The organism is Marinobacter manganoxydans MnI7-9, from assembly GCF_000235625.1.
Classification (GTDB): Bacteria; Pseudomonadota; Gammaproteobacteria; order Pseudomonadales; family Oleiphilaceae; genus Marinobacter; species Marinobacter manganoxydans.
In genome coordinates this window covers 1-56,499 of the sequence record NZ_AGTR01000023.1, presented here as the reverse complement: position 1 = coordinate 56,499, position 56,499 = coordinate 1, and the positions used below count along the sequence as shown (strand labels likewise).

At 56.4% G+C, this 56,499-nt stretch carries 56 protein-coding genes, 4 tRNA genes and 1 pseudogene (1 of these 61 only partly in view); 29 read left to right on the top strand and 32 right to left on the bottom strand.

Annotated features, from left to right (window positions below):
- The 4 genes from KYE_RS05890 to KYE_RS05875 all read left to right on the top strand — a co-directional run.
- Positions 1–44 carry the final stretch of a DNA topoisomerase 3 gene (locus KYE_RS05890; RefSeq protein ID WP_039881886.1) on the top strand. 2,140 nt of this gene lie to the left of the window's left edge, so 44 of the gene's 2,184 nt are visible here — the last part of the coding sequence; the start codon falls outside the window, past its left edge; it ends in the stop codon at positions 42–44.
- Positions 45–155: 111 nt separating this feature from the next.
- The gene (locus KYE_RS05885; RefSeq protein WP_008171403.1) at positions 156–890 is read left to right on the top strand and encodes a response regulator transcription factor; all 735 of its coding nucleotides are present in this window, start codon (positions 156–158) and stop codon (positions 888–890) included.
- Positions 883–2,520, top strand: a complete 1,638-nt coding sequence (locus KYE_RS05880) for a FecR domain-containing protein (protein WP_008171400.1) — start codon at positions 883–885, stop codon at positions 2,518–2,520. The genes KYE_RS05885 and KYE_RS05880 overlap by 8 nt, the downstream gene beginning before the upstream one ends.
- 33 nt (positions 2,521–2,553) lie before the next feature.
- A complete protein-coding gene (locus KYE_RS05875; RefSeq protein ID WP_008171397.1) occupies positions 2,554–5,121 on the top strand; it encodes a CHASE2 domain-containing protein in 2,568 nt (855 codons plus the stop codon).
- A gap of 31 nt (positions 5,122–5,152) precedes the next feature.
- Here KYE_RS05875 and KYE_RS05870 read toward each other — a convergent pair whose 3' ends face one another.
- From KYE_RS05870 to KYE_RS05855, 3 genes are all read right to left on the bottom strand, one after another.
- Positions 5,153–5,521 (bottom strand): fibronectin type III domain-containing protein, encoded by a 369-nt coding sequence (locus tag KYE_RS05870; protein ID WP_227497769.1) that lies wholly within the window; start codon positions 5,519–5,521, stop codon positions 5,153–5,155.
- A 389-nt stretch (positions 5,522–5,910) separates the two neighbouring features.
- Positions 5,911–5,987 (bottom strand) — tRNA-Met (locus KYE_RS05860).
- Between the two features lie 228 nt (positions 5,988–6,215).
- Positions 6,216–7,553 (bottom strand): acetyl-CoA C-acetyltransferase, encoded by a 1,338-nt coding sequence (locus KYE_RS05855; protein WP_008171391.1) that lies wholly within the window; start codon positions 7,551–7,553, stop codon positions 6,216–6,218.
- 203 nt (positions 7,554–7,756) lie between these two features.
- Here KYE_RS05855 and KYE_RS05850 point away from each other — a divergent pair, with 203 nt between their 5' ends.
- Positions 7,757–9,163, top strand: coding sequence for a 3-oxoacyl-ACP reductase (locus tag KYE_RS05850; protein ID WP_008171390.1), 1,407 nt, complete (start codon positions 7,757–7,759; stop codon positions 9,161–9,163).
- A 41-nt stretch (positions 9,164–9,204) separates the two neighbouring features.
- Here KYE_RS05850 and KYE_RS05845 read toward each other — a convergent pair.
- The 6 genes from KYE_RS05845 to KYE_RS05820 all read right to left on the bottom strand — a co-directional run bounded on the left by KYE_RS05845 (position 9,205) and on the right by KYE_RS05820 (position 11,993).
- Positions 9,205–9,280 (bottom strand) — tRNA-Val (locus KYE_RS05845).
- Positions 9,281–9,302: 22 nt separating this feature from the next.
- Positions 9,303–9,379 (bottom strand) — tRNA-Asp (locus KYE_RS05840).
- Between the two features lie 67 nt (positions 9,380–9,446).
- Positions 9,447–9,522: transfer RNA gene (locus tag KYE_RS05835), tRNA-Val, on the bottom strand.
- Between the two features lie 173 nt (positions 9,523–9,695).
- Entirely contained in the window at positions 9,696–9,953 is a 258-nt protein-coding gene (locus tag KYE_RS05830; RefSeq protein WP_008171388.1) for a hypothetical protein, read from the bottom strand.
- 47 nt (positions 9,954–10,000) lie between these two features.
- A complete protein-coding gene (locus KYE_RS05825; protein ID WP_008171386.1) occupies positions 10,001–10,873 on the bottom strand; it encodes a DUF2846 domain-containing protein in 873 nt (290 codons plus the stop codon).
- A 139-nt stretch (positions 10,874–11,012) separates the two neighbouring features.
- Positions 11,013–11,993 carry a hypothetical protein gene (locus tag KYE_RS05820; protein ID WP_008171384.1) on the bottom strand — a complete coding sequence of 327 codons (981 nt, stop codon included), beginning with the start codon at positions 11,991–11,993 and terminating at the stop codon, positions 11,013–11,015.
- A gap of 296 nt (positions 11,994–12,289) precedes the next feature.
- Here KYE_RS05820 and purE point away from each other — a divergent pair, with 296 nt between their 5' ends.
- From purE to KYE_RS05790, 6 genes are all read left to right on the top strand, one after another.
- Positions 12,290–12,781: a 5-(carboxyamino)imidazole ribonucleotide mutase gene (gene purE, locus KYE_RS05815; RefSeq protein WP_008171382.1), complete on the top strand. Its 492-nt coding sequence runs from the start codon at positions 12,290–12,292 to the stop codon at positions 12,779–12,781.
- Positions 12,782–12,798: 17 nt separating this feature from the next.
- Entirely contained in the window at positions 12,799–13,917 is a 1,119-nt protein-coding gene (locus KYE_RS05810; protein WP_008171379.1) for a 5-(carboxyamino)imidazole ribonucleotide synthase, read from the top strand.
- 71 nt (positions 13,918–13,988) lie between these two features.
- On the top strand, positions 13,989–14,567 hold the full coding sequence (gene sodB / locus KYE_RS05805) for a superoxide dismutase [Fe] (protein WP_008171376.1): 579 nt from the start codon (positions 13,989–13,991) through the stop codon (positions 14,565–14,567).
- Positions 14,568–14,851: 284 nt separating this feature from the next.
- Complete coding sequence (locus tag KYE_RS05800; protein WP_008171375.1) at positions 14,852–16,912, top strand: putative bifunctional diguanylate cyclase/phosphodiesterase; 2,061 nt, start codon at positions 14,852–14,854, stop codon at positions 16,910–16,912.
- Between the two features lie 22 nt (positions 16,913–16,934).
- A complete protein-coding gene (locus KYE_RS05795; RefSeq protein WP_008171373.1) occupies positions 16,935–17,522 on the top strand; it encodes a LemA family protein in 588 nt (195 codons plus the stop codon).
- Between the two features lie 11 nt (positions 17,523–17,533).
- On the top strand, positions 17,534–19,531 hold the full coding sequence (locus KYE_RS05790) for a M48 family metallopeptidase (RefSeq protein WP_008171371.1): 1,998 nt from the start codon (positions 17,534–17,536) through the stop codon (positions 19,529–19,531).
- Between the two features lie 4 nt (positions 19,532–19,535).
- Here KYE_RS05790 and gspD read toward each other — a convergent pair whose 3' ends face one another.
- The 6 genes from gspD to KYE_RS05760 form a co-directional block, all read right to left on the bottom strand.
- Positions 19,536–21,485: a type II secretion system secretin GspD gene (gene gspD / locus KYE_RS05785; protein ID WP_008171369.1), complete on the bottom strand. Its 1,950-nt coding sequence runs from the start codon at positions 21,483–21,485 to the stop codon at positions 19,536–19,538.
- 32 nt (positions 21,486–21,517) lie between these two features.
- Positions 21,518–22,369, bottom strand: a complete 852-nt coding sequence (locus KYE_RS05780; protein ID WP_008171367.1) for a type II secretion system protein N — start codon at positions 22,367–22,369, stop codon at positions 21,518–21,520.
- Position 22,370: 1 nt separating this feature from the next.
- On the bottom strand, positions 22,371–23,162 hold the full coding sequence (gene gspN / locus KYE_RS05775) for a type II secretion system protein N (protein ID WP_008171366.1): 792 nt from the start codon (positions 23,160–23,162) through the stop codon (positions 22,371–22,373).
- Between the two features lie 133 nt (positions 23,163–23,295).
- Positions 23,296–24,948 carry a chaperonin GroEL gene (gene groL / locus KYE_RS05770; protein ID WP_008171364.1) on the bottom strand — a complete coding sequence of 551 codons (1,653 nt, stop codon included), beginning with the start codon at positions 24,946–24,948 and terminating at the stop codon, positions 23,296–23,298.
- A gap of 78 nt (positions 24,949–25,026) precedes the next feature.
- Positions 25,027–25,314: a co-chaperone GroES gene (gene groES, locus KYE_RS05765; RefSeq protein ID WP_008171363.1), complete on the bottom strand. Its 288-nt coding sequence runs from the start codon at positions 25,312–25,314 to the stop codon at positions 25,027–25,029.
- A 194-nt stretch (positions 25,315–25,508) separates the two neighbouring features.
- A complete protein-coding gene (locus KYE_RS05760) occupies positions 25,509–26,057 on the bottom strand; it encodes an FxsA family protein (protein WP_008171362.1) in 549 nt (182 codons plus the stop codon).
- A gap of 162 nt (positions 26,058–26,219) precedes the next feature.
- Here KYE_RS05760 and KYE_RS05755 point away from each other — a divergent pair, with 162 nt between their 5' ends.
- From KYE_RS05755 to KYE_RS05745, 3 genes are all read left to right on the top strand, one after another.
- A complete protein-coding gene (locus tag KYE_RS05755; protein ID WP_008171359.1) occupies positions 26,220–26,981 on the top strand; it encodes an SDR family oxidoreductase in 762 nt (253 codons plus the stop codon).
- A 122-nt stretch (positions 26,982–27,103) separates the two neighbouring features.
- A complete protein-coding gene (locus KYE_RS05750) occupies positions 27,104–27,346 on the top strand; it encodes a helix-turn-helix transcriptional regulator (protein ID WP_008171357.1) in 243 nt (80 codons plus the stop codon).
- Positions 27,336–28,520 carry a type II toxin-antitoxin system HipA family toxin gene (locus tag KYE_RS05745; protein ID WP_008171355.1) on the top strand — a complete coding sequence of 395 codons (1,185 nt, stop codon included), beginning with the start codon at positions 27,336–27,338 and terminating at the stop codon, positions 28,518–28,520. The genes KYE_RS05750 and KYE_RS05745 overlap by 11 nt, the downstream gene beginning before the upstream one ends.
- On the opposite strand, the gene KYE_RS05740 is transcribed toward KYE_RS05745, so the two are convergent.
- The 3 genes from KYE_RS05740 to KYE_RS05730 form a co-directional block, all read right to left on the bottom strand.
- Positions 28,477–28,785 (bottom strand): MGMT family protein, encoded by a 309-nt coding sequence (locus KYE_RS05740; RefSeq protein ID WP_008171353.1) that lies wholly within the window; start codon positions 28,783–28,785, stop codon positions 28,477–28,479. The genes KYE_RS05745 and KYE_RS05740 overlap by 44 nt on opposite strands.
- Complete coding sequence (locus tag KYE_RS05735; protein WP_008171351.1) at positions 28,785–30,122, bottom strand: AmpG family muropeptide MFS transporter; 1,338 nt, start codon at positions 30,120–30,122, stop codon at positions 28,785–28,787. The genes KYE_RS05740 and KYE_RS05735 overlap by 1 nt, the downstream gene beginning before the upstream one ends.
- A 78-nt stretch (positions 30,123–30,200) precedes the next feature.
- Entirely contained in the window at positions 30,201–30,683 is a 483-nt protein-coding gene (locus tag KYE_RS05730) for a YajQ family cyclic di-GMP-binding protein (RefSeq protein ID WP_008171349.1), read from the bottom strand.
- A 111-nt stretch (positions 30,684–30,794) separates the two neighbouring features.
- On the opposite strand from KYE_RS05730, the gene KYE_RS05725 reads away from it, so the two are divergent.
- Both KYE_RS05725 and KYE_RS05720 read left to right on the top strand, forming a co-directional pair.
- A complete protein-coding gene (locus KYE_RS05725; RefSeq protein ID WP_008171347.1) occupies positions 30,795–31,766 on the top strand; it encodes a response regulator in 972 nt (323 codons plus the stop codon).
- Between the two features lie 299 nt (positions 31,767–32,065).
- Positions 32,066–33,091 carry an AraC family transcriptional regulator gene (locus KYE_RS05720; RefSeq protein ID WP_008171344.1) on the top strand — a complete coding sequence of 342 codons (1,026 nt, stop codon included), beginning with the start codon at positions 32,066–32,068 and terminating at the stop codon, positions 33,089–33,091.
- Here the strand turns inward: KYE_RS05720 and KYE_RS05715 are convergent.
- The 5 genes from KYE_RS05715 to KYE_RS05695 all read right to left on the bottom strand — a co-directional run bounded on the left by KYE_RS05715 (position 33,088) and on the right by KYE_RS05695 (position 38,995).
- Positions 33,088–34,299 carry an argininosuccinate synthase gene (locus KYE_RS05715; RefSeq protein WP_008171342.1) on the bottom strand — a complete coding sequence of 404 codons (1,212 nt, stop codon included), beginning with the start codon at positions 34,297–34,299 and terminating at the stop codon, positions 33,088–33,090. The genes KYE_RS05720 and KYE_RS05715 overlap by 4 nt on opposite strands.
- 129 nt (positions 34,300–34,428) lie before the next feature.
- The gene (gene fliS / locus KYE_RS05710; RefSeq protein WP_008171340.1) at positions 34,429–34,827 is read right to left on the bottom strand and encodes a flagellar export chaperone FliS; all 399 of its coding nucleotides are present in this window, start codon (positions 34,825–34,827) and stop codon (positions 34,429–34,431) included.
- 36 nt (positions 34,828–34,863) lie between these two features.
- Positions 34,864–36,852: a flagellar filament capping protein FliD gene (gene fliD, locus KYE_RS05705; RefSeq protein WP_008171338.1), complete on the bottom strand. Its 1,989-nt coding sequence runs from the start codon at positions 36,850–36,852 to the stop codon at positions 34,864–34,866.
- A gap of 255 nt (positions 36,853–37,107) precedes the next feature.
- A complete protein-coding gene (locus tag KYE_RS05700) occupies positions 37,108–37,542 on the bottom strand; it encodes a flagellar protein FlaG (protein ID WP_008171337.1) in 435 nt (144 codons plus the stop codon).
- A 70-nt stretch (positions 37,543–37,612) separates the two neighbouring features.
- Positions 37,613–38,995: a flagellin gene (locus KYE_RS05695; protein WP_008171335.1), complete on the bottom strand. Its 1,383-nt coding sequence runs from the start codon at positions 38,993–38,995 to the stop codon at positions 37,613–37,615.
- Between the two features lie 383 nt (positions 38,996–39,378).
- On the opposite strand from KYE_RS05695, the gene KYE_RS22135 reads away from it, so the two are divergent.
- The 5 genes from KYE_RS22135 (at position 39,379) to KYE_RS05670 (ending at position 44,609) form a co-directional block, all read left to right on the top strand.
- A complete protein-coding gene (locus KYE_RS22135) occupies positions 39,379–41,256 on the top strand; it encodes a flagellin (protein ID WP_008171333.1) in 1,878 nt (625 codons plus the stop codon).
- Positions 41,257–41,400: 144 nt separating this feature from the next.
- A complete protein-coding gene (locus tag KYE_RS05685; RefSeq protein ID WP_008171331.1) occupies positions 41,401–41,703 on the top strand; it encodes a type II toxin-antitoxin system prevent-host-death family antitoxin in 303 nt (100 codons plus the stop codon).
- A gap of 79 nt (positions 41,704–41,782) precedes the next feature.
- The gene (locus KYE_RS05680) at positions 41,783–42,064 is read left to right on the top strand and encodes a type II toxin-antitoxin system ParD family antitoxin (protein WP_008171329.1); all 282 of its coding nucleotides are present in this window, start codon (positions 41,783–41,785) and stop codon (positions 42,062–42,064) included.
- Between the two features lie 5 nt (positions 42,065–42,069).
- Positions 42,070–42,396, top strand: coding sequence for a type II toxin-antitoxin system RelE/ParE family toxin (locus KYE_RS05675; protein WP_008171327.1), 327 nt, complete (start codon positions 42,070–42,072; stop codon positions 42,394–42,396).
- Between the two features lie 212 nt (positions 42,397–42,608).
- On the top strand, positions 42,609–44,609 hold the full coding sequence (locus KYE_RS05670) for a hypothetical protein (protein WP_008171325.1): 2,001 nt from the start codon (positions 42,609–42,611) through the stop codon (positions 44,607–44,609).
- Positions 44,610–44,761: 152 nt separating this feature from the next.
- On the opposite strand, the gene KYE_RS05665 is transcribed toward KYE_RS05670, so the two are convergent.
- From KYE_RS05665 to KYE_RS21875, 4 genes are read right to left on the bottom strand one after another with little or no spacing between them, the layout of a single operon-like run.
- Entirely contained in the window at positions 44,762–45,103 is a 342-nt protein-coding gene (locus tag KYE_RS05665) for a DUF86 domain-containing protein (protein ID WP_008171322.1), read from the bottom strand.
- Positions 45,093–45,416 carry a nucleotidyltransferase family protein gene (locus KYE_RS05660; protein WP_008171320.1) on the bottom strand — a complete coding sequence of 108 codons (324 nt, stop codon included), beginning with the start codon at positions 45,414–45,416 and terminating at the stop codon, positions 45,093–45,095. Before KYE_RS05660 ends, KYE_RS05665 begins: the two co-directional genes overlap by 11 nt.
- Positions 45,417–45,431: 15 nt before the next feature.
- The gene (locus KYE_RS21065; RefSeq protein WP_050898264.1) at positions 45,432–45,842 is read right to left on the bottom strand and encodes an IS5/IS1182 family transposase; all 411 of its coding nucleotides are present in this window, start codon (positions 45,840–45,842) and stop codon (positions 45,432–45,434) included.
- A complete protein-coding gene (locus KYE_RS21875) occupies positions 45,832–46,017 on the bottom strand; it encodes a hypothetical protein (RefSeq protein ID WP_050898262.1) in 186 nt (61 codons plus the stop codon). The genes KYE_RS21065 and KYE_RS21875 overlap by 11 nt, the downstream gene beginning before the upstream one ends.
- A gap of 567 nt (positions 46,018–46,584) precedes the next feature.
- Here KYE_RS21875 and KYE_RS22225 point away from each other — a divergent pair.
- Positions 46,585–46,947 (top strand): annotated as a pseudogene (locus KYE_RS22225) (hypothetical protein); the annotation flags it as partial.
- Here KYE_RS22225 and KYE_RS21060 read toward each other — a convergent pair.
- Both KYE_RS21060 and KYE_RS05645 read right to left on the bottom strand, forming a co-directional pair.
- Positions 46,902–47,141, bottom strand: coding sequence for a type II toxin-antitoxin system ParD family antitoxin (locus KYE_RS21060; protein ID WP_264622557.1), 240 nt, complete (start codon positions 47,139–47,141; stop codon positions 46,902–46,904). The pseudogene KYE_RS22225 and the gene KYE_RS21060 overlap by 46 nt on opposite strands.
- A 113-nt stretch (positions 47,142–47,254) precedes the next feature.
- Positions 47,255–48,664, bottom strand: coding sequence for a plasmid pRiA4b ORF-3 family protein (locus tag KYE_RS05645; RefSeq protein ID WP_008171316.1), 1,410 nt, complete (start codon positions 48,662–48,664; stop codon positions 47,255–47,257).
- A gap of 291 nt (positions 48,665–48,955) precedes the next feature.
- On the opposite strand from KYE_RS05645, the gene KYE_RS05640 reads away from it, so the two are divergent.
- From KYE_RS05640 to KYE_RS21860, 5 genes are all read left to right on the top strand, one after another.
- Positions 48,956–49,195: a type II toxin-antitoxin system Phd/YefM family antitoxin gene (locus KYE_RS05640; RefSeq protein WP_008171314.1), complete on the top strand. Its 240-nt coding sequence runs from the start codon at positions 48,956–48,958 to the stop codon at positions 49,193–49,195.
- A 1-nt stretch (position 49,196) separates the two neighbouring features.
- Complete coding sequence (locus KYE_RS05635) at positions 49,197–49,583, top strand: type II toxin-antitoxin system VapC family toxin (protein ID WP_008171312.1); 387 nt, start codon at positions 49,197–49,199, stop codon at positions 49,581–49,583.
- A 103-nt stretch (positions 49,584–49,686) separates the two neighbouring features.
- On the top strand, positions 49,687–49,869 hold the full coding sequence (locus KYE_RS21870; protein WP_008171310.1) for a hypothetical protein: 183 nt from the start codon (positions 49,687–49,689) through the stop codon (positions 49,867–49,869).
- The gene (locus tag KYE_RS21865; protein ID WP_227497762.1) at positions 49,827–50,453 is read left to right on the top strand and encodes a hypothetical protein; all 627 of its coding nucleotides are present in this window, start codon (positions 49,827–49,829) and stop codon (positions 50,451–50,453) included. Before KYE_RS21870 ends, KYE_RS21865 begins: the two co-directional genes overlap by 43 nt.
- Positions 50,411–50,920 (top strand): hypothetical protein, encoded by a 510-nt coding sequence (locus KYE_RS21860; protein ID WP_227497761.1) that lies wholly within the window; start codon positions 50,411–50,413, stop codon positions 50,918–50,920. Before KYE_RS21865 ends, KYE_RS21860 begins: the two co-directional genes overlap by 43 nt.
- 172 nt (positions 50,921–51,092) lie before the next feature.
- Here KYE_RS21860 and KYE_RS05625 read toward each other — a convergent pair whose 3' ends face one another.
- The 3 genes from KYE_RS05625 to KYE_RS05615 all read right to left on the bottom strand — a co-directional run bounded on the left by KYE_RS05625 (position 51,093) and on the right by KYE_RS05615 (position 54,096).
- Positions 51,093–51,431, bottom strand: a complete 339-nt coding sequence (locus KYE_RS05625; protein WP_008171308.1) for an endonuclease domain-containing protein — start codon at positions 51,429–51,431, stop codon at positions 51,093–51,095.
- A gap of 294 nt (positions 51,432–51,725) precedes the next feature.
- Positions 51,726–53,171, bottom strand: coding sequence for an exodeoxyribonuclease I (gene sbcB / locus KYE_RS05620; RefSeq protein WP_008171306.1), 1,446 nt, complete (start codon positions 53,169–53,171; stop codon positions 51,726–51,728).
- 49 nt (positions 53,172–53,220) lie between these two features.
- Positions 53,221–54,096, bottom strand: a complete 876-nt coding sequence (locus KYE_RS05615) for a hypothetical protein (protein WP_008171304.1) — start codon at positions 54,094–54,096, stop codon at positions 53,221–53,223.
- A 267-nt stretch (positions 54,097–54,363) separates the two neighbouring features.
- On the opposite strand from KYE_RS05615, the gene KYE_RS05610 reads away from it, so the two are divergent.
- Both KYE_RS05610 and KYE_RS05605 read left to right on the top strand, forming a co-directional pair.
- Complete coding sequence (locus KYE_RS05610; protein ID WP_008171302.1) at positions 54,364–55,392, top strand: response regulator; 1,029 nt, start codon at positions 54,364–54,366, stop codon at positions 55,390–55,392.
- A gap of 3 nt (positions 55,393–55,395) precedes the next feature.
- Positions 55,396–56,349: a GGDEF domain-containing protein gene (locus KYE_RS05605; RefSeq protein WP_008171300.1), complete on the top strand. Its 954-nt coding sequence runs from the start codon at positions 55,396–55,398 to the stop codon at positions 56,347–56,349.
- Positions 56,350–56,499 lie beyond the last annotated feature (150 nt).

The following is a 56,499-nucleotide window of genomic DNA, read 5'->3' as shown; positions in this document are numbered from 1 at the left end:
ACGACAACGGAAAGCCTTCAGTCCGTTTACGCAAGTCTACATAACGATACTGAACGCAGATCCACATTTTGTGATAATTGATTGATATAGCAGAGTAGTCCATTGAAAGCTCTGCTCGATACCAGGCAAGAGAGCGACACTCCGGGAGAGGCTTAATGCGTATTGCTTTGCTTGAAGATGAAACCGAACAGGCACAGCACATCCAGTCAATTCTGTCTGAAAGCGGGCACCACTGCGACAGCTTCCCGACCGGCCAAAATTTCCTGAGCGCGGTTCTGCACCGCAGCTATGACCTCCTGATTCTGGATTGGCAGATTCCGGACATGACCGGCATTGATGTTCTCGAGAGCGTTCGCGCCCAGCTGAACTGGCCGATTCCAGTCGTGTTTCTCACCCAGCGGGACAGCGAGGCAGATATTGTTCGGGCTCTGGATGCCGGCGCCGACGATTACCTGGCCAAGCCGGCCCGTGCGGCGGAATTGGGCGCGCGCATCAATGCTCTGGCGAGACGCTCCAATCCTGACAGCGAAAAGGAAGTGCTTCGCTATGGTCCGTTCGAAATCAACACGCAGCAAAGGGTCATTGCACTCCATGGTGAAGAACTGACGCTGACCGACAAGGATTTCGATCTGACCCTGTTCCTGTTCCAGAACCAGGGCCGGCTGCTGACTCGGGAAATGCTGCTTGAGCGCGTCTGGGGTCTGGCGCGGGATATCAATACCCGTACCGTAGACACGCATATGAGCCGACTGCGCCGTCGTCTCGGCCTGAACCCGGAAAACGGCTTCCGCATCAAGACCATTTACCAGCGGGGCTACCGACTGGAGGCCATGAAGGCGCAGGACCAGGCCTTTGACGTCGACGAACCCGCCAGGGCAGCCAATGACTGACAGCCCGGCTCCGCGATTACCGGCACTGCTGCTGATCCTTTCACTGCTTGCCTGGGCTGCCCCCGCGGCTGCCGAGCTTTCGGTAACGCGCGGTTCAGCCGGGCATTCTGACGTTTCGTCGGCCAACCCGGTGCCCGAGTGGATCTACACCTTGCGGCCGGGAGAAAGCTTTTCGGAAGTGGCCAACGACCTGCTCGCACCCAATTATCCCGCGAGTCGCCTTCTGCAATACAACAAGATTGGCAACGGTGCCATTCTGGGTGCCGGCGACAGTGTGCGAATTCCCCTTGCCTGGCTAAAGCGCCAACCTCAGCCGGCGCGGGCGACATCGGTCACCGGAACCGTACAGCTGATTTCCGGAAATACCGGTCGGAAAACACCCCTGAGTGAAGACGCCCTCATCCGCGTTGGTGATGAAATTCTGTCCGCGTCCGGGACCGCCACCATTGAACTGGCGGACGGCTCGGAAGTAAGGATTTCTCCGAATTCTCGACTCATCTTCAATCGCCTGACCCAATACGGCAAAGCCGGCATGGTCGATACCAGACTCCGACTCGACAGGGGCGAGATCCACACCCGAGTGAAGCCGGTCATGGAGGGAGGCGCACGATTCGAGATTGAAACGCCTTCGGCCGTCGCCGCCGTGAGAGGTACCGCATTTTCACTCCAGACATCGGCAGAGGGCACTCGCCTGCAGGTAACCGAGGGCGACGTTGACTTCGGGGCCCCCGGCAAGACCCGCCGGATCCCTGCGGGTTTCGGAGCCAGCCTGTCCACCACTAACAATGACGGCCTGAGCATTCGCCGCCTACCGCCAGCGCCGGCGCTCGATCCACTGCCACCGAGACTGACCCAACTGCCCACCACCATGACCTGGCAGGAAAGTCGCGCCCCCATGCACCGGGTGGACATCTTCGAAAGCGACACAGGCCGCTGGGTAGAAAGCCGAAAACTGACAGGCAACAGCTTTGATATCGGGCAACTGGATAATGGCAGCTATGAGGTACACCTGGCGGCACTCGATACTCGCGGCACGGCGGGGATGCCACGCGTCGTCCCGCTGGAAGTCGATCTTCAGGCCAGGACTGCCAGCCTGGTTGCTCCGGAAGATGGGGGCACCGTCAACGACGATATGCCCGAGTTTCGCTGGCAGCTTAACGGCGACAATGAAGTGGCTCGGGTAGAGATAGCCGAAGATCAGGATTTCCGGAACCTGATCGCCACCAGCGAGTGGGCACCCGAAACGGCTGCCCTGCCCTCACGCCCGCTTGGGCCTGGCAAGTATTACTGGCGCGTGGTGACCGAAGCAGGCGGCAATTCAGTTGCTACAACGCAGCCGCGGGAGCTGGTGGTCAATGGCAGCCTGCCTCCGGTTCGGATCATCAGCGTGAACTACATCGACAGCCAGGTAAGGGTGTTCTGGGAGAAGGTAGACACGGCGGCAGAATACCGACTGCAACTCTCGGAGGAGCCGGGCTTCAACAATATCATCAAGGAGGCAACACTGCCTGATACCACGGCAGCCTTGCGTCTTATTCCCGGAAGGCGGTATTTTGTGCGCCTGAAAGCTCTTTCTGATGGTCCACTGCAAAGCCGTTGGGGACCAGGGAGGGAATTGTACCTGGAATAATCCGTTGATCGACCGAACCACACAGCAGGGCTCATGAACCGGGATTGGCTGCCAATTAAAACGACCCCCTGGACTCTGGGCCTGATACTGCTGGCACTGCTCCTGCTTATCCAGACAACCGAACTACCTCAACGCCTGGATTACTGGCTGTACGACCAAGCCATCACCTCGAATCCACTGGAAGCCTCGGACGAGGTGGTTCTGGTGACGATCGACGAGCTGAGCCTGAATCGCCTGGGCCGCTGGCCCTGGCCCCGTAATCTGCACGCTGAGCTCATTGCCAAGCTCAACGAGGCAGGCGCAAAAACCATTGTGTTCGATATTCTGTTCGCCGAACCGTCGCCAGACGACCAGCAACTGGCAGAACAGATGCGAAGTCACGGCAACGTTATTCTGCCAGTCTATCTGTCGCCTCCCACCTCCCAGTACCTGTTAAGCGAACAATTGCCGGTTGGAGTGCTGGCTTCAGCGGCCGCCGGTCTGGGCCATGCTCATGTGGAACTGGACAGCGACGGCGTTGCCAGAGGTCTTTACCTGTTTAATGGCCTCGGGAACCAGCTCTGGCCAAGCCTTGCGCTGGCCGCAAGCGGTGTTGGACCACAAAATCCGGAGGCCGGGGATACGCCTTCCTATGTCAATATCCGGGATCAATACCGTGCCGTGCCCCTGATCGGTGGTGCCGGCTCTCTCCAGTCGTATTCTTTCTCGCAGGTACTCACTCAGCCGGCCGCACCCGAACACTTCAGTGGCAAAATAGTCTTTGTCGGTGCCACAGCCGCCGGTTTTGGCGACATACTGCCCACGCCCTTCTCGGGGCTGAGCCGTCCGATGTCCGGCGTTGAATTCCACGCCAACGTGTTGTCGGCATACATGCAGGGATTGTTGATTAAGCCGGCACCGGCGTGGGCGTCTGCCCTGCTGGCCATGACAACCATCCTGATACTCGCCCTCGCCCTGCCACCCATGCGCCCTGCGCGAACCCTTCTCGCCTGCGCGATGGTTCTGGCGGGACTGCTCGGAATCTATCTGTTCGTGCTGCTGACGATGCGATGGTGGTTTCCCCTTGCAAACGCACTGCTGGTTCCACTCTTGGCCTTTCCTGTATCCAGCGGCCTTCGACTGGCCATGACCAACCGATTTTTGAACCGTCAACTGGACGAACTGGCCAGAAGTCCCCAGGTCGCACTGCCCGCACCCTCGGGAAGGAACCCGACACAACTTCTGGAGCACTTCCAGGCCCTGTTTCGCCCCACAGGGTGGCTTTTGATGGAGGAGAACGACATCCTCTCCGCACGTGGACTGTCACAGAGCGATATTCCAGATGACCTGACTCCGGGGCACTGGTTTCACGACAGCAATCGCAGCTGGATTCAGCTATTGCGAGCCGGCACCCGCTATCACCTGGGCCTGCTGTTACCCAATGATCTCGGGCGCGAGGCCATCCAGCGCTATCTGCGCAGGCTTCACCTTGAGCAAGCCGTACCGGCGGATTCTGCAGCCAGACCCAGTGAAAACATTTCTGCACGAATCGAGCGGGTCCGCATCGCCACGGATCGGTTGAACCACATGCAGCAGTTCATCCGGAGAAGTTTTGAGCGCATGCCCGACGGTATCATCGTGACCGACGAACTGGGGGTCATCCGTTTTGCCAACGGCCACATAGAGGAATGGTTCCGCGAGCCCATGCCGAGCCTGGCCGGCCTTCCCCTGGTAAAACTGCTGGAGGGACACGATCCGCGGGAAACGCCACCCTGGCATGAAACCGTTTCCGACACCCTGACCCTATTACAGAGCCGCACCGTAGACCTCAGGATTCGCGACAAAGATTTCCTGATTCATTTTGCACCGTTTTCGCTGCCAGACAGCGACCAGCAAGGCATCATTGCCAATATTTCGGATATTTCGGAATTGCGGGAGCAGCAGCGCCAGCACCGCGAGGCAATCGACTTTATTTCCCATGACGTGCGCTCGCCTCTGGTTTCACAGCTTGCCCTGATCGAACAGTTGAAACGGGATCCCAGCCACATTGAACAGGAACAGCTGGAACAACTGGGGCGGCTGGCCCGGAGAAGCTATCACCTGGCCGAGGAATTCGTGCAGTTGGCCCGGGCGGAACAATTAACGGAAACCCGGTTCTACGAATGCGAATTTCTGGCGATCGTAGAGAACGCCCGTGACAGCGTCAGCGAGCAGGCTGTAGAGAAGCAGATACAACTCCAGTTACAGGGTACCGAGGATTTGTGGCTGAAAGGCAATGCAGAGCTTCTGGAGCGCGCCGTTATCAACCTGCTGACCAATGCCGTTCAATACAGCCCGAGTGGATCAGACGTCAGCATTCAGGTCTTCCGCGCTGGCCATCAGGCCTGTTTGACGATTGCCGATGAAGGTACCGGTATCGATCCGGAGGAACTGCCGCACCTGTTTGACCGTTACCGGCGTCAAAAAAGCACTGAGCTGGCCGGAGTCCACGGAACGGGACTCGGACTATCCTTCGTCAAAACCGTTGTTGAAAAGCATAGAGGGGAAATTTCGGTGTCGTCGCAACCGGGCGAAGGCTCTGCGTTCACCCTCAAACTGCCGATTGCAGACCCGATGGCCTGAGACTTCACACTCCAGGCCCGGGGTTCTAGTCTCAGGAACGGATGGACTTGCTCACAACATCGGAGGGCTCACTGATCAGCCCGTTGGTATCCTGAACCTGGATAGTGAAATACCAGGTCCCTGCGTCCAGACCACTCACTTCGTAGGACATTTCCGCTTCGGCCTGAGCATTGGTGACGACCACCTCTTCGCTCAGCTCGTCAGCATCCTGACCGTACCGGATCACATATTTGTCGAGCTCACCCATCGGAATGCTCTCGCCGTTAACGCGAGTCAGGGGAGCGCTCCAGCTCAATACTGCGGAGCGTTCCGGAGACGAGATTCCCCCACTAGAGCTAGTTTGTGTGCCTGAAGAATCGGAAGAGCCACCACCGCCACACCCTGTGAGTAGTGCTCCCATAGCGAACGCGGCAATCCATGCCTGTGACACTTTGATGACGCGCTTCATGTGGTTTAAGCACCATTTTTTCGTCGATTTTGTGAAATTGTATAAAACGGGGCTGATTATCGATGTGAACTCTGTCATTCCCCTAGTTACGAAATTGTCAATTTCCCGTCAGGGACTCGTAATGAAGTTAGAGAAGTTACTGATTGGGAAGGCAAAAATTTGCCCGGAAGGGGCCGACAACAGGCGGCAGCACTGAAAAAATTCTATTGAGGGAGAAGTATGGGAGTAGCTTATAAAACAAAAGGCCCGCAAAAGCGGGCCCTTTCTCTACAGCGGTCTCGGTGACTCAGAAGCTCCGATTAGAAACAACAAAGCCCGCATAAGCGGGCTTTGTTAAATAGTGGTAGCGGGGGCTGGATTCGAACCAACGACCTTCGGGTTATGAGCCCGACGAGCTACCAGACTGCTCTACCCCGCATCAAACTTTTCATCAATTCTTTCTACTGAGTCCGCCTCTTGGTCGGGCTCATAAGCCGAAGGTCGATGACTCCCTCCGGCTTTCTCGGGATTGGGAGCCCGACGAGCTACCAGACTGCTCTACCCCGCATCAAACTGGTTGTTGCTCAGGGAACCCCTGATCAACGTGGCGCGCATGATAAGGGCTGAGCCTGGCACTGTCAAAGGAAAGTTCCGGTTTTCCGGAAACTTACCGCTCCAGAATCGCTGTTACCCCCTGCCCGCCTGCGGTGCAGATGGAGATCAGGCCGCGGCCACTGCCCTTTTCCTCCAGCAACTTGGCCAGGGTCGCAATGATGCGCCCGCCGGTGGCGGCGAACGGATGGCCGGTGGCCAGGCTGCTGCCTTTTACATTGAGTTTGTCCCGGTCGATGCTGCCCACCGGCTTGTCCAGCCCCAGACGGTCCTTGCAGAAGGCGGGATCCTGCCAGGCTTTCAGAGTACACAGCACCTGCGAGGCGAAGGCTTCGTGGATCTCGTAGAAATCGAAATCCTGAAGTGTCAGCCCCGCTTTTTCCAGCATCCGGGGTACGGCGTAAGCTGGCGCCATCAGCAGCCCCTCTTTCTTGTCCACAAAATCCACCGCTGCCACCTCGGAGAACGTCAGCCACGCCTTCACCTCATGGTTATTCTCTTTCGCCCACTCCTCACTGGCCAGCAGCACGCAGGAGGCGCCATCAGTCAGCGCCGTGCTGTTGGCCGCCGTCATGGTGCCGTTGTCCCGGTCAAACACCGGCTTGAGCGTCGCCAGCTTCTCAAGGGTTGTATCCGGCCGCAGAATATTGTCCTTGTCCAGCCCCGCCAGCGGCGTCAGCAAATCTTTAAAGAACCCCTCTTCATAGGCCTTGGCAAGCTTCTGATGACTCTCCCAGGCCAGCCTGTCCTGATCTTCCCGGGGAATGTCCCACTCCCTGGCCATCACCTGGGCATGCTCCCCCATGGACATGCCGGTGCGAGGCTCCCGGTTCTCCGGAACCAAGGGCACGAGGTGCGCGGGCCGGAACCGCGCCAGAATCTTCAACCGCTCGCCGGTGGTTTTGGCCCGGTTCAGATCCAGCAGAATCTCCCGAAGCCCCTCGCTTACACCAATCGGCGCATCGGACGTGGTATCGGTACCACCGGCAATACCACATTCGATCTGCCCCAGGGCAATCCTGTTGGCCACCAGAATGGCTGCCTCCAGCCCCGTCCCGCAGGCCAGCTGAATATCATAAGCCGGTGTCTCCGGCGCCAGACCACAACTCATCGCCGACTCCCGGGTAAGGTTAAAATCCCGGGAATGCTTGATCACCGCCCCTGCCGCCACTTCCCCGAGGCGCTTGCCCTGAAGACTGTACCGATCCACCAGCCCCCGCAGCGCGGATGTCAGCAACTCCTGGTTACTGATCTTGCTGTAGGCGGTATTGGACCGCGCAAACGGAACCCGGTTACCACCCAGCACTGCTACGCGGCGAATACCCGAAGTGGCTGTGCTGGTCTTTTTTGAAGTAGCGGTTTTCTTGCGTGGAGTTTTCGATGCTTCTGCCATGATCAATCCAATCCTTTTGCGGAAAATTTCATTGCCGGATGGAGCATTGGGGGCTGGCAACAAGTGTAGCGACAACGCACAATGCCTCATTGGCACCCCTGACAACACCCTACAGGCATTGAGTCAATCCAAAAACTGTCCGATTCTTTACCCTGTAGACAATCCGCATCCAGAGAACCGATTGCAACCACAAGGAAGCCCCCATGTCCGACCTCTATCTTAGACTGGTAAACACCCCCGTTGGTAGAACCGCCGCACAATCCCTTGGTCTCCCCGCGCCCGCGCCACTGAAGCGCCTGAAGCGCACCGACCAGCCATTTATCGAAGGCAAGGTGCTCATCGGCGCCGCCAACGGCGGAAAAGCCATTGCCACTTTAGGCAGTATTCTCGGCGCCAGCGCGGCCACCCTTCATCACGCCAGCGAAAGCAATCGCCTGGCGGACTCATCGAAAGCCGGCAACAAAGCCCGGCCGCTGGACCTGGCCTCCGACATCAACCAGCAGTTTTCGGCGCTGGTGTTTGACGCCACCGGCCTGAAAGGTCCGGCCGACCTGCGGGCACTATACGACTTCTTCCACCCCACCATCAAAAAACTGGGCAGCAACGCCCGCGTTCTGGTAATCGGCCAGAATCCCGCCAGTTGTCGCAAGGCGCCGCAGGCCGCCGCGCAAGGGGCACTCGAAGGCTTCGTACGCAGCGTTGGCAAGGAAATCGGCAAGAAAGGCTCCACGGCGAACCTACTGTGGATGGCCCCAGGGGCAGAGAAGCAACTGGATTCCAGCGTGCGGTTCTTCCTGTCTGCCCGCTCTGCCTATGTGTCCGGCCAGGTCGTGAAGGTCGGCAAAGGCAACGCTGCCCCTGCCACCAATCCCGTCGCACCACTGACTGGAAAGGTGGCACTGGTCACCGGAGCGTCCAGGGGTATCGGTGCTGCCATTTCTGAAACCCTCGCCCGGGACGGCGCCACCGTGATCGGCCTCGACATTCCGCCGGCCATGGAAGAACTGGAAAAGGTCACATCCGCTATCAACGGGAAGGCTCTGGCCTGCGACATTACCGACGACAAAGCACCAAAGTTGATCGCCGACTTCATCGAAGAGCATTTCGGCGGCGTCGACCTGGTCATTCACAATGCCGGCATCACCCGCGACAAGACCCTTGGCAACATGCCGGAGCACTTCTGGGATATGACCATCGCAGTCAATCTGACCGCGGAGGAGTTGATCGACGAGGAACTGGCAAAGCGGGAGCTCATGAAAGAAAACGGACGCATTGTCTGTATTTCCTCCATCAGCGGCATCGCCGGCAACTTCGGACAGACCAACTACTCAACCGCCAAGTGCGGAGTGATCGGCTACGTGGAAGCCATGGCCCGGCAACTGAAAAACGGCATCACCATCAACGCCGTCGCCCCCGGGTTTATCGAAACCCGGATGACCGCCGCCATGCCGGTCACCATCCGAGAGGCCGGTCGTCGGATGAACAGCTTGTCCCAGGGCGGGCAACCGGTGGATGTGGCCGAGGCCATCGCCTGGTACTGCAGCCCTGCCTCCAATGGAGTGAATGGCAATGTTGTGCGCGTTTGTGGGCAGTCTTTGATTGGAAAGTAAAAAAGGGCCGATCCTCGCGGATCGGCCCTTTTTTGGAATTTTGGTGGGTGGTACTGGGATCGAACCAGTGACCCTCGCCTTGTAAGGGCGATGCTCTCCCAGCTGAGCTAACCACCCGGGAATACTTCATAAATAAAAGTGGCGGAGCGGACGGGACTCGAACCCGCGACCCCCGGCGTGACAGGCCGGTATTCTAACCAACTGAACTACCGCTCCGCATCAATTCCGGCCCTTGGGCCCGAACCTGAAACCGGATGGGGTGATCCGGTGATGCAACTGAAAGTGGTGGGTGGTACTGGGATCGAACCAGTGACCCTCGCCTTGTAAGGGCGATGCTCTCCCAGCTGAGCTAACCACCCACTTTCAAGCCTTCCTATCTAATCTAAAAAGGCATTCACTTGCTTGCCAGCCGTGCTGTCTCAACCAAGTGAGAGGCGCATTTTAAGCATTTGGCTGACGGTGTCAAATATTTTCCGGCAATTTTATAAAAAAACCTGCAAGCCATTCAAAAGCGTACAGTTTTTAAGCAAATTCAGTTTTTACCCGAGGTCTTGCTAGCGGTTTTGACTGCCCGTATGGCCGGGCGATTCTGGCCCGCCTGCTGAGCCTTCTCCTGCAGGGACAATTCACTGACACGACTGCGCCTGTCTTCCGGAACCGCCCGATTGGCCAGGGAGCAGTTCAGGTCATCAAGCCGTTTCTGCAGATCGCCCCAGCTATCGAGTAGTTGGGGGACCACATCATCGGCCAGTTTTTCAAATCTGAGTCGAAGAGAATCCTTGAGAGCCATTGTTTTAATTTCCCGAGTCCTTCACCTGCCGTCAGTGTAGTCAGCACTCAGAAAATCCACCAGCCACCACCGGATTCTGCTTCTTCCCGACGCTCACGTTCCTGCTCCAACTTGGCGTACTCACGCTCCAACCTGTCGATTTTCCGATCCGTTTCCAGGGGAACCGTGGGACCACCGCCGAACGGCCAGAACCAGGACGTGGATTCGTACTTGCCCTCCTGCTTCAGGCGCTCGATCTCGAGCTCACGCTCCTCCTCCAGCAGCACCAGTTGCCGCTCGTAATCCAGGTCTTCATTCACTTCCACAATGGAGGTAGCCGCGTGGTTTGGCGCCAACAGATCACTGTTCAGAAAACGGGTGGAAACAATCTCCTCTGCCTGCATGGCATATTCCCGCGTCACCAGCTGGAGGTCGCCCTGATTCAGCGAATGATCCGGATCCAGGTCCGGATGCCGTTGGCCCGGTTCCGAAAGCTCGTTATAACGCAGGTAATAGATCTGTCCTGGCTCAACGTCCAGCGTGGCATCGGCGATCAGGCTAAGACTGAAGGAGTTCATGCCCTCCAGACCAAGCAAAGGTCGGCGCATGGCAATGTGGCGCTCTCCGGGGCTTACCTCAAGCCAGGTGAAGCTGTCGTTGCGAATGTTGAAATAGTGGGTGTCATCTATGTAGACACTGGGCGCTTCAATTTCATCAGCCGCCCATTGGGAGTGTGTCCTGTAGAAGTACAGCACCGCGTTGCGCCGATCCCAGCTATCGTTGTCGATATGAACGAAGTCATGCCCGGAAACCGGATGCAGGAACGACCCGACGCTTTTGCCGATGGACTGATAAACCGTACAGCCCGGCAACGCCAGCAACAGCCACATCGCTGCCAGAAGCCGGGGAACAAGAAAAACGGAAGGCACTCGGGTTTTCATTGTTGTTAACTCTTCATCCTGATTGCGAGTTGCCTGATCTTAACAACTGCACAAAAACAGAAATGAGAGCTACCGCAAGGGATGGCTACAAACCGTTACAAAACCCGAAATGCCGATTGCTGGACCACGCTACGGGCAGTTACTGCCCGCTGATCTGGCTCCGTAACTGATTCACATCTTCAGACAGCCGAACCAGACGGGAGGTCAGTTGTGACCGCGAGGCATCGATAGACTCAACCGTGCGCTTGAGACTGGCCACCTCATTACGGAGCGCCTGAACCCGGCCATCATCGGCCAGCTCATCGGTCTCCCGCTCCAGGGCCGAGATCCGACCCTCCATGCCGCTGATTCCCAGCTTCTGCTCCTGCTCAAAACGCCGGATACGGCTCTCGATCACCTGATCCACATCCGCCAGCTGCTGGCTCAATTTCGTCAACTGATCCGTCGCCTGCCGGTTGGCATCCTGCAGCGCTGCAATCGACGTCTCCGTTTGTTGTTTCAGGGCTGCAATATCGGCGGAAAGCGAGGACCGGACCTTTTCAACCGACGTCTCAAGCGAACCAATGGCCTGCTTGCCCTCAGCAAGGCCGGATTCCAACGCGGCAATCCGTTCCTGCTGCTCATCCAGGCGCTTCTTGTTGCGTTCATTGGCAATGGCCCAGAGTTTCCGGATCTCACTGTCTGCCGTATCCAGACGCTTCGTATGCGCCGCGATCTGCTCCTCCAGAGTAGCGCCCCTCTCCTGAAGGTTTTCCCCCGTTTCCGAAAGCTCGCCCTCAAACCGAGCAAGCGCCAGCTTGCTCTGCCGCGCCCAGTAATCCGCTTCTTCAAGCTGCCCTTCCAACGCCTGAACCCGCTGCTCCTGGGAGTACCAGCCAGCACCCGCGGCAACGGCCAGCACAATCAACAACACCCACAGCATTGCCGAGCTACCGCGACCATTGCTGCCGCCACTTCCGTTACCGCCCTTGCCACCTTTGGGAGGCTTCGCTGGTGTCGACGGTTCGCCTTTCCCTCCGGACGCTGGCCTGGACTTTCTTTCCGCTGCCTTTTTCGACTCGGCACTACCAATCGGTCGTTCAGCCCTCAACTCATCATCATCTGGACGGATCGGTTCCATTACAGCTCCTGAGTATGGACGGTTAAAATAATAAGGTCTGATAATACCTGTACTTACCCGCAGGTAAAAATGAAGCCGCGCTCATGCCAAATCTTCCAGAGCGTTCGGGGCGGAGTTGAGAGGCCTTTTCCGGAAATGTCTGAAGCCAAGGATGGCTTCAGTCAAGCGCACATGGATGTGCTCGTAGCGGTTTCCGGAAAAGGCCTCTCAACTGCGCCTTCCACCAAGGTTTGTTGCATGGTAAGTAGCCAAAACATACAATGGCCGGCTTTCCAATTATCACAGGACTGTTGCATATGCAGCCGCTTGTAGGACTCATCATGGGCTCCAAATCCGACTGGCCCACCATGGAACACGCCGCCACCATGCTCGAAAAACTTGGCGTGCCCTATGAAACCAAAGTCGTCTCGGCCCATCGCACACCGGATCTGCTTTTTGACTACGCCAAAACGGCCGCAGACCGCGGCTTGAAAGTCATTATTGCGGGCGCCGGCGGCGCAGCGCACCTGCCGGGCATGGTTGCCTCACAAACCGCCCTGCCGGTCCTTGGTGTTCCTGTTCAGTCCAAAACCCTGAATGGACTGGATTCGTTGCTCTCCATCGTCCAGATGCCAGGCGGCATCGCTGTCGGCACCCTCGCTATTGGTAAAGCCGGCGCAACCAACGCTGGCCTGCTGGCAGCGCAGATTATCGGCACCTCAGACGACAGCGTACGCAAAGCGGTTGAGCAGTTCCGGGCCACACAGACCGAAACGATTCTGGACAATCCTGATCCTCGGGACCAGTAACAGGCAGGAGAACTCGAATGAGAATTGGTGTACTGGGCGCCGGCCAACTGGGAAGAATGCTGGCACTGGCCGGATACCCACTGGCCAAGACCTTTGTTTTCTATGACATGTCCGGCAGCCCCAGTGCCGGCCTTGGTGAAGTCATCATCGACCGCGAGGGCCAGTACCTGGATGATTTCCTCTCCCGGGTCGACCGTGTTACCTATGAGTTCGAACACCTGCCAGTAAACGTGGCCGAGAAAATTGCTGCTCACAAACCGGTTCACCCCTGCCCCCGGGCATTGCAGGTTTGTCAGAACCGGGAAGCGGAAAAGACTCTGTTCGGCGGGCTGGGCATCCCCACGCCAGAATGGAAAATTGCCGATAGCGCCGCCTCGTTGAAAGCCGCGGCCGAGGAACTTGGCTGCCCGGTGGTAGCGAAGTCCAACACCGAAGGATACGACGGCAAAGGCCAGGCCGTACTCAAATCGCCTGAGGACGCCGAGGCCGCCTGGACCTCCATCGGCCACCCCCGCCTTATCGTGGAAAAGTTCGTCGACTTCCACCGGGAAGTGTCGATTATCGCCGTTCGCGCTGAAGACGGTGAGCTGGCCTTCTACCCGATGGCGGAGAACACCCACCACGAGGGGATTCTGCGCTACTCCATTGCGCCTGCTCCGAAGCTCGAGAAGCACGTTCAGGAAGATGCGGAGCGGTACATCAAGGCACTACTGAACGAATTGGACTATGTCGGCGTATTAACGCTTGAGTTGTTCGAGACAACCGATGGCCTGGTCGCCAACGAGATGGCGCCGAGGGTTCACAACTCGGGGCACTGGACCATCGAAGGCGCGATGACCAGCCAGTTCGAGAACCACATTCGCGCGGTTAGCGGACACCCTCTTGGCAACGTTGCTCCACGTGGGTTGAGCTGCATGATCAATATCATCGGAGAGCACGGCGACATCGAGCGAATCCTCGAACTGCCCTACGCCCATGTTCATCTCTATAATAAGGGTGAACGACCGGGTCGGAAGCTGGGCCACGTAAACATTCTGGCCGACAGCTACGAAGAGCTCGTCTGGCGGGTGAAGAACTGCGCCCAGTTCCTGCCGGGCAGCCCAGAGTTTAAAAGTTCTTTAACACCAAAGGGTTGATCTGACTCAAATCGACCCTATATTGGGGTAACGAACATCAACATAAACAGAGAGACAGGGAGAACGACCTCATGGCATTTGAACTTCCCGCACTGCCCTACGAAAAGAACGCACTGGAACCGCACATCTCTCAGGAAACGCTCGAGTACCATTACGGCAAGCATCACAACACCTACGTCACCAAGCTCAATGGCCTGATCGAAGGTACGGACAACGCCAACAAATCGCTTGAAGACATCATCAAGAGTGCCAGCGGCCCGCTGTTCAACAACGCCGCACAGGTCTGGAACCACACCTTCTACTGGCACTGCCTGAGCCCGAACGGCGGTGGTGAACCCACCGGTGCTGCCAAGGAAGCGATCGAGAAGGCGTTCGGTTCTTTCGAAGATTTCAAGAAAGAATTCAATGATAAAGCAGCCAACAACTTCGGTTCTGGCTGGACCTGGCTGGTGAAAAAAGCGGACGGCACCGTTGCCATCGCAAATACCAGCAATGCTGAAACCCCGTTGACCGGTGCCGATAAGCCGGTACTGACCGTCGACGTCTGGGAGCACGCGTATTACATCGACTATCGCAACTCCCGCCCGAACTACCTGGAAGCTTTCTGGAACCTGGTGAACTGGGATTTCGTAAACGAAAACCTGGCCTGATCCCGGCCTCGCTTCCAGACACAGTCTAAAACGACTGTGATCAAGCGCCCGCCTCTGGCGGGCGTTTTTGTGTCTGCGATACCCAAGCAATTACAATTTGATACAAGCACACTCTGAAATCTTTGGAAAAATCGCCGATACTCCATGAAGATATCGCGAACCTGAACCATACTTGGAAACAACCATCAGGGTGAGCCCCCACGCACATCACCCAAAGTGCGACACCTTTGCCCTGAACCTTGCAGATCAGCGGCTCTGCAAAAACCGGAACAAGACAGGCTTGAATGCAAAACTCCTTCGAGGTTGAACATCGCCTGGGCTATCGAATCTTACGGTGGATTCTTGCGGTGGCCCTTGCCAGTGGCGTCGTTGTCAGTGCCATACAGGTCATCCTGGACGCCCAACGCGTGTCCAGAGGGCTGGATAGCGATGCCAAGCAAACCATCGCGATGGTGAAAGACGCAGCCACCCAGGCGGTGTTCAGCATCGACGCCGAACTCGCGCAACAAGTCGTGGACGGCCTCTTCGCCAAGGAAGCGGTCCACATGGCCCGCATCGTCCACCCTGACGGCGACCCACTGGGAGATCGCAGCCGTCCACTCCAGGAAACCGCTTTCCGCCCGGTCACCGATCCGATTTTTGACGCCGACCGGCTCTATCGGGAACCGCTTTTCCGCGAGGGTAATCCGGAAGACGTCTACGGCTTTCTTGACGTTCACTACGACACTGCAGCAGCGGCCCGCACCTGGTTGGACAGGGCGGCTGTCACTTTCGCTTCCGGCATGGCCACAGCTCTCATTCTCGGCATGGTGTTGTTCTATGTATTCCACCTGCTCCTGACGCGCCCCCTCCTCCGAATTGTCAATTCCGTGAGGCAGGTGGATCCTGCGCACCCGGATGACCGCCTGGTCACCACGCCATCCGGCCACCAGAGCGACGAACTTGGCCTCTGGGTCAACGCAACCAATAACCTCCTGGTGGCCATTGGTGACAGCCAGAAACGTCATCGCGAGGCGGAGGACCGGGTGAGCCGTCTCTCACGTTACGACCAGCTCACTGGCCTGCCCAGCCGGGATACCTTCATGGAGTTGCTGGTGCGGGATATTGAGGATGCCGCCAGGCGCAACGCCCAACTGTCGCTGATTGTCTGCGGCATCGACGATTTCAAATCGGTGAACGAGCAGTGCGGTTTCCGGTCCGGGGACCTTATTCTACAGACCGTTGCCGACCGCCTGACCAACAAACTGGACAATGCCCGCTTCACCATTGCACGCCTCGGCAGCGACCAGTTCGTGGTTGTCCAGAAAGGACTTCGGGACGGGTTTCAAGCAGCAGACACAGCTGAGCGAATCCTGGCCTGTGTCAATGAGCCCATGCTGGTCGAAGACCAGAACATCTCAATCAGCGCCACCCTGGGGGTTGCTCTTTACCCCTCCGACACCAGCAAGGCAGACCGACTGCTTCAGAGTGCCGAACAGACCATGACCCTGGCCAAGCAGAACGGTCACAACCACTTCCAGTTCTATGTCGCCAGCATTGACCAGGAAATCCGGGACCGGAAGCAACTGGAAAAGGATTTGTCCCAGGCTCTTGGTAATCACCAATTTCATCTGGTTTACCAGCCCCAGATTAATCTGGAGAGCAAACGGGTAATCGGGGCAGAGGCATTGTTACGTTGGGAGCACCCGACTCGTGGCACGGTTCCCCCCGACTTCTTTATCCCGGTGGCCGAAGCAAACGGCTCTATCGTGGAAATTGGCCAGTGGGTTCTGGACCAGGCTTGTTGGCAGGCAGCTCGCTGGGCCTCGGACGGCTCGCCGCTTCGTATTGCTGTTAATCTCTCGGCCGTTCAGCTGCGCCAGGAAAGCATTGTCGATGATATTCTCGATACCCTGCGACGACACAAGATACCGGCCGGGCGGCTGGAGCTGGAGGTAACAGAAACCAGCTTCATGACCAACCTGTCAGACGCCGTAGCCAAACTCCACAGACTCAACAAAGCGGGAATAAGCATCGCGGTGGACGACTTTGGAACCGGCTACTCGTCACTGACCTACCTCAAACAGATGCCGGTACAGCATCTGAAGATCGACAAACAGTTTATCCGCGATCTGCTGGTCAATGAGGAAGATACCCGAATCGCCAATACCATCATCGACCTTGGCAAGAGTCTGAACCTGTCAGTGGTTGCTGAAGGGGTGGAAACGGCAGAGCAGGAATATTACCTGAGCCAGCGTGGCTGCAAGCTCGCCCAGGGCTATTTCTTCAGCAAACCGTTGCCGCCGCGTGAATTTGAGACCTTCGTTAAAGGTTTTCACGAGCAGATCGTGGAAAATAACCTCTGAACCACTACCTCTAGGAGTTGCCATGGGAACCACTGTTATCGGCCTGATCGTTATCGCCGTCATTGTTTTCTATCTGGTCTTTATCTACAACCGCCTGGTTTCCCTGCGCAACCAGTTCAAAAACGGGTTTGCCCAGATTGATGTTCAACTGCAGCGTCGGCACGACCTTATTCCGAATCTTGTGGAAGCGGCAAAAGCCTATCTGACCCACGAAAAAAGCACCCTCACCCAGGTGATGGAAGCCCGCAACAATGCGGTCAGCGCCCAAAAAGACGCCGCCAAGGATCCCGGCGATGGAACCAAGATCCAACGCCTGGGCAGCGCCGAAAACCTGCTCACCAAGGCGCTTGCCAATTTCTACGCGGTGGCGGAAAACTACCCGGAACTGAAGGCCAACGAAACCATCCAGCAACTGATGGAAGAACTCTCCAGTACCGAGAACCGCGTCGCCTTTGCGCGCCAGGCCTATAACGATGGCGTGATGAGCTACAACATTTTCCGTGAGCAGTTCCCCAACAACTTTGTTGCCGGCATGTTCGCCTTCAAGGAAACGTCGCAACTGGAACTGGAATCACCGGAAGCCCGCCAGGCACCGAAAGTGGCCTTCTGAGGCCCTGAGGCATGGCTCACCCCGGTTTCTTTCAGCGCCAGGCCCATGCCCGGCGCAACACCAGTCTGCTGGTTTTTCTTTTCCTGACGGCGGTCGCGTTTATCACGCTTGCCGTCTGCCTTGTGGGTTATTTTGTAACCCGTAGTGAATCCTCCGGTCTTGCGTTCCACCACTGGCTGCTCTCCAATCATGGCCTGTTGACCGCCGTTACGGTTGTCTCCCTGATTGTTCTGGGCTCCCTTCTCCGCTGGGTTGATCTGGCCGGTGGTGGCAACCGGGTCGCCAAAATGGTTGGCGCCAGGCCCATTGACCCCGATACCCGCGACAGTGACGAGCGCAAACTGCGCAACATCGTTGAGGAAATGGCTATTGCCAGTGGTGTCTCGGTGCCGGAACTCTATGTGATGGATCAGGAAACCGGCATCAACGCTTTTGTGGCCGGCTACACTCCCGGTGAGGCCGTCATGGTCGTCACCCACGGCGCCATCACCCAGTTATCCCGGGACGAACTGCAAGGCGTGGTCGCCCATGAATTCAGCCATATTTTCAACGGCGACATGCGGCTGAACGTTCGGCTCATTGCCCTGCTTGCCGGCATCCTGATGATCGGACAGATTGGCGGCTTTCTACTGCGCGCATCCTTCTACCGCGGCCACCGGGTGGGTCGATCACGGGACGGTCGGGCCCAGGCGGCCATGGGCATCATTGGTCTGGCCCTCTTTGTGATTGGCTATGTGGGCGTTTTCTTTGGCCGGCTGATACAGGCAGCGGTCTCCAGGCAACGCGAAATGCTGGCAGACGCATCCTCCGTGCAATTTACCCGCAATCCCGAAGGCATTGCCGGAGCGCTGTTCAAGATCGGAATGAAGGGCGGTTACCTGGACACAACCAGCCACGCCAGCGACATGAATCACATGTGTTTTGGCGAAAGTGCGCGGATGAAGTTCACCTCTTTGCTGGCATCCCACCCGCCCATAGATGAGCGAATCAATGCCATTCAGCCCGGCATGCTGGCCAGATTGCGAAGCCGGCTCAGGGATACCGAACCAGGCGCCGATCTCTACCGGGGAGGCTCTGGAGCACCAGAAGCGGGCGCGTCCGGGTTCAGTGGCGCGGCAACTGACATACTCGGGCCGGTTACCGGCAGGAGTGGCAGAACCTCACCGCTTGCATCCAGCCCGGAAAAAACCATAAAACCGGCCCGGAAATTTTCAGATCAGGTCGGCACTATCAACCGGCAAAGCGAAGATTTCGCCCTGCGTTTTCTGGAACGCCTGCCAGCCACCTTCCGAAACCTGCTGTACACCCGGGCCGGGGCCACGCAGCTCTGCTATGCCATGCTGATCAGCGAACTGCCGCGTCCACAGCAAACGGAACGGCTGAACCTGCTGCCGGCACACCCGGTATTGGGCAGCCAGCCGGATCTACTCGAGAAACTGCTGCCGGCACTGAAAACCATCGGCGATGGCGTCCGTTTCCCTGCCCTGGAGCTGGCCATGCCTGCCCTTCGCAAGCTGGACCCGGAAGAGCGGGAGTTGCTCATTACCAATGTCCAGAAACTTGTGGCGGCGGATAACCGGGTTACCCTGTTTGAACTCGCTCTGACAAGCTTCCTGTCACGCCACCTGGGCGACGAAGCAGCCAGAGTGGTACCGGTGCGCTATAAGAGCTACAAACCGGTCATGCCGGCCCTCCAGAGGCTCCTGAGCTTGATGGCAAGGGCTGGGTCTGAGTCCCAATCTGACGCCGAGAAGCTCTATCGGGAGGCCATGGCCGGCTTCATGAATGCGAAGGATGGAGTGGAGCCAGTTCTGGAAAAAGTCACCATGCGCCAGCTACGGGAAGCGTTGACCGCGTTGAACGGTCTTTCACCGCTGCTGAAACCGGCAATCATCGATGCCTGTGGGCACTGCATTACCCGCGACGGGAAAGTGGAAACCCGGGAGTACGAACTGATGCGGCTGGTGGCGGACCAGATGGATTGCCCGATGCCGCCACTGGCTGTCTGAGCGCTTACTTTACCCGGGTGCTGCCGTCTTCAAACAGCGCGTCCACTGTCGGACGCTGCTCTTCGGTGGGGATACCCAGCTTCTCCCGGATGTTCAGATTGACGTCCCAAAGCTGATTGAACTTGTCGGAAGTAGCCGCAACGGCCTCTTCCTTGCCCAGCATGATTTTGGGGCGCAGGAACACCAGCAGGTTGCGCTTCACCCGGCGCTCCGATTCGGAGGAGAACAGGCGACCAACGAACGGGATGTCACCCAGCAGGGGCACCTTGCTCCTGTTGACCTGGTAATCATCCCGGGTCAAACCGCCCAGCACGATGGTCTCACCGTCATCTGCAAGCACTGTGGTCTTGATTTCCCGCTTGTTGGTGACGATATCCGAGGCGTCCTCGATGCTGTCTGCCACGTTCTCTGTGGTCTGCTCCACCACCAGACGCACCAGGCCGTCGGCACTGATGGTCGGGGTAACCTTGAGGGTCAGACCGATATCGCGACGCTCGATGGTGGTGAATGGATTGGTGGTGCCGTCACCGACAACCGTCGACTGGCCAGTGCGGAACGGGACATTCTGGCCCACGATAATCTCGGACTCCTGGTTATCCAGGGTAATGATGCTTGGCGTGGACAACAGGTTTGCAGCGGCAGACGTGGACAGTGCCTGAAGGAGAACCCCCCAGCTCACACCATTTTCGTTCCGTTGGCCGGCGCCGATGGTGATACCACCGGTAGCCGGCGTGATGGCGGATCCGGTCAGAATCGCGCTGAGCACCTCACCCAGGCTGCGACCCACGTTACCGAAATTGGTGCCGGCAACCGGCGTGGATTCGCCGGACTCGTCACCGACCGCGACCTGGACACCCAGATCCTGGCCCAGTTCGTCGCTGATCTCGACAATTGCCGCCTCAATCATCACCTGGGCACGGCGCACGTCCAGCGCCGCAACAATCTGTTCGGCTTCCTGCATCAGGGATGGCTCACCCCTTACCACCAGCGCGTTCAGCCCCTCATCCGCAAAAACAGCAAAGCTGCTTTGCGGTTTGGCGGCGCCGCCGCTTCCCGAACCAGTACCTTCTTTCACCAGCTCGCCCATCACACCCTTAAGGATCTCAGTCAGGTTTTTGGCGTCGGCGTGTTTCAGCCTCAGGACCTTGGTGGTGCCGCCGGTGGCAGAGGGCTGGTCCAGCTGTCGAATCAGGCCGCGCATCTTTTCGCGGAAGGTCTCATCGCCCCGCAGGATAAGGCGGTTGCTGCGCTCATCTGCGGTCACGCTGTATTTTCTGGCGGCATTGTCGCCACCGGCCCGGCCGAGTTCATCCGGGGCCAGTTCCTGCAGCAGGGTCACCATATCACCCACCCAGGCTTCCTGAAGCTGGATGACTTCCACTTCGTATTTGGACGGGCTATCCAGCTCCCGGACAATCTGCTCGATGCGCTGGATATTGGAAGAATGATCACTGATGATCAGGGCGTTGGCGGCGGCCACCCCGGCCAGATGGCCGTATTTCGCCACCAGGGGGCGCAGAATCGGCACCAGCTCCAGGGCGTTGGCGTTGTCAATCTGGATAACCCGCGTGATCAGCTGCTCGGAGGGGGTTTCGGGAAAGCGCTCCAGAATCTCTGCCGACTGTTTGGCATCAACCTGCTGCACCACCTTGATCACTTCTGCGCCCGGGATGGCGGTAAAACCGTGAACATTCAAGACCGCCAGGAACAGATCGTAAATTTCGTCCTTGTTCATGGGCGCGCTGGAGAGCACCGTTACCTTGCCCTTCACCCTGGGATCCACCACAAAACTGTACCCGGTAATGTCCGCGACCTGGGTCACGAACGCACGGATATCGGCGTCTTTCAGGTTCAGCCGCCATGTCTCGGCTTCCTGCCCATAAGCCATGGACATAAAGGGAAGGAGAAAAAGCAGGACAATGGCCCGCAAAACATTGATCTTGTGGTTATACATCTGGCGATTTCGTCCTGTTTCGATGAACCCGGTCAGCGCCACTGCTCGGGTATGGCATAACTGATGGTGAGGATGGATCCGTCACGCTCGATTTCTATCTCCAGCTGGGCCTGGCCGCGCCAGTTCTCAAGCAGGGCCTTATCCTGGCTGATATCGCCCAGCCGCTGACCGTTGATAGCCGTTATCACGTCCCCGGCCTGCAGGTTGACGGCGTTAAGCATGGCGTTAGAGCCGTCATACACGTAACCGGACATGCCGCTATTGTCCACCGGGCTCAACCCGAAAGGCGCCAGTGCGGCAATGCCCTGGCTGTCAATCTGTTCACGGGCGCTGGCCAGGAACTCATCCGGTGATGATTCTGCAGGCTCCTCGGTCACTTCTGCAACCAGTTCAGACGACTGCTCCTCGAAAGTCAGGGATTCGTATCGCCCACCCCGACGAATCAGAACACGCCCGGGTTCCACTTCGGCCAGCTCGGCATTGCCGGGTAGCATCTCCCCTACCCGGTAATATGCGGTTTCTCCATTGCTCCCAGCAACTATAGCACCGGAGTCCTCCGGGCGCTGTGCGACAAGTACCCCTTCCAGCCGGAGCCGAAGCCGGGTTTCCGGAGCCGAGCGGCGAACCGCATCGGCCACCTCGACCGGTCGCTCAGACCGCCCGAAGAAATCGTAAACGGCTATGGACGTCGTCAAACGGCTACCGCCTGACAGACTGCCTGCACCGGCTGCGACCGGCGCGTCTGGCACCGGCCGGTCGTCCCAGGCGTATAACCAGGTCATCCGGGCGAGAGTGTTGGCCAAATACACCACCAGCACCAACAGCAACAGGTTGGCGAGGATCCGGGAAATCCGGCTCTGGGCCGGAATACTCAACAGCGCCATATTATCTTGCCCCCGGTACGAGAGGCTGGCGTACCCGGAATACGACATCACCCGGGCTGGCAGAATCCGGCCAGGGCTGGCCGGCGAGATCCACCATACGCTTGTAGACACGCAGTTCCATCATTCCGTTCCAGAACACGGTGGCATCTGCTGCTGGCCCCTGGGCGCCCTGCTCGGAGACGGTCAGCGCCACACCACCCTGGGAGGTATCCATCGTCGCCTGCATGGGCGGAAACTCGGCCTGCCCACGCTGGCCACCCATTGGCCAGGTCACCAGGCCGCCATCCCAGCGCCCCAGGCCTTCCGCCCGCGTAATCCGGTTATCGGCCCAGGCCATATTCAGACGGTCAATCATGACTTCGCCTTCAATCATGGCGCCGCCGCTCTGGCGGATCAGCTCCTCAAACTCGGCCACCGTGATCCGTCCGCTGGCATCAAGCTGGGCACTGGCCGGCCAGCCCACCGTAACATCGCCGTTGAGCGAGGATTGCGACGATTCCAGGGAAATTCGGGCTGGCCATTCCAGGCTGGTGACCGACGGCATATAAAGGCGCCAGTCAACACGCACCGGGAAACCGGCCACCACAACCCCGGCTTCGCCATCCCAGAGTTTGCCGGCAACCTGCTGAACCTTTACCTGGGGAGGCAGAGATACATGGGCAGAGGCTTGCTGCCAGACCCATCCCGCAGGGACCAGAAAGACCAGTGACAGCAGATAGACCAGAGCGCCCAGCAGCAGGAGCAAGAATACCTTGCCGGGGCGGAGAAAGGATTTGGGTTCAGCGTCACTCATTCGGCGTTGCACAGATAATGGACCGGAAGCCGAGTCTAGCAAAGCCATGGGGCAAGTTCATGACAAAAAAACAAAAACCCCGCGTTGGCGTGAACCAACGCGGGGTTTTTCAGGGGCCGAGATCAGGCCGGCATTACATCATGCCGCCCATGCCTCCCATGCCGCCCATTCCACCCATGTCCGGCATACCGCCGCCGGCAGACTCGTCCTGCGGCTCATCCGCAACCATCGCCTCAGTGGTGATGATCAGGGAAGCCACAGAAGCGGCCGCCTGCAGAGCGGAACGGGTGACCTTGGCAGGATCCAGGATACCCATTTCCAACATATCGCCGTAGGCTTCGGTCGCGGCGTTGTAGCCGAAGGAACCTTCGCCTTCGCGAACCTTGGCAACCACAACAGAAGACTCACCGCCTGCGTTGTAAACGATCTGGCGCAGAGGAGCTTCCATGGCACGGCGCAGAATGTTAACACCGGCTTTCTGTTCTTCGTTGATGGCGTCTACCTTGTCCAGGGCCGCAATGGCACGGATCAGGGTTACACCACCGCCCGGTACGATGCCCTCTTCAACCGCGGCGCGGGTAGAGTGCAGCGCGTCTTCAACGCGGGCCTTCTTCTCTTTCATTTCCACTTCGGAACCGGCACCAACCTTGATAACGGCAACACCGCCAGCCAGCTTGGCAACACGCTCCTGCAGCTTTTCCTTGTCGTAGTCGGAAGAGCTGTCTTCGATCTGCTTGCGGATCTGCTCAACGCGAGCTTCGATGTCCGCCTGCGCACCAGCACCGCCGATAATGGTGGTGTTTTCCTTGGTGACGTTCACACGCTTGGCTGTGCCCAGGTCATCCAGGGTGGTGTTCTCAAGAGTCAGGCCGACTTCTTCAGATATTACGGTACCACCGGAAAGGATCGCGATGTCCTGCAGCATTTCCTTGCGACGGTCACCAAAGCCAGGCGCCTTCACGGCGTTGACTTTCACGATGCCACGCATATTGTTCACTACCAGAGTAGCAAGCGCTTCACCCTCAATGTCTTCAGCGATGATCTGCAGCGGCTTACCAGCCTTGGCTACAGCTTCTAGCACCGGCAGCAGCTCGCGGATGTTGGAGATCTTCTTGTCGACCAGCAGGATGTACGGGTCTTCCAGCTCGGCAGACATGTTGTCCTGGTTGTTGATGAAGTACGGAGACAAGAAGCCACGGTCGAATTGCATACCTTCAACCACGTCCAGCTCGTCTTCCAAGCCTCGGCCTTCCTCAACGGTAATAACGCCTTCCTTGCCAACTTTTTCCATTGCATCGGCGATGATTTTACCGATGGTATCGTCGCCGTTGGCAGAGATAGTGCCTACCTGAGCAATCATCTTGCTGTCGTCACAGGGCTTGGCCATGTCACGGATCGCCTTCACGGCTTCGGTAGTGGCCTTGTCGATACCACGCTTCAGATCCATCGGGTTCATGCCGGCAGTAACTGCCTTCACGCCCTCGTTAACGATGGACTGGGCAAGAACGGTTGCGGTAGTGGTACCGTCACCGGCAGTGTCGTTGGCCTGGGAAGCTACTTCCTTCACCATCTGGGCGCCCATGTTCTCGAACTTGTCAGACAGTTCGATTTCCTTGGCTACGGAAACACCATCTTTGGTGATGGTCGGCGCGCCGAAGGACTTTTCCAGAACCACGTTACGGCCTTTCGGGCCGAGGGTCACTTTAACCGCGTCTGCCAGTACATTGACGCCCGCGACCATGCGCTTACGTGCGCTATCACCGAATCTAACGTCTTTTGCTGCCATGTCTTCTATTCCTGTTCGTTAAACCGAAGTTGTTGAATCAATCGGATTAATGAGAGTTCGTGCGATTCGCCTCAGCGATCACTCAAGCACGCCGTAGATGTCGCTCTCGCTCATGATGAGGAGCTCTTCGCCATCGATCTTGACGGTGTTCCCGGCGTACTGGCCGAAGACCACGGTGTCACCCACCTTGACCGCCAGTGAGCGGGTTTCGCCGTTTTCCAGGATGCGACCGTTACCAACGGCAATCACCTCGCCCTGGGAAGGCTTCTCTTTGGCGTTACCCGGCAGCACGATGCCACCCGCAGTTTTCTCTTCTTCTTCCTTACGGCGCACGACAACACGGTCGTGTAGCGGACGAATTTTCATTGCTCGGTTTCTCCAATAGTCAGATTAATGTGGCAATGACATTGTTGATGTAGGTCGGATTAGCGAAGCGTAACCCGACAAATTGCCCGGCTTGATAACCAACTGTTTTCAGAGGAAATCAGCCCGCAGCGAACTTGTGGTTCCTATTTGGGGTAGCTGGTAGGTGTTTTCAACACCCCGGAGAGAAAATTTTTTCACTTTTTTTCGATCCGGTCCCGATCGGATTCCGTCTCATCCTGGTACTCGCCTTCGATGATGTCGCCATTGCTGTCCCGATCAAAAGGCCGCTGCCGGCCGAACGGGTTCTCCTGGCCGCCAAACGGATCCTGCCCGAACGGATTGGAACCGCCACCCGCGCGAAAATAGAAACTGCTGCCACGGCTTTGACCAGCAACGACCATGCGCTTGAGCGCCTGTGCTGCAAGCCAGTGGCGCGTTCCGGGGATCAGGCACAAAAACCCGACCGTGTCGGTAATGAAGCCAGGTGTTAGTAATAGCGCACCACCAATCGCAAGGATCAGCCCCTCGGCAACCTCCTTGGCCGGCAATTCGCCACTGTTCAGTCGCTGATTGGCCTTCAAAAGCGTTGCCAACCCCTGCTGGCGAAGGAGCCAGGCGCCGATCACGGCGGTCAACAACACCAACCCGACGGTATTGAGCACACCAATCATGCCACCCACCTGGATCAACACCGCCATCTCGGCAATCGGCATGATTATGAATAGAAAAAGAAACACGGACATCGGGACCTCAGGGTCTGAGCAGGAATTTCAGAAGGTCTGGTATACTCGCAGTCCTTCCGTATCTAACAAGAAGCCACATTCATGGCTCTACGCACCAGCCATACCGGTGAAAAGACGCACAGCAACTGTAAAGCCACTTGATAACAGTAGTTAGGGCAAAACATGAAACTTCAAGATTCCGTGATTGCAATCACTGGCGGCGGCCAGGGCCTTGGCCGCGCCATGGGCGAATACCTTGCGGCCAAAGGTGCAAAAATTGCGCTGATCGACCTGATGCCGGAGAAGCTGGACGAAGCCGTCACCGCCTGCGTGGCCGCGGGCGCTGAGGCCAGAAGCTACGTCTGCAACGTCGCCAAAGAAGAAGACGTTGAAAAAACCTTTGAAGCCATCGTAAAAGATTTCGGCCACCTCAATGGCCTGATCAACAACGCCGGCATCCTGCGAGACGGCCTGATGGTCAAAGTGAAGGATGGCGAAGTTGAGCGCCGCATGGAGCTGTCCCAGTGGCAGGCGGTGATCGACGTCAACCTCACCGGTGTGTTTCTCTGCGGCCGCGAAGCCGCCACCCAGATGATCAAGAACGGCGACCAGGGCGCGATCATCAACATCGCCTCCATCTCCCGCGCCGGCAACATGGGCCAGAGCAACTACTCCGCCGCCAAAGCCGGCGTCTCCGCCCTGGTTCCCGTATGGGCCAAGGAACTCGCCCGCTACGGCATCCGCTGCGCCGGTATCGCCCCGGGCTTCATCGAGACCGAAATGACCGCCTCCATGAAACCGGAAGCCCTGGAAAAAATGACGGCCGGCATTCCGCTCAAGCGCATGGGCAAGCCAGAAGAAATCGCCTCGGCGGCGGCGTTTATCTTTGAGAATGACTATGTGTCCGGGCGTATGCTTGAGGTGGATGGGGCTCTTAGGCTGTAATCCCTCAGATCCATCAGAGAAGTGAGGCCAGCTCAGGGACGAGCCAGCATACAGCTAAAATACTTTACATATCGAAAGATAGAGACAATAATGTAAATTATTTTAGTCAGAACAGGCCGGCAATGGATTTTCAGACCCTCGGACACGAAATCTCTGCATTCCGCCAACAACAAGGCGTCTCCCAGCAAAAAATGGCAGACCACCTCGGCATCTCTCGCGCCACCATAAATGCGCTGGAAAACGGGCGATCTGGCGACATCGGCATCCGCAAGGTTATGAAAATACTCGACTACCTGGGTAAGGAGCTGGCTGTCCGGGACAAGTCTCCATTCCCGACCCTGGAGGAGCTGCGTGATGAGCGATGAGTTGGACGTTCATGTAAATCACAGGCCTGCGGGGAAACTGTTCCGCGAGTCAGGCGAGTTTGTCTTCAGCTATTCCGAGAAAGCCAATCCCGACGCCTTCGTCTCGCTGACCATGCCGGTCCGAAAAAAAGATTATAGCCATCCCCAACTGCACCCGGTTTTCGAGATGCATCTGCCGGAGGGCTACCTGCTTTCGGTAATCAAAAAGCAGTTTGCCAAACTTACGGATACCGACGACTTTGGGCTTCTTCGACTCCTGGCACCGAATATACGTGGCCGGGTCGAGTTCAACCCTGATGACCACTCTGGCGAGACTTCATTGAGCCTCGAAAAACTCTTGCACTCTGACAACCCCACCCTGTTCGAGGAGCTGGTGTCACGATTTGCGCTTCGCTCTGCACTGAGTGGTGTACAGCCCAAAGTCCTGGCAACACTCGAAAACAAGGCGACACTCCGGCTCGAAGACTACATCGTCAAAGCCTGGGGCCCTGATTATCCCGAACTGGCTCTCAACGAATACTGCTGCATGCTCGCCTGCCAGTACGCCGGAATTCCCGTTCCCGAATTCTATCTATCGGATGACGAATCCCTGTTCATCATGAAGCGGTTCGATTTGAAAGACAGCGGCGAGGCGCTTGGCTTTGAAGACATGTGTGTGCTTCAGGCAAAACAGCGGGAAGAAAAGTACACCGGCAGCTACGAGCAAATTGCCAAAACCATCAAAACGTTTGTTAGCGCAGAGAACAAGAAGGCCTCCCTTGAACAGTTTTTCAAGATGATGGTCCTGAACAATATCCTGCAAAATGGCGACGCCCACCTGAAGAACTTTGGCCTGGTCTACGAGAGCATTGATTCCATCAGACTGGCGCCCGCCTACGATGTCGTGTGCACAACCGCCTATATCAGGCAGGATATCTCCGCTCTCACCCTCATGGGCAGCAAGAAATGGTGGCCGAGAAAACATATGGAGCGGTTTGGAGTTCAGGTCTGTGACCTGAGTGCGATCAAAGCCAGAGAGTTGTACGAGGAGTGCCTGAGGGCAATTGCAACGGTTCAGCTCTATATTGCGGACCGGCTTTCACGGGAACCTGCCGGAGAAAAAGCGGAGCTGTTGGCTCACCTCCAGACGCTCATTGCCAACAATATCGCGACATCGAAACCCGCCCGTCGGTGACTTCGACACCCTCGGCTTCAAGCCGGCTTACCTGCTCCCGATATTTCTCGGACCCCGCGGGAAATGCAATCTGGCCGTTACTGCGAATCACCCGATACCAGGGCACCGCATGCCCTTCTGGCAGCTTGCCCAACGCCTTTCCGATATATCTCGCCTGCCGGCCCAATCCCGCCATCTCCGCAACCTGACCGTAACTGACCACCCTCCCCTCCGGGACAGCCAGTACAACTTGCCAGATCTTCTGATCTTTGGTTGGTTCGGGCATCAAGGGCTCACCGGTTCTGCATCAGGCTTTGATTCATTCCGCGGCGCTAGCGCATCCAATCGATGGCCATTTCGGATCATGAACATGGCCAACAAAATAGCAGGGACGCCCATTATGCCGGCCACCAGGAAGAACTCCGCATATCCGAAGCCCGCCACAACGATGCCGGAGAAGCCCCCCAGAAACTTTCCGGGCAGGGTCATCAAGGAACTGAACAGGGCGTACTGCGTTGCCGTGAACGAGGCACTGGTCATACTGGAGAGCCAGGCAATCAGGGCCACGTTGGCAATACCGCCACTGAGGTTATCGGCGCTCACCACCGCGGCCAGGGTAACGATGTTGGGCGGGTACTGGGCCAGAACGACGAACAGAAGATTGGTGGCGGCCGTCATGATCGCCCCCAGCAGAAGAATTCGACGAACCCCGTAACGAACCACCATAACCCCACCAACCAGCGAGCCGGCAATGGTCATGAAGAAGCCGAAAATCTTGGTCACATCAGCCACCTGGGTTTTGCTGAACCCCATGAAGTCCAGGTAAAAGGGATTGGCCATGACGCCCATGGCAATGTCCGAGATACGGTACACGGCAACCATGAGCAGGATGACCAGCGCCAGCTCCTTGTACCGCCTGAAAAAATCCAGGAACGGGCCTGCGACAGCAGCGTAGAACCAGCCAACCAGTCTCGCCAGGCGCGGATTCAGATGGGTGCGCCTGGCGGCCTCCTGCTCAATCTTGTGAGCAATGTCCTGGGCGGCAGCAAAGTGGTTCACGCTGGGCTCGCGAACGATGAGAACGGTGAGTGCGCCAACGCCTACGAGGGCCGCCATCACCTCATAGGACACCTGCCAGGACCAGAATTCCGCCAGGTAAAGAGCCCCGGCGCCGGCCACCAGAAGCGCCAGACGGTAACCGAAGATATACGTTGCGGCCAGCGCCGCCTGCAGCCGCTCCTCGGCAATCTCGATGCGGTAGGCATCAATGGCCACATCCTGAGTGGCGGAGGAAAAGGCCACCAGCAGGCCGCAAAGAGCCATCATTTCAGGCGCTGCCGTAGCATCCACGTGAGCCATCAGGTACAGCCCCGTGGCGATACCCGCCTGCGCAAAGATAATCCAGCTCCGCCGCTTGCCCAAAAGCCGGTCGAGCAACGGCAGTTTCAGGCGGTCCACCACCGGTGCCCAGAACACCTTGATTGAATAGGTAATACCGAGCCAGCTAAAGAACCCGATGGTGGCGGTTTCCACTCCCACATCCGCCAGCCGGGCGTTAAGGGTGGAAAACACCAGCAGAAACGGCAAACCCGCCGAGAACCCCAGGAATAACAGGGCGATCACCTGCCAACGGATGTAGGTGTAAAGCGTATCCCGAATCAGGGTCAGGCGGGTGCCGGTTAAGATGGTAAAGCCTCCGGATCAGTCGCGGAAATTATTGAACTGCAGCGGGATATCCAGCTCAGCTTCGCGCAGCATAGCGATGGCCTCCTGGAGATCATCCCGTTTCTTGCCGGTCACCCGCACCTTATCGCCCTGGATACTGGCCTGGACCTTCATCTTCTGGTCCTTGATCATCTTCACGATCTTCTTGGCCATATCAGTTTCAATGCCCTGCTTCAGCAGCAGGTGCTGTTTGACCAGCTTGCCGGACTTGCTGTCGCCGTCCTCGGCCAGCGCGCGGGCATCGATATTGCGCTTGGCAAACGCCATCCGCAGCATATCCAGCAACTGCTCGAGCTGGAACTCCTGCTCGGCACTGATGGTGATGCCCTTGTCGTCCAGCTCAATGTCGGCTTCAACGTTCTTGAAGTCCCAGCGATTGCCCAGTTCGCGCTTGGCCTGGTCGACCGCATTGGTGACTTCGTGCATATCGATTTCTGAAACAATGTCAAAAGAAGGCATGGTCGTTATTCTCCAACAGGGTAAGAAGGTATACTTCTTGAGTTTGCTGGGGATGATACCAACCCCCGACAACTCCCGCACCTGACAACGGACTGCTAAAAGTAGATAACAATGCCAAATTTGGACCTTCCCATCCTCGTAGTAGACGACGCGAAATTCAGCAGTATGGTGGTTGGCCGCACGCTGCGAAATGCCGGATATCGCGACGTACGCATCGTTAATAACGCACCGGAAGCCCTGCAGCTGATCGAACAGCGCCCGGTGAGCGTGCTGATTGCCGACTGGCTGATGCCCGAGATGGATGGCCTGGAACTGACGGACCAGGTGCGACAACAGGACGAGCAGAACAATCACTACACTTACGTGATCCTGCTCACGGCACGGGAAAGCGTCGAGGCTCTTTCAGAAGCCTTCGACCGGGGCGTGGACGACTACATCTACAAGTCCGACATGACCAAGCAACTGATCCCTCGCATCTTTGCCGCAGACCGAATGGCCGACCGCCAGAACACCCTGCTCCGGGCCAACTCCCTGCTGATCGAGAACAATCGTGAGCTGGAATCCACAAACATCATTGATCTGGAAACCGGTCTCTGCAACACCAAATACGGTCGCGAGCGGCTGACCAAGATGCTGCGCCACGCTGAATCCCGAGGCGGCAGTTCTGCCTATGTACTGTGCGGCATTCGCAACTGGCAGGAACTGAAGCGCAAACACCCGCCCACAGTGATGAGCGAACTGGCCATCGGCATTGCCCGCCGACTGAGCACCCTGATTCGCCCCATTGATGCCCTGTGCCGCGTTGGCGACAACCAGTTCGCCATCATTGCCTACTTCCCGAACAGCGATCACTGCACTACCACAGCGTTCCGGCGCGTCTTCGATGGCATCAACCACAAGGCCCTGAAAACCACAGCCGGCTATATTTCTGTGGAAGCCGGCATGGTGCTGTGCAAGGCCGACGCCCAGAACGGCACACCCTCGATCCAGGATATGGAACGGGCAGCGGTGCAGGGGCTGGTGGATGCCTACGATACGCGTCGGTTTACCGAGACTGCGCCGGAGATCGGAGCGACCGCCTGAAGCGGCGACACACTCGGTAACACTGATACACACTTCACAAACAGACAGGAAAGGCCGGACGACTTATTCTGCAATTGTGGATTTAAGCAGTATCCCCCATGGTGGAGGAGCCGAGTAGTACCTCCGCCGCCATATGGGGAATCGAATCCACCGGATTAACGAATTTTTCAGGCACTTTCGTTCTTTCCTTGTTTTTTGGGCCAGCTTTTTAGCTGGCCTTTTTATTTTCCGCTCCAGACGTTTCCGCACCAGTTCCGTTATACTCCGGCTATAACGACTCCAAAAACAGTGCTGTAACCATGAAAACCCTCGGAACCGCCTCTGTCGCCGCCCTGCGCCAATACGTTCGTGCTGCCGAATCCGCCGGCGTGGATATCAATCGCCTTTTCGACCAGGCTGAACTGGACCAGAACATCCTGGACACCGACGACGGCCGCATTAACGGCGAGCAGTTCCAGCACTTTATCCGTTTATTGTGCGAACAAACCGGCAACCCGATCCTGGGCCTGGAAACTGGCGACTTCGTTCAACCTGGCTCCTACAGTGTGCTTGGCTACATCACCATGAGCTGCGCCACCCTCGGCGAAGCCGTGGCACGCATTGCGCCGTTCGAAAAACTCGTTGGAGACATGGGCACCACCAGCCTCGCCATGAAAGGCGACGACATCAAACTGACCTGGAACTGCAACTACACCGATCCTGTCGTTCGGCCGCAACTGGTGGATAACGTGTTTGCCTCCTGGGTGAACTACGCCCGCTGGCTTGCGGACAATCAGGAGGCGTCACCCAGCTCGGTAAAACTCCGCCGGGCCTCTCCGGGCTCAGAATTTGAAAAGGCCTATCAGGAACGCTGGCACTGCCCGGTTACCTTCTCAGCCGATGAGGACAGCATCACGCTCAAGAAAAGTCTGCTGGAAACTCGACTCAGACAACCGGATCCCCTACTTCGAAAAACCCTGGAAGCCCATGCCCTGAGCCAGTTGGCCTCCCTGGATACCGACAGCGACCTTACCTCAAGAGTCCGCCACAGCATCCAGCAACAACTGATGCACGGCATTACCCGGCAGGACATGGTGGCTGAAGACCTGGGTATGACCAGCCGAACCCTGCAGAGAAAACTCGGCCAGGAAGGCGTGTCTTACCAGAAATTGCTGGATGAAGTGCGGCAAAAAATGGCCGAGGACTATCTTCGCAACAGCGAGCTGGCCATTCCGGATATTGCACTGAGGCTGGGATACAGTGAAACCACGTCGTTTCACAGGAAGTTCAAGGCGGTAACGGGGAAGACGCCCGGAGAGTTCCGGGCGTCCGTAGAGCAGACTTAAAGCTTGCGGCCTTTGCCAGCAGCAATCCTCAGACGCAGCGCATTCAGCTTGATAAAGCCTTCTGCATCCTTCTGATCGTAGGCACCCTGATCTTCCTCAAAGGTAGCAATCTTCTCGTCGAACAGGGAATCCTCAGACTTACGGCCAACCACATCCACATTGCCCTTGTAGAGCTTCAGGCGAACAGTGCCGTTTACATAATGCTGGGTCTGATCGATCAGAGCTTGAAGAGCCTCGCGCTCCGGGGACCACCAGTAACCGTTGTAGATCACCTCGGCGTAGCGCGGCATGATGCTGTCTTTCAGGTGCGCCACTTCGCGATCCAGGGTGATGGACTCAATGGCACGGTGGGCACGCAGCATGATGGTACCGCCCGGGGTCTCGTAACAGCCGCGGGACTTCATGCCCACATAGCGGTTCTCGACGATGTCCAGACGGCCAATACCGTTGGCACCCGCCAGCTTGTTCAGGGATTCCAGAACCACGTGGGGCTTCATGTCCTGACCATCGATGGCAACAATGTCGCCCTTCTTATAGGTCAGTTCAACGTAGGTCGGCTCATCCGGCGCGGTTTCCGGAGACACACTCCAGCGCCACATATCTTCCTCGGCTTCCGCCCAGGGATCTTCCAGATTGATGCCTTCGTAGGAAATGTGCAGCAAGTTGGCGTCCATGGAGTACGGGCTCTTGCCCTTCTTCATTTCCACCGGGATGTTGCGCTCTTCGCAGTACTTCAGCAGCTTCTCGCGGGAATTCAGATCCCACTCACGCCAGGGCGCAATCACCTTCACACCCGGCTTCAGCGCGTAGGCACCGAGCTCGAAACGCACCTGGTCGTTACCCTTACCGGTAGCGCCATGGGAAATAGCATCAGCGCCGGTCTCATTGGCGATATCGATCAGACGCTTGGCAATCAGAGGACGGGCAATGGACGTACCCAGCAGGTACTCACCCTCATAGATGGTGTTCGCGCGGAACATCGGGAACACGTAATCGCGCACAAACTCCTCGCGCAGGTCCTCGATGTAGATTTCCTTAACGCCCAACGCCTCGGCTTTCGCCCGCGCCGGTTCGACTTCCTCGCCCTGGCCGATGTCGGCGGTGAACGTCACCACCTCACAGTTATAGGTATCCTGCAACCACCGAACGATTACGGAAGTATCCAGGCCACCAGAATAGGCCAGCACCACCTTTTTAATATCAGACATGCCCTTGCTCCAGACTGAACAGAATGGATGTGTTGAAAATAAGGGCAGTATTGTACGGGAGAGCGTGAGGAATGGCTATAAAGCCCCTCTCCCCTGGCGGGAGAGGGGCTGGGGAGAGGGGGTTATTGATCAGCCAGCAGCCTGCTGACCAATAGCCTCTTCCCGAATACCATCCCACCCTTCTTTAACAGAACGCAGAAGGGTAAGAACCTCATCCAGCTTGGCCAAATCATTCTTGGCACTGGCTTCCAGCAAAGAGCGCTCCATATAGTCATACAGCGCCTCAAGACGCGCAGCCAGATCGCCACCCTGCGCGAAATCCAGGAAGGAGCGCAGTCCACCAATAATCTCGATGGCCTTATTGATCAACTGGGCCTTGCCGCCGTAATCCTTTGCCTGGATACGAGACTTGGCCATGTTGATGCGCTCAATAGCGCCATTGTACAAAAGCTGGATCAGCCTATGCGGATCCGCATCAGTAATGCTGGTTTGGGTGTTGACGCGCTGATATGCCTGTAAACCGTTCATACTAAACCTCTTCGTTCGCTAATCGGCCTACGCCGATCAGTTGTTGTTCCGGTTGTTTTGGGGTGCAAGCGCAGCGAGCTGCTGGCTTACGTAATCCTGTGTGCTGTTGAGCTGGGAAATCAGGGAATCTGCCGCTGTGAACTGACTAACCAAGCGCTCACGGTAAGCAGCAATACGTTCCTCAAGTCGCGCCTGATTTTCCTGAATTTGTTCCAGATCGCGATTGAGGCTTTCAGTCCGCGATTCGATGGCGCCATCAGCACCCACAAAACTGGAAACCAGATCAACCGTCCGCTCTGCAACGCCTTCCACAAAAGTAATCGAGCCACGACTGCCAGTCTGGTCGCCCAGAATACGAACCTGCAGACCAGACGCACCACCATTGCCACTTCCCAGAAAGAGTACCTGGCCGTCGCCTTCCGCGGTTCGGCCACCAATGGTGCCTGCCACATCGATACCTGAAGTGCCGGTGGCAGCAGACAACCCATAAGCGGAACCATCTTCTACTGATGTCAGGCTGACGTTCGAATCACTGCCGTAATCGGAGGAGGTAAAGGTCAGCTCGCCGCCGCTTCCAATGCCAACCTGGACACCCGAGCCAGACGCATTCAGAGCATTATTGGCATTCAGCTGAGCCTGTATCTCGTCTGCCAGCTCCTGAGCTGTATTGTAGGTTTGCTGAGTGAGCTGAACGCTCACAGACGTTTCACCATTAACCTGGAACGTCAGCTCGTCATTGCCGGCGCCGATGATAAGTGGGGCCGTAAACGCAGCCCCAGATAGTGCGCCCTGCGTCGCCGCCTGGGTAATGTTGATATCGTAGCGGCCTGGCTCAGTATTCAAGCCACTCCGGACGAACTCGACCTGGCTATCGGTTGTCCGGCCTTGCTCTGCAAACAGTGCCGTCACATCGTCCGGATTATTCTTCAGCTGCTCTTCAAACTTGGCTCGGTCAAACTCCAGACCACCAGTTTCAAAGTTGGTCGTGATGCCCACATCCGCCAGACTACGAACACTGGAATTTTCCAGGCCCGGCACAACCCGCGTCAGCACCTGGCGCAATTGATTCTGAATAGAACGGACGGTACTGTCACCCGTGAGCAGACTGCCAACGCCTGCCTCAGCGTTAAAGCCAGCGAGACTATCAATAGTGGACTGAAGCGAATTAAATTTATCAACGAAGCCTTGTACGCGATCAGCAACCGCACCCAAGTCTTGCCGAACCTTGATAATAGAGGAACCAGTCTCGGTGATATCGAAGGTCAAGCCATCAATTACATTCTCAAAACTGTTGGTGGACCGAGTAACCTCAACGCCGTTGATTTTCATGACGGCATCTGAAGCGGCAATTGTTTCTTGCAGACCGGAATCCGCATCCATTCCGGTGTTAAACGCAAAACGGGACAGGCCCTGGTTATCAGTATCTGTGCCACCCGTGTCGCCGGAAACTGAGATACTTACAGCGTTGGCCGTTCCGGTCTCATCCGCAGAAAGAACCAACTGGAACCCGTTCCCCGTATCGATAACACCGGCAGAGACGCCCGCATCTGAATCATTGATCGCGTTTGCCAGCCCCTGAAGCGTTTCGTTGCTGTTATCAACAGTGATATTCGTGGTTTTATCGCCTACATTCAGCGTCAGCGTGCCTTGCCCCACACTGGTCGCATCGCGATCCGCGAACACATCCCTGGAAGCCAACGCTTGCGCACCAGCAAGACTGGTTACCTCAACGCTGTATGTGCCGCGACTCGCCTTAGTGCTGTCTACGGAAACCCCAATACCTTCGTTAGAAGAACTTGCAGAAAATGCCTTGAGATTATCCGGAGCGCTGAGCTGGCGCATTGGCAAACGCAATTCGGTAACAGCGCTGCGTAGCTTACCGTAGGCGGACAGCAAAGCCTGGGTTTGCTCTGTCTTCTGTGTAAGCCTATTTTCCGTAGGCGCACGCTCTGCCTGTACCAGTTGATCAACCAGATCCGAATTCAGAACGCCTGAACCAAGACCCAACGATGATATGTTTGCCATGCTCATGCCTCCTCAAGGGGGCGAATCTCTTCATTGTTCAGTTTATCGGCAAAAAGCGGCAAAACTTTGCCTTTTTCTTTCGCCGATTTGTAACACCCTGTAACAGTTAACAACACCTCCCCTCTCCCCTCGCGGGAGAGGGGCCGGGGGAGAGGGAGAACCCTCTCACCCCAAAAACGCAGAACACCGCCGGCCCCTCTCGGGTGCGGCGGTGCTGAAATACCATCGTTTATATCGGCGTAAAAGCGACCGCTTTTACACTTTGATATTAAACAACGTCAGCGGCTCATCCTGCTGCAAGTTTTCTGCCAACCTCAACGCTAGCTCATCCGGAATCTGGCGGATAACCTCTTTGGTCGACTGATCGACTACCTTTACGATGGTCTGACCAAGGTCGTTATCCACCTCAAACTGCAAATCCCGCTGCACATTCTGAACAAAATCGTTCAGTTGTCTCACCGCATCATCCAGTTGCTCCCGTGTGGCTTCATTCCGAGCCTGGAGCTTTTCAGCTTTGGACACGTCCGAAGTGACCTGGGAGCTCTCAACCTGACTGACTGCGGCAGACGAACCAGCAAGGTCGGAGGCATTCCTGCCTTCGGCCTGAGATGACGAAATTGCCCGAGCCGGCGCTTGCTCACTGGTGCGAACCAGCTTCAGATCCGGGCTGTTCAGGTTAACGTCATTCATAGCTTTACCTCGCTATCCTCAAACGGCGTCAAGCCGGAACCTGAGGGTTCCGGCTGTAACCGCTAGCCCCTTACTGCAGGAGGGACAGAACCTGCTGCGGACGGGCGTTCGCCTGAGCCAGTACCGAAATACCGGCCTGCTGCAGTACCTGAGACTTGGCCAGCTTAGCGGTTTCGGCCGCGAAGTCCGCGTCCAGAATCCGACTATTGGCAGCGCTCAAATTTTCAGATGTAGACGCCAAGTTCGAAATAGTAGATTCAAATCGGCTCTGCACTGCACCCAATTCTGCGCGAAGACCATTAATTTGATCTAAAGCCTGATCAACAGTAGTGATCGCGTTGGCCGCTTTCACATCGTCACTTACTGACAATTCGGAAACCTTGTTCGTTTGCTCTGAAGTGGTCAGTCCCAAAGCTACTTCACCGGTACCAGCTCCATCTACGGAAAAATCGGAGTTGCTGACCTTAGAAACTAGAGTTATTCCTGCCTCATATTTGCCGGAGGCGTCTGCTGTCCCACCCGAGGTGCCCAATATGAAAGCGCCCGCACCGCTATCAGCACTTGTAATTTCAAGCTCTTGGTCAAGCGTCGTTAAGCGGATTTCACCACCAACAACTTCAGCAGTCACGCCTTCACCGCTATCCTCAATTTTCTTTGCTAGAGAATTGATGTTGTCAGATTCGGTTACAGTAATAGTCTCGTCATTTATCTTAATATCAACTGTGGTGCCATTAGAGGTGGTCAAAGCTGCAAAGCTGAAGTCCTGGGTTAGGCTCGTTTGACGCTGCGCGGAAACGTCGGTCACACCTGTGTTCTTATTTATGGCGTCGACCACATCATCAAGCGATGCTGCATTGGACAAGTCTATTGTCTTACCCTCAATAGAGATATTGGTGGGAGGGAAAGAAGCATCTTTTACCGCCGTGCCCTCGAGAGTTGTGGAGCCTAACTGAGTTGATCTAGAGTCAACCCCTGAAACGCTAATGGTTTGCCCTTGATTCGCACCCACCTGGAAAGTGAGGTCGCTCAGAGTTCCATCGAGAATGTTTTGCCCGTTAAACTGGGTGCTCTGAGAGATACGCTCAACTTCATCCTTCAACGCAGTAACTTCTTGATCCAGAGCAGCCCTGTCTGAAGAAGAGTTTGTGGCGTTTGCAGACTGAACCGCCAAATCACGAATTCGCGTTAATGCATTCGTAATCTCTCCAAGCGCTCCTTCCGCGGTTTGGGCATATGAGATTCCGTCATTAGCATTCCGCTGCGCTACATTCAAACCAGAGATCTGGGCCTGAAAACGAGTCGATATCGCAAGGCCCGCCGCATCGTCTTTTGCAGAATTGATACGCAAACCCGACGACAGGCGCTCCAACGCTTGATCATTAAGTTTTTGCGAGTTGTTCAGCTGGTTTTGAGCAGTTAAAGAGGCAACGTTAGTGTTAATACCGAGAGCCATAATGCTTCTCCTTCGACAGATGTCGTTATTTCATGGAAAAGGTCTGGCGCCCGTTTTCAGTTTGGGAGCGCCGCCCTGTTACCCCATTTAACGGCTCCTCGTCCGGTTGCTTTAGAAAAAAATCCGTCGTTTTTGTTAACAAATGTAAAACCGGCAATTCGATTCCCATTCGAGCGGCAGCTAGTTGGCGCCAGAGGCTCTAGAGCCTACAAAACCAAAAATAAAACTCTTTTCTAAACAGACGACTAAGTGAAAAAACCAAAAACTGGCACAAGCTTCGCTTACCACCCAATAAAACGGCAATTAAACGAATTTCCGCCGGCAAGGTTCCTTTTTAAAAGCGGGTACCGAGCTTCCGGCACCGCTGAGCAGGGAGAATTGATATGCCTCAGGTCATTAATACCAACATTGCTTCGCTGAACGCACAACGTAATCTGAACGCCTCTCAGGGGCAGGCTAACGTAGCTCTCGAACGCTTGTCTTCGGGCTTGCGCATCAACTCTGCCAAAGATGATGCGGCTGGCCTTGCGATCTCTGAGCGCTTTCAGTCGCAAATTGCTGGACTGAACCAAGCTCAGCGAAATGCCAATGATGGCATCTCCCTCGCTCAGACCGCTGAGGGCGCCATGGATGAGATTACCAACAACCTGCAGCGCATTCGTGAGCTGGCTGTTCAGTCCGCCAACGCAACCAACAGCATTTCAGATCGTCAGGCTCTGAACCAAGAAGTTCAGCAGCGGATTGAAGAGATCAACCGGATAGCTTCACAAACTTCGTTTAACGGGTTGAAAGTGCTCGATGGTACTTTTGCGACTCAGACTTTCCAGGTCGGGGCAAATACGGGCGAAACTATCGCTATCAGCGGGCTTGATTCTCGGGGCAGCCAGATTGGTTCTATTCTGAAGGAGACGAGTGGATTAGGTGGCTATGTGCTTGGGCCGGGAGAGCCTGCTACTACACGCTTCGACGTTTCGAGCTTCAGCTTCAATGGCACAGATGATATCAGCGGCGACACCTCAATAAATGGTGTTGCATTGAGCTCGCTTAGCCTGGCCGACGTAAACTCTCCCACAGAACTGGCTACCGCGATTCAGACAGAAATCGATGATGTTTTGCAAAACGGAACTCCGGCCGAGCAAGAAGCTCTGACTGGCATTTCCGTCGATTCAATCGGACAGTCGCTCGTTTTCCAGAACCAAAACAATGAAACAGCCAGTATCGAATTGAATCTAATTGACGATGTAGTCACCGTGGAGACTGCAGGTGACCTGTCCGGCATTTCTGATACGACTACTGGAACACTCCTCGCTGACGCTGACGTTGACTCCGCCGTTGGCGTGACAGAGGGCGGGACATTCAGCTTTAACGTATCCGGCACGGTGGGGGGCGCTGCTCTCTCTGAACCTTATGAAATATCGGTAGATACTACAGGCCTTGACCGGGCAGGATTTTTGGCAGCTATCAATGAAGCTTTAGACAACTTTGATGGTGCCGATTTATCTGCGCTCCAAGTAACAGACAGTACTAACTTTGTTATAGCTGGGGCCAATGGAGACTCGGCGAATATTTCAAATATTCAGTTCACCGGTAATGACGGCGGTTCGTTGGTTCAGACAACAACACTAGCGCCGGCCGAAGATTTGACACTAATAGACAGCTTTACAGATGGCAACTCGTACAATTTCAATGTTGATCTCAATGGAACAGTCTATAACTTCGAGGGCTTGAGTTCCTTGAACGATATTGTAAGCCAGGTAAATGCAAAGTCCAATGAGACCGGTATTCAAGCCAACTTGAACGCTGACAACGATGAAATATTTTTCTCATCGCAGTTTGGTGAACCATTTACCATCGACATTCAAGCTGACTTGAATAACGACGGAACATTCGATGCGTTGAGCGAATCTTTGCAGTCAGTAGTTGCAACTGCCGAAGACGACACGACATCGATGAACGACATCGATATCTCGACCCGTGAAGGCGCGGATCTAGCCATGATCGCGGTAGACTATGCCATAGACACTATCAATGGTTTCAGAGCCGAGCTGGGCGCCGTCCAGAACCGCTTCGAATCCACCATCGCTAACCTGGCCACCACGTCCGAGAACCTCTCGGCCTCTAACAGCCGTATCCGCGATGCCGACTTCGCTGCGGAATCAGCAGAACTCGCTCGTACCCAGGTCCTCCAGCAGGCTGGCCTGTCGGTACTGGCCCAGGCCAACGCAAGGCCGCAGCAGGTGTTGCAGTTGCTGCAAGGCTAACGGCGCTAAACCTGAACTCTGGAATCAAAAGGCCGGGCTAATAGCCCGGCCTTTTGGTTTTAGATTGCTGTTTTTTTCACGGTGGCTCGCACAAAAACTGGACGTTAGACTAAGTCTTATTAGCTAAGCTCAGGGGCGCAATCCATGGAATCCATCAACATGCATGAAGCAAAAACCCGGCTGTCACAACTGGTTGCCCGTGCAGCCAAAGGTGAAGCCTTCATTATTGCAAAAGCCGGCAAACCGGTTGCCCGCGTAACAGCTTACAATTCCCCGGAAGCAGGCCAGCAAAAGAGAATCGGCTTCATGGCTGGTGAGTTCACAATGCCAGACGATTTCGACCGGATTCTGGTTGCCCAGGCAGAGACTGAGGGCTTTTTGCTATTTACCTCTGATGAGCTGGTTGCACGTTATCCGGGGCCAGTGCGGCTGGTCCAGGGTAACTGACGAAGAAAGTTACCCGAGTCTTGGCAGGCAGATCACCCGATGGCATTATATGCCAATGCACATTAGAGGGAGACTTCCTATGGCAACCCGAAATATCGTTTTGACCAACCACCAGGAGCAGTTGGTTGGCGCCCTTGTAAAAACGGGGCGCTACCAGAATGTAAGCGAAATTCTGCGTGAAGGATTGCGTCTGGTAGAAGAGCAAGAACTGCAATACCAGAACAAACTCCTGAAACTGCGCGAGGCATTGGCCGAAGGTCTGGATGACATCGAGAATGGGCGCACTGTAAGCCTTGGAGTCGGCGAAGAAATTACAGACTATTTTAAAAGCCGCGCCGCTGACCTCGCTCGCAAGGATTGAAGCAGATGGCTCAACTATGGACGGTAGAGCTTGCACAAAAGGCAAGTGAGGATCTCGATCAAGTAATCCTCCACACAGAGGAAAACTTCGGGCGTGACCAGGCGGTTCGTTACAGCGCCTTAATAGGTAACGCGCTCCAGGAGCTATCCCGGTCAGGCCCTGCACATCCATTAGCCAAAGAGCGATCGGAAGTGCTTCCCGGTATCCTAAGTATGCAGGTGCAGAGGGCCGGGAAGAAGGCCAGGCACATTCTCTTTTTCAAGGAGCATGAGCAGAAAATCGTTATCGTACGCATCTTGCATGAATCCATGGATTTCAGGGAACACCTCTAATCTGGGAAATTCGCACTTAAGCGGCAGGTCGCCCAGGCAGAGGGTTTCTTGCTACTTACCTCTGATGAGCTGGTTGCACGCTATCCAGGGCCTGTTCGGTTGATTTAGAGAACTGGCACACCTTTCGCAACACCTTCCTCAAAGCACGGCAAACCGTCAAAAACTGCAGACCTTTGCCGCCCCCAATTGCGGCTGTATTCACGAGGTGTCCCATGCAAGCCAAGCATCAAGTCCAGGTATCCCAATCCCAACAGGCCCAGGTTGCCCGCCTGCTTCTGCAGGCCAATCTTGCCTATGGGGAGTCCAACAGCAACGGCCTCAGCCATATCCAGCGGCTGAAAGCGCGGCAGGAATGCCGGGGCTATCTGAACGAGGCGCTGGCTCTGGAGCCGGAGAATGCCGGTGGCCTGGGGCTTCTTGGCCGCGTGGAGATGGACGACGGGCAGCTTGAGAAAGCCCACACCCTATTCAATGCCAGCCTGGACCATCAGCCGGGCCAGGTTCAGCAGTATTGCAACCTGGGTTACTGGGCCCTGAAAACCGAACGGCCGGCGCTTGCAGAGCAGTATTTCCTGCAGGCTCTTGACTGCGAGCGGCAATCTGCCGCCGCTTTCTGCGGTGTTGCTCATTCCAAGCGTTTGCAGGGACAGTTCGATGTGGCCTATCTGCATTACCGCAAGCTGCTGGAAACCGGCGCCGAATGGGATTCCGTCTACAGCGGCATGCTCACCTGCGCCCAGCACCTGCAAGTTAACAAGGCAGATTCCGCCCTGGCCCATGATGCTATCGCTCTGCTTCAGCGGGATGGTCTGCCGCATCAGGAGCTGGGCCGGTTTGTTAGCGCCATTATTCATCACCAATATGGCCTGGATAACCCGGACGCACAGATTTCCCTTGAGGCCGCCAGTGAAGACGATCTGCTGATCCTTGCCCTCCGGAAAACTCTGATGCCCAATCCTGCGGTGGAAGAGCTGGTTACCCTGCTGCGTCGGGCGATCATTGCCGAAGTCGCACAAACCGTTGAACTTCGCGACGAGCTGCAGCGCCTGACACTGGCCATCGCTCAATACGCCGACAGATCCGGCTATGCCCTGGCAGCTGAAGACGATGAAGAGCGACTGGCCTCGGCCATCAACGACAGTATCCAGGCCCAGTTCGCCCTTGGTGAGGAGCAGGACGGACTCATCGGCTCACTGATCATCAGTGCGATGTATGGCGCCCTCTTCCACCAGCCCTTCGCGGTACAACTTGGCCAGTGGAACCTGGTGGACTGGCCTCTGGCATTGCAGCCAGTCTTGGCCGCCAGCTATTACGACCGGGCCGAAGACGAAGCCATCAAGCAGAATTTCGATGAGAAGGCCGAGGAGCTTTGCCTGGAGAAGACCGATGTTCCCCAAGCATGGCCGTCCTGGTCCCGGTTGGCCTATCGTACCGAAAGTAGCCTGAAAACCCTGATGGCCACTGAACTGGGGCTGGACGCCGAAAACCTCCCGGCCACTCTTCGCATCATGGTGTGCGGTGCGCAGTCCGGCCAGCGGGCGATGGAACTGGCCAGCTATCTGGACGATGTGGAAGTGATCGCAGTGGATGAATCCCTGGCCAACATCGCCAAAGCCACGCGCATGGCGAACGAGATGGGCATGGACAACATCGTGTTCTGGCCCTGGTCCATTGCCCAGCGTTTCGTGGCGGATGGCCACCAGGTGCACTGGATCGAAGTCGGTCGCCTGCCCTCACCGGCCATGACCACCCTGTCTCTGGCGGCCCTGGTTAACCAGGCCACCGGCTCCGGCGCTGTAGTGCACATGCACACCGCCATTGCCGAGCAAACGTCCGGCGACAAACAGATTCGCAAACTGGTTGCCGAGCATAAGCTTCAACCCACCCGACAGACGCTGCGCCAGCTCCGCCGGATGGTGCTTGCCAATAGAAGCGATGCCAGCTGGCAGGAGCTGACTGCCGACGCCGATTTCTACAGTCTGGGAGGCTGCCGCGACAGATGGTTCCGGCCGCAGGATACTGCCCAGCTGAAAGAGCTGATGGCTATGGCGAGTAATGAGGTGGAATGGAAACTCGTGAAAGCGCGGGATGTGGATGGCCACAGCCTGGCAACCGGACCGGTGCAGAAGCAAATTCAGGCGGAGGCACTGGGCAGCGAGGTGCAGAGTCTGATGGGGCAGAATTTGAGTGTTTATTTTTTAAAGCGGCGGTGAATTAACTTCGGGCCTGGGGTGTCGGATTAGGCGAAGCCGTAATCCGACAAGAAAGCGCCTTATTCCAAAGCAAAAGGCGTGAACCCGGGGTCAGATGCAATTTTCCTCTACCCTCATTTTCGAGGCATTCGTCCAATATCAACTGTCGATGATTAATCAGCGCTCAGAGCTTCCCGCGCCTGATTCAAAACGTCATTCAGATTGCTTTCCACCACACCCCAAACAATCACCGGATCGATAGTCGCATAGCCGTGAATAAGCACGTTCCGAAATGCGATCATCTTTTTATAATCGACAAACCGCTCAGCCTCGTCCGGAGCAATCTTGTGTAACTTACCCATTGCCTCTCCGATGATTTCGAACTGGCGCTCAACAGCAGACTGCAACAACTCATCACTCAGATAATCGTCTTCACTGCTACCAGCAACAAAACGCTGAACCTTCTCAGCAGCTGCAAGAATATCGTAAAGGTACTTGAGAGCCTCACGCTGCATACAAGGAATGCCGCTCTTCAAGAACCGAGGCTCTGAAATAAGGGTTGGTCAAGGAGGACACAGTGACCAGATCCACGGAGCGAGAAAACATCACTTCAAGATCTTCTTTTAGCCCGAAAAACGCCTCAGCTTTTTGGGTGGCGGGTAAAGCCGGATCAAAATCCACAAGAAAATCCAGATCACTGCTCTCATTGAAATGCCCCGTAGCAGCAGAGCCAAAAACACCAAACGACATTACCCGGTGCTTTTCACAAAGCCGCCGAATCTCGTCCTGTTTTTCTTTCAGCATCTCCAGTGCATTAAATGCGGCCATACTTTACTCAGTCGCTTACGGTATATGTCTGGAGTTTAAACCTTGCCCCCCAAACAATAAAGAAAGCGGCGGCCGGAACGGCCAACAACCAGGGCGTTTGGCAATGAACCAGGATACATTTTGGCGATCTTTATGCTTATCCCGCTTTTGAATGCCAAGATAACCGGCATCACCGAACACGCGCTGCTCGTCACCGTGAAGAAGGTTGCCGGCGGACACGGTGTCGTGGACATTGGCAGCGGTGGTATCGATGCTGTGGATCAAGCCGAGCGTATCGTCCACGCCGATATGCATCTTCATGCCAAAGTACCACTGGTTGCCTTTTCTGGTTTGTCGCATCTCAGGGTCGCGCTGGCCGCTTTCATTCTTCGTGGAGCTTGGTGCAGAAATGATGGAAGCATCCACAATGCTGCCTTCACGCAGCATGGTCGGCAGCGGATACGGTGGCCGGCCAGTCTGGCCCCTTGGGGTAATATCGGGCTACCTTCTTCTCCAACTGCTTCCACGGAATCAGCTTGTCCATCCGTTCCAGAAAAATCTCGCGGCGGGTTTTACGCTTCTTGTTCTGGTACTCGGCTTCGGAGACGGTAATCTGATCCATGGTGGTGATGAATCCTGTGCGGTTGACGATGGCCGTATTATCGCTGATTTTGAGACTTATTCAGAGTCTCCCTAAGTTCTTTTGAACAAGTTTAGATGGCCGGTCAGGTCAATCATGAAATCTGTCAATTTGCAGGAAGCGAAAACCCGCTTGCAGCAACTGGTTGCCCGTGCAGCCAAAGGTGAGCCCTCCAAGTTATCCCCTCGGGCGACAGAGCTGATCGGCAATGAAGATAACCGCCTGTTTTTCAGTGCTGCCAGCCTCTGGAGACTGAGGGCTTCTTGCTACTTACCTCGAATGAGCTGGTGGCGCGCACCCGGGGCCTGTGCGGCTGGTCCAGGTAGACTGAGGACAAAACTTACCGCAGCCTTGGCAGGCCGATCACCCGATGGCTCGACTATGGACGGTGGAGTTTGCAGACCAATCTTGCCTATGGGGAGTCCAACAGCAATGGCCTCAGCCATATCCAGCGGCTGAGGGCCCGGCAGGAATGCCGGGGCTATCTGAGGCCGCCAGTGAAAACGATTTGCTGATCCTTGCCCCCAGAAAACCCTGATGCCCAATCCTGCGATGTTTGCCCTTGGTGAGAAAAAGGACGGGCTCATCGGCTCACTGATGACCAGCGCGATGTATGGCGCCCTTTTCCACCAGCCATTCGCGGTACAACTTGGCCAGTGGAACCTGGTGGACTGGCCTCTGGCATTGCAGCCAGTTCTGGCCGCCAGCTATTACGATCGGGCAGAAGAAGAGGCGATCAAACAGAATTTCGATGAGAAGGCCGCGATGGTCACCGAACTGGGGCTGGGCACCGACAATCTCCCGGCCACTCTGCGCATCATGGTCTGCGGCGCCCAGTCCGGCCAGCGGGCCATGGAACTGGCCAGCTATCTGGACGATGTGGAAGTGATCGCGGTGGATGAATCCCTGGCTGGTTTCTTTGCAGAAACTCTCAGTTCATCCATTGAACAAGTCCCTTTGCCACTGGCAATTCCCGCTGTAACGAGACTTTGTAACTGGTCGATTTTGTGTCGCCGGTCCTGATCTTTACGAATAAGATCACGAACATAATCGCTGGTATTGGAATACCTACCAGATTCGGCCTGTTGCTCTACCCAGGTTTTCATCGCATCGGGCAGGGATATATTCATCGTTGCCATAATTAAGCCCTCTAATGGTCAGATAATGGCAAAAATTGCCAAAGAATGCACCGCCACTACTTTGGAGCCAGCCCCGAAACTTATACTCTGGTAAATAGCCCCTCAAACAACGCCGTCCGCCGCATCATCTGCTCACCCTCACTCCGCAACCGTGCATGCTCAGGATCCAGCTCGATCAGGCCAAGTAGCTGGTACAGCGTCAACATTCTTGAGCGCATCGCAGATCGTGCCTGCTCCTCATCGCTCATGTAGACCACCGGGTAGGCGGCAAGCGGCAGCCGGGGAAAGGCCTTGAGCATGTCCTCCAGGTAGTCGTCCACCGGGCGCCACTGCTCGCCTTTCTCTGACAGCAGCCAGAAGCAGAATGGTGCGGTGTACTGTATTTCATCCAGGCCATCGTAGTGGTCCATGGAAGCCCAGCTGAGCCGCGAGAACGCGGTGGAGAGCAGATCCCTGTAAACCATTAACCAGCCTTTTTTCTCAAGCCTGGTTTCGGCGGTTTTTTTGAGTGAAAGTACACCTTTCTGCTTTTTGGTATAGCCGGCAATTTCCAGCAACACGCGGGTGAGAATCACGGCCAGAATGTGCTCCTCGGAGCGAATCGGAGAATATCTCGCCATCGGTGCCACAATCTCTTCTCCACCGGCTTCAATCATGGCCTTGACCTGTTTGAGAGGCAGGTTGCCCTTGCCGGTGAGGCGGATGCCCTTGCCTTTCATGGCCTCAACCAGAACTTTCGCCATCCGGATGACCGGCGCGGTGTCGAGTTCGCGGTTTACGGCTTCGGCATCGATCAGCGGCTTGAACACAGAGGGGCAATTCAGTGGGTTCTGCAGCAGCTCATAAACCTGGCTGGGGCTAAGGCCGAAGAAGTCTCTGGCCGGCGGGATATCGGGTTCGGATTCGGTTTCGGAAAACAGGGCATCCCGCTCGGCGAGCGCCTGGTTGATGTCATCAAGATCCACAAACTCCGGCTCGAACCATTCGCCACCCATCCACTCGCGCACTGCCACATGCTCCGGATGAGCGGCATCTTCCATGGCTTCCAGAAAATCGTAGAATCCGGGCAAGCCACCGACATCCTCTGGCGGGCACTGGCGCACGGCTTTTATGCAGCGGGGCAACGGCTCGCCCTGATCGCCCGGCAGGACCTTTTCAAGCCGTACCTCGTGCTCCCAGCTGTCGCCGAAATCATAGTCATACGTCAGAGCCTGCCCTTCCTTGTTGAGCACAGCAGACACCGCCACCATGGTTTCATCCTGAAAATTCTGCATGCCATCGAAATCCTCCGCCGGATCACCAATCAACCGGTCATCACCCGCCTGAAACATATGCAGATGACAGGCCTGCCAGCCCATCGCCAACTGGATAATCCGGTGAAGATCCTGAAACGTGGTATCCGGCGCAACCAGCAACCGGCGCCAGATCGGCGGCCGGGCGCCGAGAAGTGATACTTTGAGTTGGTAGGCTTTGTTGGCTGGCGGGGGCATAAGGGCTCCGGTAGTTTGGGGTCCACTTCATGAGCACATTTCTAAACGCAATCATTGTACTTACGGCAAAGCTGGTTCAGTTCTCCGTGTCGATCCCTCAGGACACCTGGCAATCCGGATTTAGCCATTCCCGCTCCCTTATGAATAAGTCGCTTTCCCAAAAGTCTAACCCACACCTTCCCGGCACTCTACCTTGTTGCGGCATTGCCTAATCAGAAATGCGCCGGAAGGTAGCCCAACTACCTCGCCAGTGATAGACTAAGTTCAAAGAACTAAGTCTATGGAGGATAAATGGAATCCGTCAACATGCACGAAGCAAAAACCCGCCTGTCACAACTGGTGGCCCGTGCCGCCAAGGGCGAGGCATTCATCATCGCCAAAGCGGGAAAGCCGGTTGCCCGGGTAATGGCTTACGATTCCCCCGAACAAAGCCAGCAAAAACGGATTGGCTTCATGGCAGGTGAATTCACGGTGCCGGAAGATTTTGACCGGATGGGCCAGGACGAAATAGTTGAAATGTTCGGAGGCTGAGGTGAACCTGCTTCTGGATACCCACATTCTGCTATGGGCAGCGGCCGAGCCGGATAAGCTGTCACCCGAGGCGGCAACCCTGATCAGCAACGAAAGTAACCGCCTGTATTTCAGCGCCGCAAGTCTTTGGGAAGTGGTTATCAAGAATGGGCTGGGCCGACCGGATTTTCACGTTGATCCGCATCTACTGAGGCGTGGCCTCGTCGATAACGGCTATTCGGAATTACCGATCACCTCGCAACACGCACTTGCCGTAAGCCACCTTCCGGACATACACAAGGATCCTTTCGACCGGATTCTGGTCGCCCAGGCAGAGACAGAGGGTTTCTTGCTACTTACCTCCGATGAGCTGGTTGCACGCTATCCGGGGCCTGTTCGGTTGATTTAGAGAACTGGCACACCTTTCGCAACACCTCCCTCAAAGCACGGCAAACCGTCAAAACTGCAGACCTTTGCCGCTCCCAACTGCGGCTGTATTCACGAGGTGTACCATGCAAGCCAAGCATCAAGTCCAGGTATCCCAATCCCAACAGGCCCAGGTTGCCCGCCTGCTTCTGCAGGCCAACCTTGCCTACGGGGAGTCCAACAGCAACGGGCTCAGCCATATCCAGCGGCTGAGGGCCCGGCAGGAATGCCGGGGCTATCTGAAGCCGCCAGCGAAGACGAACTGCTGATCCTTGCCCCCCAGAAAACCCTGATGCCCAATCCTGCGATGGAAGAGCTGGTTACCCTGCTGCGTCGGGCGATCATTGCCGAAGTGGCGCAAACCGTTGAACTTCGGGACGAACTCCAGCGCCTGACGCTGGCCATTGCCCAGTATGCGGACAGAACCGGCTATGCCCTGGCAGTTGAAGACGATGAAGAACGGCTGGTCTCTGCCATCAACGACAGCATCCAGGCCCAGTTTGTCCTTGGCGAGGAACAGGACGGACTCATCGGCTCACTGATGACCAGCGCCATGTACGGCGCTCTCTTCCACCAGCCCTTCGCAGTGCAACTTGGCCAATGGAACCTCGTGGACTGGCCCCTGGCATTGCAGCCCGTTCTGGCCGCCAGCTATTACGATCGGGCCGAAGAAGAGGCCATCAAACAGAATTTCGATGAGAAGGCCGAGGAACTCTGTCTGGATAAGACCGATGCTCCCCAGGCATGGCCGTCCTGGTCTCGGTTGGCCTACCGCACCGAAAGCAGCCTTAAAACATTGATGGCCAACAGGTGCACTGGATCGAAGTCGGTCGACTGCCCTCCCCGGCCATGACCACCCTGTCTCTGGCGGCCCTGGTTAATCAAGCCACCGGCTCCGGCGCTGTAGTGCACATGCACACCGCCATTGCCGAGCAAACGTCCGGCGACAGACAGATTCGCAAACTGGTCAGCGAGCATAAGCTCCAACCCACCCGCCAGACGCTGCGCCAGCTCCGCCGGATGGTTCTCGCCAACCGAAACGATACTGCCTGGCAGGACCTGACCGCCGACGCCGATTTCTACAGCCTCGGCGGCTGCCGCGACAGATGGTTCCGGCCGCAGGATACCGCCCAGCTGAAAGAGTTGATGGCTATGGCGAGTAATGAGGTGGAATGGAAGCTCGTGAAAGCACGGGATGTGGATGGCCATAGCCTGGCAACCGGACCGGTGCAGAAGCAAATTCAGGCGGAGGCACTGGGCAGTGAGGTGCAGAGTTTGATGGGGCAGAATTTGAGTGTTTATTTTTTGAAGCGGCGGTGATTTGGATTGTGGAGGCCAGGACGCTTCCGCCTCTCCGCCTCTCCGCCTCTCCCCCTCTCCCCCGACCCCTCTCCCGCCAGGGGAGAGGGGAGATTAGGGGTACAGAAATGAGGACAACACCATCAAAGCCCCCTCCCCTGGCGGGAGAGGGGGTGGTTAAATTGTTACTCCTTCATTCCCCTCGGCCTTCAACTGCTTTGTAAATAACCGAGAGCACCACATCGGTCTGTCGTAGAATCTCGTGGTTCCAGAACCGAAGCACCCTATAACCCTGCGCTTTCAACCAAGCGTCTCTTCGTTCGTCAGTTGCTGACTCACTGTGCTGCCCACCATCAGCCTCAACGATGACTTTTGAACCGAAATGCACGAAATCCACAATAAAGGGTCCCAACGGTTGCTGTCGGCGGAAGCGTTTTCCATTGAGTCGGTAGGCACGGAGGTGGAACCAGAGGCGCCTTTCGGCGTCGGTCATATTTTTGCGGAGGTGTTTGGCGAAGGTTGTTTGGTTCATGGTTCGTCCCTGGGTTTGTGGTGGGCTTCCTGCCCGTTTTGCGGGGGATGCAAAGGTCTCGCGCTCGATACCCCCTCTCCCCCGGCCCCTCTCCCACAAAGGGGAGAGGGGAGTCTTCGGATCAAATTCCCAAGATAACTCTGCCTGACTCCTCTTTCCGGCTAACGCAGAGCCGGGCTTCTCGATCACATGTCCGGATAACTCTATTTAGCCCCTCTCCCCTCGCGGGAGAGGGGTTGGGGAGAGGGGGGGCAAGCCCTTACGGCGGCTCCAACGGAGCCAACATCTTTATCCTCAGATATAAGGAATCAAAGATTCCCCATACAAATGCAAATCCTCCAGGATATGCCGCCGCTCCGGCGTCAGTTCCGGGTCTGCCGCCAGTCGCTGTAGTTCCTGAGCAAAAGCCTCCAGAGACCGCCAACCCTTCTTCGGGTGCATTAATCTCTGGCTGCGAAACTCCTCCCACCTTTCCATCTCTTCGCCCATCAGGCTACCCGGGTAATTCCGCGCCCGATAACGAAAGAGCAGCTCCTGCAAGCGATCGTCTTCGAAGGTCACCTCCAGCTCGCCAAGCGTCTCAACCGGCTGTTCCAGCACCCAGTTCAGCTTCTCGCGGTCAGTTTTGCTGATAAAGCCACCTGCATAGAGCTGTTCATCCGGGTCTGTCAGCTCGCTTTCGTGGGGCTGGTCGAAGGCCTCGGCAATTCTGGCGGGCAAATCCGGCGCCTTGCGCAGCATGGCCAGGTTGGCTCGCAGCGTGTCCCCGTCCAGGGCCAATTCTTCGAGGCGCTCCGGAGAAAGGGTGGATAGCATATTCGCCGGCGCCAGCACCGGGCACTTGTTCAATTGCACGCCTTTCAGAGGAAAGCGACTGACGCCCTCCCCCAATTCCGCCTGGGAAGTAAACACACGCTCACGAATCTGCTCAGCGCTAGCGGCGATCAGCTCGCTGGGGTCCTCGCGCAGGTCGTAAACAATCACCAGGTTCTTGTTAGTTGGATGCTCGGCCACCGGAGCAACCAGTGCACAGCATCCACGGGTCGCCGGGTACTTGGCGGATATGTGGAACACCGGCTTCATGGTGGCGGTGTCGAGCATGGCCCGGGCGGAGTGCTTGTCCTTGTTCTGCAGCACGAAATCAAACAGCCTGGGTTGCTTTTCCTTGATTAGCTTTGCAACGGCAATGGTCGCCTCCACATCCGACATGGCATCGTGGGCGGCTTCATGGGTGATCCCGTTGGCGACTGTCAGCGCCTCGAGTTTGAAACTGGGGCTGCCGTCTTCCTTGCGGGGCCAGTTGATGCCATCCGGGCGCAGGGCGTAGGTCAGCCGCACCATATCGATGATGTCCCAGCGGGAATTGCCATTCTGCCATTCACGGGCGTAGGGATCGCGCAGGTTCCGGTACAGGGTGTGGCGGGTGACTTCATCGTCGAAGCGCAGGCTGTTGTAGCCCACCACGCAGGTGCCGGGCTGGCTGAAGGCTTCGTTGATCCGGGCGATGAACTGGGCCTCGGGGAGCCCGTCTTCCAGCGCTTTTTGCGGGGTAATACCGGTAATCAGGCAGGCTTCCGGTGATGGCAGGTAATCGTCCGCCGGCTTGCAGTAAAGCACCAGCGGATCCTCGATGATGTTCAGATCCGCGTCCGTCCGCACACCGGCAAACTGGGAAGGCCTGTCATGAACCGGATCTACACCGAAGGTTTCGTAATCGTGCCAGTAAAAAGAGCGGATCAAGGGACTAAACTCCTGCCAAATAAATTTCGGACTGGCGGGAGTTTAGCATCTAGAACAGCCGGGTACCCATATCCTCCCGGTGGGTCTGCAGTCGCGGCAAGCCCTGGTTGATCAGCTGGCTCATATCCACCTTCATGCTCGTGGGCAGATTGATAAACACGCCCTTGCCGGCATTGATTACGTTCGTGCCATCCGGGCTTTGCCACTCAACACCTTCTCGCTGGAAGCCGATAAAGAAGTCGCTGGTGAAGCCGGTCGTGCCATCCGTGCTTTCCTGGCCCACAAACAGCGACTGCAATTGGGTCAGCGGCGCACAGTTGATGCCCTGAGCGCAATCGGCCGAACCATCGTTTATACCAATGTAACTGGCCCGATAGTTGGTGGCCTGGGAATTCTGGTCGAATAAGGTGGCGTCAAATTCGGTACCGCTATCATCAACAAGCTTAAGCCCGATATCGCCACTGAAACTGCTGGTCAGTGAAGAGACAGATCCCCTCGCCTGCCCGAACCCCATGCGGAATCCGGAGAGCCTGCCCTCGGAGGGATCTTCCGCCAGCTCGATATAGGGCTGGAACGCTTCAAAAGGCACCGTGTCACCGGCATTGTAGGCGCGACCGTTATACTGAACGCCGTCATTACGGGCAATGTGCCCCAGGGCCACGTGCTGCGCCGCGAAGTCCACTCCGCCGTCGATCTCACCCGCTTTCACATCGTCCACATTCATCCGGGTTTCCACGTCCATGCTCAGCGTCATCCGCGTGAACTGGTGGGGATCTCCCGGTATGTTTTCAATCTGAATAAACCCCTGCCCGGTCACCTCACCCATTGTTTCGTCTGAAATGGGCTTCAGCTCGGCCTGGGCAACGGGCGCAATACCCAGGCAGAACAGGGTGACGGCAGCGTATCCATACGCCTGCTGTCTCATATAATTGCGTCTCTGAAAAACCATTATTATTTTATGTGCCGACGACACACTATAAACAAGGCAGACCGGCCAATAGAGTGAGCAGAGTCACAATCACCATTTACAATTCAGTAATACTCAACCAATTTTGAATACAGTCACAAAACCTTTGGCTTAATATACTTACAGCACCTTACCGGTTGTTACGAATGATGTAGCAAACGTGTACACAACAAACACTACTGGTATACTTTCGCATCTTATGACCAACCCTCTACGGCCCTATCAATGACCACCCGGATACTGATCTGCGATGACTCTGCCCTTGCCAGAAAGCAAATGGCCCGGGCCCTGCCGGAGGGGCTGCGGGGGGATATCAGTTTCGCAAAGGACGGTGTGGAAGCGCTGGAGAAATTGCGCGGGGGAGAGGCAGAGCTGCTGTTCCTGGATCTGAACATGCCAGAGATGGATGGCTATCAGGTGCTGGAACAGGTTCGCAAGGAAGACCTGCCAGTGATGACGATCGTGGTTTCCGGCGATATCCAGCCCGAAGCCCGGGACCGGGTCAAAAAGCTCGGCGCCCTCGACTTCATCAAAAAGCCGACAGAAACCTGCACCGTACTTGACCTGCTGGTGGAATACGGAGTGTACCGCCCCGGAGAACTCGAAGACTCGGCGCTGCAGGACAGCAGCCTGAAGAGCATAGGCAGCGCCGCTCCGGAAATCTCCGTTTCCCTGAACGACTACCTGCAGGAGATCTCCAACGTCGCCATGGGCCGGTCCTCCGACCTTCTGGCTCGCCTTCTGCGCGTCTTCGTCAAACAGCCGATTCCCAAGGTAGCCTTCCTGGCCAACTCCGAACTGCACATGGCCATTTCCTCGGTCAGCGACAGCGACACCTATTCTGCCGTGTGCCAGGGCTTCACCGGGGCCGGCATCGCCGGAGAAGCTCTTCTGCTGTTCGCAGACGCCAGCTTCCGGGAAATGGCGGAAATGCTTCACTACGACACCCTTGAAGGTGAAACGGTGAACGTAGAAGTGCTGATGGATATGTCCAGCATACTCTTCGGCGCCTTCCTCAAAGGCATTGGCGACCAGCTCGACCTGAAACTCGGCCTTGGCCACCCCACGGTGCTGGGGCAACATCGCCAAATTACCGAATTGCTCGAACACCACAGCGCCCGTGAAGAACAGCTGTTGTGCATCGAAATCTGCTACACCCTTGAAGACCGGGACATCGAATGCGACATGCTGATCCTCCTAACCGAGGATTCAGTGCCTTTTCTCGAAGATCGCCTGCAATATCTGGTGGACTGACTCATGGCCATAGAAGAATCTGAAGCCAACTCCTTTCACTGGCTGATGGACATGCTGGAATCCGTGGAAGTGGGCCTGGTGGTGCTCGACCTGGATTTCAGAGTCGAGGTCTGGAACGGCTTTATGGAGAACCATAGCGGCATCACTGCCAGCAGAATCCAGGGCCAGGTATTGTTCGATGTATTCCCGGATATTCCCAAAGGCTGGTTGACCCGAAAAGTCGACGCCGTCGCCTTGCTCAATACCAAGGCGTTTACGTCCTGGGAGCAACGTCCTTACCTTTTCCGGTTCCGTAACACCCGGCCAATCACGGGCACCGAAGAGTTCATGTTCCAGAACCTCACTATCAGCCCACTTTCCGGCACAACCGGCGAAGTCAATAAAGTGTGCCTGATGGTGTACGACGTTACCGACATCGCGAGCAGCAAGATGGCCCTGGAACGGGCCAATGAACAGCTGGCCAAACTGAGCATGACAGACCGCCTGACCGGCTTGCTCAACCGGGGCACCTGGGAAAACCTGGTGGACGCCGAATTCGAACGCTTCCGCCGCTACGGCCACACCACCAGCCTGGTGATGTTTGATATTGACCACTTCAAGCCGGTTAATGACACCCATGGCCATCTGGCAGGGGACGAAGTGATCAAACACACCGCTAGTCTCACCCGCAATGCCATCCGCCAATCCGACAGCGCTGGGCGCTACGGCGGTGAGGAATTCGGCATCATACTGCCGGAAACGGACGCAGAGGGCGCACGCATCATCTGCGAACGGATACGAGAAAGCATTGAGCAGAGCGTGGTGGAAACCAGCGTGGCGCCGATCCGCTATACCATCAGCATTGGCATAGCCCAGTTAACAGAAGAGCCTGAGAACTATATGCAGTGGATGCAGAAGGCGGATGAGGCGCTGTATGCCGCCAAGGAAGGGGGAAGAAACAGAGTGGTGGTTGGTTAATTTCCCCCCTCTCCCCAACCCCTCTCCCGCCAGGGGAGAGGGGCTAAAGAAGAACTTTGATTTTGAGCTCCCCTCTCCCCCTGCGGGAGAGGGGCTAAAGAAGAACTTTGATTTTGAGCTCCCCTCTCCCCCTGCGGGAGAGGGGCCGGG

Bases quoted from the DNA above. Each gene is read 5' to 3' on its own strand.
- KYE_RS21865 (WP_227497762.1), top strand. From the start codon at position 49,827: ATGCCGGGGCTATCTGAAGCCGCCAGCGAAGACGAACTGCTGATCCTT.
- KYE_RS05730 (WP_008171349.1), bottom strand. From the start codon at position 30,683: ATGCCTTCTTTTGACATTGTTTCAGAAATCGATATGCACGAAGTCACC.
- KYE_RS05855 (WP_008171391.1), bottom strand. From the start codon at position 7,553: ATGGCAGAAGCATCGAAAACTCCACGCAAGAAAACCGCTACTTCAAAA.
- KYE_RS05615 (WP_008171304.1), bottom strand. From the start codon at position 54,096: ATGAGACAGCAGGCGTATGGATACGCTGCCGTCACCCTGTTCTGCCTG.
- KYE_RS05680 (WP_008171329.1), top strand. From the start codon at position 41,783: ATGGCAACCCGAAATATCGTTTTGACCAACCACCAGGAGCAGTTGGTT.
- KYE_RS05670 (WP_008171325.1), top strand. From the start codon at position 42,609: ATGCAAGCCAAGCATCAAGTCCAGGTATCCCAATCCCAACAGGCCCAG.
- KYE_RS05875 (WP_008171397.1), top strand. From the start codon at position 2,554: ATGAACCGGGATTGGCTGCCAATTAAAACGACCCCCTGGACTCTGGGC.
- KYE_RS05700 (WP_008171337.1), bottom strand. From the start codon at position 37,542: ATGAATGACGTTAACCTGAACAGCCCGGATCTGAAGCTGGTTCGCACC.
- KYE_RS05760 (WP_008171362.1), bottom strand. From the start codon at position 26,057: ATGTCCGTGTTTCTTTTTCTATTCATAATCATGCCGATTGCCGAGATG.
- gspN (WP_008171366.1), bottom strand. From the start codon at position 23,162: ATGAGTGACGCTGAACCCAAATCCTTTCTCCGCCCCGGCAAGGTATTC.
- KYE_RS21870 (WP_008171310.1), top strand. From the start codon at position 49,687: ATGCAAGCCAAGCATCAAGTCCAGGTATCCCAATCCCAACAGGCCCAG.
- KYE_RS05790 (WP_008171371.1), top strand. From the start codon at position 17,534: ATGGCTCACCCCGGTTTCTTTCAGCGCCAGGCCCATGCCCGGCGCAAC.
- KYE_RS05780 (WP_008171367.1), bottom strand. From the start codon at position 22,369: ATGGCGCTGTTGAGTATTCCGGCCCAGAGCCGGATTTCCCGGATCCTC.
- purE (WP_008171382.1), top strand. From the start codon at position 12,290: ATGCAGCCGCTTGTAGGACTCATCATGGGCTCCAAATCCGACTGGCCC.
- groL (WP_008171364.1), bottom strand. From the start codon at position 24,948: ATGGCAGCAAAAGACGTTAGATTCGGTGATAGCGCACGTAAGCGCATG.
- KYE_RS21060 (WP_264622557.1), bottom strand. From the start codon at position 47,141: ATGAAAACCTGGGTAGAGCAACAGGCCGAATCTGGTAGGTATTCCAAT.
- fliD (WP_008171338.1), bottom strand. From the start codon at position 36,852: ATGGCAAACATATCATCGTTGGGTCTTGGTTCAGGCGTTCTGAATTCG.
- KYE_RS05695 (WP_008171335.1), bottom strand. From the start codon at position 38,995: ATGGCTCTCGGTATTAACACTAACGTTGCCTCTTTAACTGCTCAAAAC.
- KYE_RS05610 (WP_008171302.1), top strand. From the start codon at position 54,364: ATGACCACCCGGATACTGATCTGCGATGACTCTGCCCTTGCCAGAAAG.
- KYE_RS05645 (WP_008171316.1), bottom strand. From the start codon at position 48,664: ATGCCCCCGCCAGCCAACAAAGCCTACCAACTCAAAGTATCACTTCTC.
- KYE_RS05755 (WP_008171359.1), top strand. From the start codon at position 26,220: ATGAAACTTCAAGATTCCGTGATTGCAATCACTGGCGGCGGCCAGGGC.
- gspD (WP_008171369.1), bottom strand. From the start codon at position 21,485: ATGTATAACCACAAGATCAATGTTTTGCGGGCCATTGTCCTGCTTTTT.
- KYE_RS05675 (WP_008171327.1), top strand. From the start codon at position 42,070: ATGGCTCAACTATGGACGGTAGAGCTTGCACAAAAGGCAAGTGAGGAT.
- KYE_RS05795 (WP_008171373.1), top strand. From the start codon at position 16,935: ATGGGAACCACTGTTATCGGCCTGATCGTTATCGCCGTCATTGTTTTC.
- KYE_RS05880 (WP_008171400.1), top strand. From the start codon at position 883: ATGACTGACAGCCCGGCTCCGCGATTACCGGCACTGCTGCTGATCCTT.
- KYE_RS05810 (WP_008171379.1), top strand. From the start codon at position 12,799: ATGAGAATTGGTGTACTGGGCGCCGGCCAACTGGGAAGAATGCTGGCA.
- sodB (WP_008171376.1), top strand. From the start codon at position 13,989: ATGGCATTTGAACTTCCCGCACTGCCCTACGAAAAGAACGCACTGGAA.
- KYE_RS05605 (WP_008171300.1), top strand. From the start codon at position 55,396: ATGGCCATAGAAGAATCTGAAGCCAACTCCTTTCACTGGCTGATGGAC.
- KYE_RS05820 (WP_008171384.1), bottom strand. From the start codon at position 11,993: ATGGAACCGATCCGTCCAGATGATGATGAGTTGAGGGCTGAACGACCG.
- KYE_RS05740 (WP_008171353.1), bottom strand. From the start codon at position 28,785: ATGCCCGAACCAACCAAAGATCAGAAGATCTGGCAAGTTGTACTGGCT.
- KYE_RS05725 (WP_008171347.1), top strand. From the start codon at position 30,795: ATGCCAAATTTGGACCTTCCCATCCTCGTAGTAGACGACGCGAAATTC.
- KYE_RS05825 (WP_008171386.1), bottom strand. From the start codon at position 10,873: ATGAAAACCCGAGTGCCTTCCGTTTTTCTTGTTCCCCGGCTTCTGGCA.
- KYE_RS05720 (WP_008171344.1), top strand. From the start codon at position 32,066: ATGAAAACCCTCGGAACCGCCTCTGTCGCCGCCCTGCGCCAATACGTT.
- KYE_RS21875 (WP_050898262.1), bottom strand. From the start codon at position 46,017: ATGGATCAGATTACCGTCTCCGAAGCCGAGTACCAGAACAAGAAGCGT.
- KYE_RS05715 (WP_008171342.1), bottom strand. From the start codon at position 34,299: ATGTCTGATATTAAAAAGGTGGTGCTGGCCTATTCTGGTGGCCTGGAT.
- KYE_RS22135 (WP_008171333.1), top strand. From the start codon at position 39,379: ATGCCTCAGGTCATTAATACCAACATTGCTTCGCTGAACGCACAACGT.
- KYE_RS21065 (WP_050898264.1), bottom strand. From the start codon at position 45,842: ATGCTGCGTGAAGGCAGCATTGTGGATGCTTCCATCATTTCTGCACCA.
- KYE_RS05750 (WP_008171357.1), top strand. From the start codon at position 27,104: ATGGATTTTCAGACCCTCGGACACGAAATCTCTGCATTCCGCCAACAA.
- KYE_RS05665 (WP_008171322.1), bottom strand. From the start codon at position 45,103: ATGCAGCGTGAGGCTCTCAAGTACCTTTACGATATTCTTGCAGCTGCT.
- groES (WP_008171363.1), bottom strand. From the start codon at position 25,314: ATGAAAATTCGTCCGCTACACGACCGTGTTGTCGTGCGCCGTAAGGAA.
- KYE_RS05830 (WP_008171388.1), bottom strand. From the start codon at position 9,953: ATGGCTCTCAAGGATTCTCTTCGACTCAGATTTGAAAAACTGGCCGAT.
- KYE_RS05640 (WP_008171314.1), top strand. From the start codon at position 48,956: ATGGAATCCGTCAACATGCACGAAGCAAAAACCCGCCTGTCACAACTG.
- KYE_RS05800 (WP_008171375.1), top strand. From the start codon at position 14,852: ATGCAAAACTCCTTCGAGGTTGAACATCGCCTGGGCTATCGAATCTTA.
- KYE_RS05870 (WP_227497769.1), bottom strand. From the start codon at position 5,521: ATGGGAGCACTACTCACAGGGTGTGGCGGTGGTGGCTCTTCCGATTCT.
- KYE_RS05625 (WP_008171308.1), bottom strand. From the start codon at position 51,431: ATGAACCAAACAACCTTCGCCAAACACCTCCGCAAAAATATGACCGAC.
- KYE_RS05660 (WP_008171320.1), bottom strand. From the start codon at position 45,416: ATGGCCGCATTTAATGCACTGGAGATGCTGAAAGAAAAACAGGACGAG.
- KYE_RS05745 (WP_008171355.1), top strand. From the start codon at position 27,336: ATGAGCGATGAGTTGGACGTTCATGTAAATCACAGGCCTGCGGGGAAA.
- KYE_RS05685 (WP_008171331.1), top strand. From the start codon at position 41,401: ATGGAATCCATCAACATGCATGAAGCAAAAACCCGGCTGTCACAACTG.
- fliS (WP_008171340.1), bottom strand. From the start codon at position 34,827: ATGAACGGTTTACAGGCATATCAGCGCGTCAACACCCAAACCAGCATT.
- KYE_RS05885 (WP_008171403.1), top strand. From the start codon at position 156: ATGCGTATTGCTTTGCTTGAAGATGAAACCGAACAGGCACAGCACATC.
- KYE_RS05850 (WP_008171390.1), top strand. From the start codon at position 7,757: ATGTCCGACCTCTATCTTAGACTGGTAAACACCCCCGTTGGTAGAACC.